Genomic DNA, 54,187 nt, shown 5'->3' on the forward strand with positions numbered 1-54,187 from the left:
CGGTCGCCGTGCCCGGCATCGAGGCCCTCGACCGGCGCGGCCTGACCCCGGCGCTGGCCACGGCCCGCGACGAGACGCTGGCCCGGATGGGGCTGGCCGGGAAGGCGATGCCGGCCCGGCCGAAATTCCTCGGCCACTTCGGCGCGATGATCCTCGACGCGCAGCTCCTGGACGTCTCCGATCCGGACATCGTCGGCAGCTCCCGGTACTCCGCTCTCGGCCTGATCAGCCAGCAGCAGCTGGAGGTGATCCTGGAGGAGCGCGCCCGGGAGCTCGGGGTGGACGTCCGCCGGGGCGTCACCGTGACCGGTCTCGACCAGGACGACGCCGGGGTCACGGTCACCACCGATCAGGGCCCGATCGCGGCCGCGTGGCTGGTCGGTTGCGACGGCGGGCGCAGCCTGGTGCGGAAACTCGCGGGCTTCGACTTCCCCGGCACACCACCGGAGATCACCGCCTACCAGGCCATCGCCGACATGACCGGCACCGAGGGCCTGCGGCCCTCCTGGAACATGACCGACACCGGGGCGTACGCGTTCGGCCCCTTCCCCGGGCGCATTCTCGTCGCCGAGTTCGAAGGGGCTCCGGCCGACCGCACCAGCCCGGTCACGCCGCAGGAGTTGCAGGGCGCGATCCGCCGCGTCACCGGGGTGGACGTGACGGTCACCGGCATCAGCACGGTCACCCGCTTCACCGACAACGCCCGCCAGGTCACCGACTATCGGCGGGGCCGGGTGCTGCTGGCCGGCGACGCCGCGCACGTGCACTCGCCGTTCGGCGGGCAGGGGATCAATCTCGGTCTCGGCGACGCGATGAACCTCGGCTGGAAGCTGGCCGCGACGATCCGCGGCCGGGCGCCCGAGGGGCTGCTCGACACGTATACGGCCGAGCGGCACCCGATCGGCGCCTGGGTGCTGGACTGGACCCGCGCGCAGATCGCGATCATGCGGCCGGACGCGCACTCCCGCGCCGTCCGCGCGGTGCTCGGCGAGCTGGCCGGCACCGTGGACGGCACGACGCTGCTGGCCAAACGGCTCTCCGGAGCCTGGCAGGGCTACGACCTGCCCGGCGATCATCCGCTGATCGGCCGCAGCGCCCCCGACCTGCTGCTCGACGACGGCACCCGGCTCGGTGACCACCTGCACGACGGTCGCGCGCTGCTGCTCGACCTGGCCGACGACGCCTCGCTGCGAGCCGCCGCGACCGGCTACACCGACCGCCTCACGATCCACACCGCGAAGACCTCAGAAACCGACACCACGGCGATTTTCGTACGGCCGGACGGCTACGTCGCCTGGGCCGGCGCCGACGGGTCGTCCGCACCGGACCTCGCGGCGTGGCTGGGTCAGCCGGCGTAACGCGGCTCCTGCAGGCTGCGGCGGAACTCGGCATGGGCGCTCTGGAACACCCCGTTCAGGCGTTCCAGCTCGGCCTCCGTCGGCTCCCGGCGCAGCCTCACGTCGATCTTGAAGTCGTCGTCCTCGATCGTCACGTCGAGCCGCTCCAGAAGGTCCTCGGGCAGCCGCGTGATCACGAAGTCGTGGAACGCGGCGGCGATCGTCTCCTGCATGTCCCCGCACCCGCACGTCCGGCCCTCCCGCACCGCGCCGAGGTGACTGCGCCCGACCAGGCCGTCCGGATGCGCCGGCCCGAGCAGCGGCAACCCCTCCTCCAGCACCTTCTCGGCCTCGGACAGCCGGCCCTCGTGCTGCAGGAACAGTCCGAGCGCCACCGAGGCCCGCCCCACCGTCTCGTGGTCGGCGCCCCGGCGCGCGTGCGCGACGGCCTCGTTCAGCCGCTGCTCGGCCGGGCCGCTCTGACCGGATTCGTTCAGCGCCAGCCCCCAGTTGCGCAGCACCTGGCTCTGCAACTCGGGCCGCCCGACCCGTCCGGCCCGCTGGTGCGCCGCGGCGTAGGTCCGCAGGGCGGCGTCCCCGTCCCCGGCCTCGCTCTGCGCCATGGCCAGCCCGAGCGACGCCATCACCGCCTCCTCGTGCCGCCCCTGCCGGTCGTAGGAGTCGAGCACCCGCTCGATCGCCTCCACCCGGCCGGACTGGTCACCCAGGTCGCTGCCCAGGTTGGCCAGCGCCGACAACGTGTTCAGCGTCGTCTGGTGATCCGGCCCGAGCCGCCCCTGCACGGCCTCGATCAGCGCGCCCAGCAGATCCTTGGACGCCGGGTCACCGTGGTCGAGCCGGGCCACGACCGAACCGGCCAGCTCCTCGACCACCGCGTCCGGCAGCTGGTCCAAGCCCACGAACAGCGGCTCGCCGGTCCCGCCGGCATGCACCACCGCGGCCCGCAACGCCAGTGCGGTCGCGACCCGGCCGTGCCCGTTACGCCAGAAGTTGGCCACCGCCTCCTCCACGACCTGCCGGGCCTGGGCCACGTCACCGCGCTCCAGCAGCAGGTCGGCGAGAGGTTCGAGGCCGAACGCGTAGCCGGCGTGCTCGCGGCCGTAGAACTCCAGCCGCTCCCCCGCGCCCTCCCGCAGTGACGCCTCGGCCTCGTCGAGACGCCCGGCCATCCGCAACGCCATACCGAGGTTCATCCGGTACGTCAGCTGATCCTTGTGCGTCTCGTAGTCCCTCGGCGTCATCGAGGCCGCGTGCCGGAAACACTCGATCGCCCGGTCCAGCTGGTCGGCATTGAGCAGGACGTTACCCAGATCGCACTGGGCCGAGGCCCACTGCGGGCTGCCCGGTCCGTGCTCGGCGGTGGCCGTCTGCAGCTCGCGGGCCATCAGGTTCTCGGCGTCGACCAGGCGACCCTCCCGCAGAAGCGCGAAAGCCACATCGACCGGCGTGGGTGGTGTCGTCACGACCGGTGAGTCTAGGAGCAGGCGTCCGGCGGCGGGCAGCCGGTTGGTTCCGGCCACACCAATTCTTCGGTACGGCGGCCGGTTGGTTCCGGTCACACCAATCCTTCGGTACCGCGGCCGAGTGACTGACGGCACATCCGGTGGCGGCCCGGGCACCCCGCGAAAATGTCGGAGGGGGCTCATAGCGTGTGGGCATGGCTCTCATCTACGCGTTCCGCGACGAGGCGGGGAACTGGCACGGTGATCCCGGCGGCCCGTTCCCTCCCGCTTCCACCTGTGTCTCAGGCCCCGTCTTCGCTGAGGCGACATTGACCTTCCCGTCCAGCCCGCCGGGGCCCTTCGCCGGCCAGGCGCTCGTGGTCCGCAGCGCCGGCATCGTCGAGGCGACCCCGGGCTCGATCAGGTATTTCCTGGACGACGGCACGTCCTGCTACGCGACCCGGGAGGTGGAGAAGCTGCTGTTCGGTCCCGGTGTCACCGCCGCGCGCCGGCACGAACGCTGGCCCCCGCCCGAGCCCGCGGCGACGCGGCCTGCGGGCCTCTCGTCGTATTGGGAGATCACCGACGGCGACCGGCACTACGACCTCACCGCCACCCCCGGCCCGGACGGGACGACCGTCGACATCCTCGGTGCCGATCGCGACGGCCAGGTCATCGCCCACCTTCAGGGAACCCTGCCCGCCGCTGACCTGCTCCTGGTCGCCCGCCTGCTCCGCGTGCCGACCGCCGAGTCCAACCCCCGAGACCGGCACCACGACGGTTCTTCCCGCAGCCGGGGCAACGACGGTTCTGCCCGGGGCCCGCGTCACGGTTCCGGCCGTGGCCGGCGACCCGGCCGGTGGACCGCGCAGCAGAAGGCGCTTGCCGTCCGCCGCCACCACGAGGGTGCGACGATCGAGGCCATCGCCGCCGAGGTGGGCCGCAGCCCGACGAGCGTCCAGTACAAGTTGCACTACCTCGGCCTGGTGCCGCTCCCCTTCCACGCCGGCCGCCGGAGGGTGGCATGACGGCCCCATTTCGCTTCGACCGCCGGAGCGCGGAACAAGGGACGTGGGATCGCTCTGCTGTCGCCCTGACCGTCGAAAGGCGCCGTGACGATCCGGTTCCCGGTCGCGGTGGCCGCCGGGCGGTAGCGTGACCGGCGTGGATCTCCCCTCGCACGTGGATGCGGTCGTGTTCGACTGTGACGGCCTTCTTGTCGACACCGAGACGAGTTGGACTCGCGCGGAGACGGCCCTGTTCGCCGAGCACGGGCACGGCTTCGGCCTGGAGCAGAAGCGTCTGCTGATCGGCCGGACCCTGGAGGCGGCCGGCGAGGCGATGGCCACCTACTTCGACCAGCCCGGCACCGGCCCGGCCCTCGCCGCCCACCTGGAGGATCTGGTCGCCCGCGAGCTGGCCGCCGGCGCCGACGCTTTGCCCGGCGCCCGGGATCTCGTGGTGGCGCTGCGCGGCCGGGTGCCGATCGCGGTGGCCAGCAACAGCCGGCGCGCGTTCGTCGACGCCGCCCTCACCACGGCCGGCCTGTCCGGCCTGTTCGATCACATCTTCTCGGCCGACGACGTCGACCACCCGAAACCCGCCCCGGACCTCTACCGGGCCGCGTGCGCCGGGCTGGGCGCGGCCCCGTCGAGAAGTGTCGCCTTCGAGGATTCCGGCACCGGGGTCGCGTCTGCCCGCGCCGCCGGCCTTTACGTCATCGGCGTCCCGTCCCTGCCCGGCACCACCTTGGACGTCCACCGGACCTTCGAGACTCTGGCCGCCGCCGACCTGCGCACCTGGAGTTCCCGGGTCAGCACCGGGGAGGTCCGGACCCAGCCCTGACCGGCCTCGGCGTCACAGATGTTGCATGCGCATTTCGGGAGGGTTACGTTGCCTGCATCGACGAACGTCGTTGCAACGTGCCGGTACTCCCGGAGGGCAGGTTCATGTCCATCAGCCGCCGCACCGTTCTCACCGCCGCCGCAGCCGCCACGGGCAGCCTGATCGTCCCCGGTGTCGCCGAAGCCGGCCCAGGCATCAACGCCGGAACAAAAACGGAGGTCGGCTTCCGGCTCGACGCGGTGACCATCGACGGCGGCGAGCAGGTCGTCTCGGTCACCCTGAACACCGCGAAGCTCGGCCCGATCGCCGCGAGCAGCCTCACCACCGGCACGTTCAGCATCCACGCGAAGGCCACCAGTCCGATCCCGATCGCCCCGGGCGACCAGATCTTCTCCGAGTACGACCTGGATCGCCCGGTAACCGCCGCCCGGCTGACCCGGAGCGGCGACATCGTCCTCGATCTGAGCTACGCCGAGGGCCAGTTGGGTGGCGGCACGCTCGGCTACATCGCGAGCCGGGGCCGCAACGTCCGGTTGAACCTCCAGTACACGATCACCCAGAACACCCCGCTGACCGGCAGGCACGGCCGCCCGGTCACGATCACCCGTTTCGTCCAGGGCCGCCTGGCCAACCCGGAGGTCGACGCGTTCGGCTACCACGTCTCCGGTGACGGCTTGAAGTACCGCCTCTACACCCCGAAGTCGCACGACCGGCGCCCGCTGATCGTCTGGTTGCACGGTGGCGGCGAGGGCGCGTCCCTGCCCGACGGCTACTACGACAACGAGACCACCCTGCGGGCCAACCGGGGTGCGCTGGGCTTCGCCACCCCGGAGGCCCAGCGGGTCTTCCGGGACGCATATGTCGTCGCCCCGCAGAGCACGTCGTACTGGATCGAGGACGGCGACCGTTTCGCCCCGATGATCCGCCGGGTGGTCGACGAGGTGTCCCGCCGCCACCGCGTCGACCGGAATCGTGTCTACGTGGCCGGTTGCAGCAACGGCGGGTACATGAGTCTCAAGATGACCACGGTCTACCCGAGGTTGTTCGCCGCCTCCGTTCCGATCTGCGGCGTCGTCGAGTCCCTGATCACCGACACCGAGCTGGCCGCGATCACCACTCCCACCTGGCTCGTCGCGTCCTTGGACGACGACACGGTCGACCCGCAGGCGAACACGATCCACGCCCACGACCTGATCCCGCGTTCACTGGCCACCCTCTACGACCACGTCGTGTGGGACGGCTACCAGTTCCCGGGTCACTGGTCGTGGATCTACGTGGCCCGCAACGCCCCGGCCGTCCACGGCACCCACATCTGGCAGTGGATGGCCCGCCAGGCTTGACCTCAGATCTCGACGTCCGGCCGGCCGGGCAGGGACAGCACCCCGGTCACCCCGTCCGGCAGCGTCGCGTCGACCTTGAGCTCCCCGTCCACGATCTCCCAGGACACCGTGATCTTCCCGTGCCGGGTGTCGAGCGACGTCCGGCACCAGGTCAGGCCACCCCCGGGGCGAGGAGCGACGAGGACCCGGGAGTACCCGGGTTCGAGCGGCGCGATCCCCCCGACCGTCCGGTGCATCCAGTCCGCCACCGCCCCCAACGCATAGTGGTTGAAGCTGGTCATCTCCCCCGGGTTGACCGATCCGTCCGGCAGCATCGAGTCCCACCGCTCCCAGATCGTCGTCGCCCCCATCGTCACGGGGTAGAGCCACGACGGGCATTCGCGTTCCATCAGCAGCCGGTACGCGTCGGCCAGGTGCCCGGTCCGGGTCAGAGCATCGGTGATGTACGGCGTCCCGGCGAACCCGGTCGACACCCGATACCCGCTGTCGGCCACGAGCGCCGCCAGCCGCTCCCCCGCCACCGTCTCCTGTTCGGACGTCAGCAGTCCGAAAACGATCGCCAGGGTGTAGACCGTCGCGCAGTCCGACCGGATGGTCCCGTCGCCGGCCACGTACTCGGCGCCGAACGCCGCCCGGGCCGCGTCCGCCGACTCCCGGAACTCGGCCGCGTCCGCCGTTTGCCCGAGCAACTCGGCGACCTCGGAAACGATCGTCAGCGACCGGTAGTAGGCGGCCGTCGCCACCACCCCCGGGTCGGCCTTGGCCTTGGCCGGCGCGTCCGGCGGCGCGTCCGGGTCGAGCCAGTCCCCGAACTGGAACGACCGATCCCACACACCGCCGGGCGACAGCAGCGTCCGCACCCGGCGCACGTGCGCGGTCATCGACGCATACTGATTCTCCAGGATCGCGAGCTCCCCGTACGACTGCCACAACGCCCAGGGCACCCACACCGCCGCGTCGGACCAGAACGCCGTACTGTCCGGGTCGGGAAATTCCGGCGGATGCGGCTGGAACTTGAGGATGTCCGGGATCACGAACGGCACGAGACCGTCGGCCGCCTTCTGCTCGGCGGCGAGGTCGGCCAGCCAGTCGGCCAGGAACGCGGAGACGTCGAACAGGTAGGCGGCCGAGGCCGCGAAGACGGCGATGTCACCGGTCCAGCCGAGCCGCTCGTTGCGCTGCGGGCAGTCGGTCGGCAGGTCCAGGAAGTTGCCCCGGGTGCTCCACACCACGTTGCTGTGCAGCTGGTTGAGCAGCTCGTCGGAGCTTTCGAAGGTGCCGGTCCGGCGGATCCCGGAGTGCACGACGACCGCCTCGAGACCACTGAGATCATCGATGGCGCAGCCGGTGATCTCGGCGTACCGGAAGCCATGGAACGTCATCGTGGGCTCGAAGAAGTCGGCGCCGCCACTGAGGATGTATCGGTCGGTGGCCTGGGCGTCGCGCAGTGGCCGCACGCCCAGCTCGCCGTCCTCGAGGACCTCGGCGTGCCGCACACGGATCTCCGTGCCGTCCGGCCCGGTCACCGTGAACCGCACCCAGCCGACGAGGTTCTGTCCGAAATCGATCAAGGACCGCCCGGCCGGCGACGTCCAGACCTTGGCCGGCGGCACACTCTCCTGCCGGGAGACGACCGGTCCGACGTACGGCGTGAGCAGTCCCGGATCGAAGTCGAGCGCCCGCACGGGCAGTGACCACTCCGGTTTGGCCCCGCGCCGCCGCGCGTCGATCGTCATCCCGTCGTACAGGTCGTCGCTGATGACCTCGGACCCGCCGGCCGTCCACGTCTCGGGGTCGGTGACCACGAGTTGCCGGCGCCCGTCGGCGTAGCGGATGTCGAGTTCGGCGATCACGCCGAGCCGGTCGCCGTAGAACGCGCGCCCGCCCATGAATCCGAGCCGTCCCCGGTACCAGCCGTTGCCGACCAGCACCGTGAGCACGTTCTCCGAGGTCAGGAGTTCGGTGACGTCGTGGCTGAGGTAGCGCAGCCGGTGCTCGTAGGCGGTCCACCCGGGGCTGAGCACGTCGTCGCCGACCGCCCGCCCGTTGATCCGCGCCTCATGGACGCCGAGGCTGCTGATCCGCAGCGTGGCACTCGCGATCGGCCCGTCGACGGCGATCCCGGTTCGGAACAGGGGCGCGCTGCCCAGCTCGACGGCCGGGCTGATCATCTGCGCAGTCCACTGGTGCATGTTGTGAAACCTTTCAGCCCTTGACGGAGCCGGCGACCATGCCGGACACGATCTGCCGCTGGAACACCGCGAACATGATCAACGGGGGAATCGTGACCAGCAGAATGTCCATGAACAGCAGGTTGTAGGAGTTGGTGTACTGCCCTTGGAAGTTGAACAGCGTCAATTGCACGGTCGCGTTCTCGTCCCCGGGCAGGAAGTAGAGCGGGCTGGCGAAGTCGTTCCAGATGAACACCGACTGCACGACCACGACGGTCACGATGATCGGCCGCAGCAGCGGGAAGACGACCCGGAAGAACAGGCTGAGCGGCCCGGCACCGTCGATCGTGGCCGCCTCGTCCAGCTCCCTCGGAATACCGGCGATAAAAGCCTGGAAAAGCAGGACACAAAAGGCCATCGCGTACGCGATCTCGACCAGGATCAGTCCGGGCATCGTCTTGAACAGCCCGGTTTTCTGCAGCACCCAGATGGTCGGCACCACGGCCGGCGGGATGACCAGGCCGGAGAGGATGACCAGGTTCAGCCCGCCGGTCCAGCGTGACTTGCGCCGCTGCAGGACGAAAGCCGCCATCGCGGCCACGACCACGACGACCGCGACGCTGACCACGGTCAGGATCGTCGAATTGATGAACGCGACGATCAGCAGGTAGTCCCGGGCCTCGACAACGGCCCGCAGGTTCTGCACGAACGCCCAGTGGGTCGGCCAGGAGAACTGCAGGAAAGCCGCGTCGGTCTGCGTCTTGGCCGCGGTGAGCAGGATGAACGCGAACGGGACCAGGAAGACGACCGCGAACAGGACGATCGAGAAGCCACTCAGCAGCCAGGACCGTTTGTGCGTCATCTACGCCTCCTTCCGGTTGAAGAACCAGAACAGCGGCAGCACGAGGACGATCACCAGCAGGAACAGCACGACGTTGCCGGCGGTCGACAGGCCGTAGAAGCCGGCCTGGTACTGCTTGTAGACCACCGACGCCATGACGTCCGAGGTGAAGCCCGGCCCGCCCTTGGTCATCGCCCAGATCAGATCGAACTTGCGCAGCCCGCCGATCAGCGACAGCAGGATCACCGAGACCGTGGCCGGCCTGGCCAGCGGCAGGGTGACGCGACGGAACCGCTGCCAGGGGCCGGCGCCGTCCATCTTGGCGGCCTCGAAGTACTCACCCGGGATGGACAGGATGCCGGCCATGTAGATCACCGTGGCCAGGCCGACGCCCTGCCAGACGTCGACCAGCGCGACCGACAGCAGCGCCCAGCTCGGGTCGACCAGCCAGGCCGGGCCGGTGATCCCGACCAGGTCGAGCGCCTGGTTGATGACGCCCTTGGTCGGGTGCATGAGCACCTGGAAGGTCAGGCCGACACCGATCGTGCTGACCAGCACCGGGAAGAACGCGACCGAGCGCATGAACCCGCGCCCGAGGATCGGGCCGGTCAGCAGCACGGCCAGGGCCATGCCGAGCACGACCTTGAGCCCGCAGGTCACCACCGCGTAGATCAGCGTGTGCCACAGCCCGGAGGCGAGCGCCGGTTCCTTGAAGAACTGCACATAGTTGTCGAGGCCGATGAACTCCTGGTCGAACAGGGTCCACCGGGTCAGGCTGAACCAGAACGCCATCACGGACGGGACCAGGAAGAAGACGGCGAAGATGACGCCGCCGGGGATCAGGAACCAGTAGGGGTACGTGCTCGTACGCCGGCCCCTCCCGGGTGACGACTCGCTCGTCGTCACCCGGGCCGGCTCGGTGATGGTGGACATCACCAGCCCTGGAGGCCGAGCTGCTGGGCCTGCTTCTTGACGTCCTCGTCGTAGAGCTTGGCGCCGGCGTCGGCGCCCCGGATGCCCGAACCCACCTCGACGGTGATCTGTTCGAGGGCCGGACCCTTGATCGGCGACAGGAACTCCAGTGCCGGGCTGGCCTGCCCCGCATCGACGTACGCGCTCAGGTCCTTGACCGCGGGAGCGACATCGTCCGGCAGTTTGCACGTCTTGACCGCGAACGGACCGCCGACCGGGGTCGCGCTCGCCTCCGCCGCGCAGCCGTCGGCCGAGGCCAGGAACGCCTGGAACTTCTTGGCCGCGCCGAGCTTGGCATCCTTGGTGGTCTTGGGGATGTAGATGCCGGACGGCTCCCAGAGCGTGACGCCGTTCTTGGCCGCGTCGGTGCCGGGCAGGGCGAAGAAGCCGACGTCGTTGACGTTGTCCGGAGCGGCCGTCGAGATCGCGGTCACACCGAAGGTGATCATCGGGTAGTGCCCGGCCTTGCCGGTGGCGACGGCGGCCAGTCCTTCGTTGTACTTGGCCGAGGCGTAGTCGGAGTTCCAGTAGCCGGCCTTCTTCAGCTCCTCCAGGTGCTGGAAGCCGGCCAGGGCGGCCGGCGTGGTGGCGAACTTGGCCTGGTTGTTCGTGTACTTGTCGGCGAAGCCGGAGTCGGCCGCCGCGACGTTGTGAAAGTCGGCCAGGACCAGAACCTGCGAGGTCCAGGTCTCGCTGTAGGTCTGCTCGACCGGCGCCACCCCGGCCGCCTTGAGCTTGGCGTTGTTGGCCATGAAGTCGGCCCAGGTCTTGGGCACCTGCAGGCCGAGCTTGGCGTAGAGCGGCTTGTTGTAGAAGATGCCGCCGCCGGTGATGTTCTGCCAGGGCGAGCCGTACACGTCGTTGCCGGCGGTGACGACCTGCTTGAACGTCGGGTCGAGGTCGCCGACCCAGGACTCGCCCGTGACCGGGGTCAGGTTGGCCTGCGGCGAGATGGCCTGGAAGAGCGAACCGGAGTTGTATTCGAAGACGTCGGCCATGTCGCCGGTGGCCAGCCTGGTCTTGACCAGGTTGTCACCCTCGCTGCCCTGCGGGCGGGTGTCGAGCTTGACGTGGACGTCGGTGTCCTTGGCCTCGAAGGCGGCGATGACCGCCTCGGCGACCTTCACGTTGGCGGGATCGTTGTTGGTCAGGAAGGTGATCTCGGTCTTGCCGTTCGCGTCGCTGCTCGAACCGAGCGAGCCGGCACTGCAACCGGACAGCGTGAGCACGCCGGCCAGAAGGACTGCGGCACTGAGCCTCATATGAACCTCCGGTTTCGCACGTGTTTGTAGATCGGTCTCCAAGGGAGATGGCCGTCACAGTAGACCGATCTACACGCCGGCCACAAGACTGATTCCGAAACGTTTCAAAACCCGGAGAGCGGTCTACACTCGCGGGCATGTCGATCACGAAAGGGCGATCCGTCACCATCAGTGACGTGGCCCAGACGGCCGGGGTGTCGCGGGCCGCGGTGTCCAAGGTCATCCGGAACGCGTACGGGGTCAGCCCGGCCATGCGCGAACGGGTCGAGGCCGCCATCGAAGAACTCGGCTACCGCCCCAGCGTCGCCGCCCGGGCCCTGCGCGGATCCAGCTACCGGCTCGGCCTGGAGATCCCGTACATGAGCGCCTTCATGACCCAGATCGTCGAAGGCGCCAAACGAGCCATCAGCGGAACCGCCTACCAGCTGGTCCTGGCCCCCACCGAAAGCCCCGAGTACGGAACGTTCGAGTCCCTGGCCGACGGCATCGTCGACGGGATAATCGCGGTCGCACCTCACGTGAACACCGACTGGCTGGAGGATCTCTCCACCCGCGTGCCGACCGTCATGCTCGGCCGCCACGACCGCCCGCGCAGCTACGACACCGTCGTCGGCGACGACCGCACGGGCGCCCGCATCGCCATGACACACCTGCTGGACCTGGGACATCGTCGCATCGCACACCTCACCGAGCCTGCCAACGTGACAGTCCCCGGCAGCGGCGTTCCGCACGCGATCCGCCTGGCGGTCTACCACGAGACCATGGCCGAAGCCGGTCTGACCGACCAGATCCAGATCGGCCGGCGCGACGCCGGCCCTGGCAGCGCCCAGCGCACCACCGCGGAACTCCTCGCCGGCCCGAACCCACCCACGGCCATCTTCGCCGGTCACGACGACATCGCCCTGGGCGTCCTGGCCGCGGTCGCCGAGTCCGGCCGACGCGTCGCCGTCATCGGCTACGACAACACCGACATCGCCGCCCACCCCCTGATCAACCTCACCTCGATCGACCAGGAAGGCGTGGAGATGGGCGCCCAGGCCGCGACGATGCTCCTGGAGCGTCTGCAGGGCCGCACCGAACCCCGCAACTACACGGCGACCCCCACCCTGAAGATCCGCGGCTCGACCCACCCGGCCTCCACCTGAGCGCCCAGGTCCGCGCGCGGCGAACCGCTCACCGGAACGCGATGATTGCGGAGATCCGGATGGCGGGATGATGTTCGCGTGACGTGGCAGGAATACGACCTGGCGATGATGGCGATCCAGCGGGACGACCCGGTCGCGGCGCGCGAGCATCTGCAGCGGGCCGGAGAGGACGGCCGGGCGCTGCTGGCGCTCGGGCAGCTCGCCGACAATGCCGGGAAGCCGGAGTTCTACGAGCGCGCGGCCGCGCTGGGCAACGGCGAGGCCGCCTACAACCTGGGCGCCTGGCATGCCCGGCACGACGACTACCCGGCCGCGCTGCGCTGGTACGAGCGGGCCGCCGAGCTCGGCGACAAGAGCGCCCGCCGCATGATCGGGATCATGTACGCGACCGGGCAGGGCGTGACCGTCGACAACGACGTGGCCGAGGCGCACTGGCGGGCCGCGGCCGCCGCCGGTGACACCCGCGCCCTCCACGACCTCGGAACGATGTTCGCCCACCACCGGGTGGACCTGGCCGAGGCCGCCCACTGGTACCTGGAGGCCGCCCGCGAAGGTTTCGAACCGGCGAACCGGGAGCTGGCGCTGCTCGCCCCGCGACTGTCCGAGGCCACGACGCGTACCCGGACGATGCGCGGCGTCATTCTGGCCTTCGTCCTCGGTGAGCCCGCCGAGGGAGCGCGGCTGCTGGCCGTGTCCGCGGCGCAGAACGATCCGATCGCCCAACGGTCGTACGCCTTCCTGCTGCACCACGGCACCGGCGTCGAGGAAGACCGCGAGCAGGCCGCCGCCCTGTGCCGCGCGGCCGCCGAGGCCGGCGACGCATGGGCCGCTCTCAACGTGGCATCGATTCTCGGCGACCACCCCGACGCCGTGCGCTGGCTTCGAGCCGCTGCCGAAGACGGCGTCCGCGCGGCCTATCCCGTGCTGGGCGACCGGCTCAGCGCACTGGATGAGGACGACGAGGCCCTGAGCTGGTACGTCCGCGCGGCCGAAGGAGGCCACCAGGGCGCGATGCGAGCCGCCGCCGACTGGTACCGCGACGGCTACGGCGGGCCGGTCGACCTTGTCCAGGCACTGCGCTGGTACCTGAAGCTGCTTGACGTGGGCAGCGGGGACGGCATCCATGCGGCCCACGCGATCGTGCCCCGGATGACGGTCGACGAGATCCACGAGGCCGGCCGCTACACCGAGGCCGACGTCTTCGCCCAGCGGAAGGCTCCGTAGCCGGGCAACTCGTTGCGACAACGCCGTTGCAATGACCAACCCCTTGCGCTGTACGCCTTCCGCTGCCCCCAGGCCGGCCTAAGCGGGACGGAACGACGTGTGGGGCGCCGGGGCGGCGTGTTTGATCATCAGGTGGCGGGTGACCGAGTACTCCTGGATGGCCTCCTGGCTCATGTCCTTGCCGAACCCGGATCCCTTGACCCCGCCGTGCGGTGCTTCCGAGGCGATCGGCAGGTGGTCGTTGATCCAGGTCACCCCGAAGTCCAGCTGATGCGACACCCGCAATGCCCGGGCCACGTCGTGCGACCAGATCGACGACGCGAGCCCGTACGGCGTGTCGTTGGCCAGCCGGATCGCCTCGTCCTCGTCGTCGAACGGCACCGCCACCAGCACCGGCCCGAACACCTCGCGCTGCACGACCTCGCTGGCCTGGTCCGCGTCCACGATCAGCGTCGGCGGGTAGTAGAACCCGGGCCCGTCCAGCGGCACGCCACCGGTCAGCACCGACGCCCCGGCGGCAACCGACCTGGTCACGAAGCCGTGGGTCCGTTCCCGCTGGGCGGCGGAGATCATCGGCCCGATGTCGGTCCCGTCGGCCGACGGGTCGCCGACCCGGATCTTGCCGAGCAGTTCCCGCAGCGCCGCCACCCCGTCGTCGAAGACGCTGCGGTGCAGGTAGACGCGGGTGGCGGCGGTGCAGTCCTGCCCGGTGTTGTAGGTCGCGCCCATCGCCACCCCGGCCGCCATCTCGCCCAGGTCGGCGTCCGCGAAGACCAGGGCCGGCGCTTTGCCACCGAGTTCCAGGTGCAGTCGTTTGAGTCCGGTCACCGCCCCGGCCATGACGCGCCGCCCGGTCTCGGACGAGCCGGTCAGGCTGACCATGTCGACGCCCGGGTCGGTGACCAGGGCCTCGCCGACGTCGCCGCCCCCGGTCACGACCGTGACCAGGCCTTCCGGTGCGCCTGCTTTCTCCACGAGCGCGGCCAGCAGCTGGGTGCTGCGCGGGGTCTGCGGCGCCGGCTTGATCACCACCGCGTTGCCGGCCGCGATCGCCGGTCCGATCTTCCAGATCGCCATGATCAGCGGGAAGTTCCACGGCGCGATCGCCCCGACCACGCCGATCGGCCGCCGGATCAGCATCGACGTGTAGCCGCTGGACAGCATTCCGGCGCCGGTCCCGTCCAGCGATCGCGCGCCGCCGGCGAAGAACCGCAGGTTGTCGACCGCGAACGGCAGCTCGCCGTCGGCGAACACCGGCACCGGCTTGCCGGTCTCGGCGACCTCCAGGGCGGTGAGCTCGGCCGTGTGCTCCTCGACCAGGTCGGCGAGTTTGAGCAGCACGCGGGCCCGCTCCCCGGGGGTGACGTCCTTCCACGTCAGGTAGGCGGCCCGGGCCCGCGCCACCGCCGCGGCGACGTCGGCCGGGTCGGTGTCCGCGACCTCGGCGGCTACGCCGCCATCGGCCGGATTGACGATCACGCGAGGTGACATGGGGGAGACCTTTCCCGATTACGTACGGAGTGAGAAATCAGCTGTCGAAGCCGACGCCGAAGCGGTCGAGCAGACGCAACCACGCGCCCCGCCGTCCACCGTTGGCGTCGGCGCGGATCATCTGGTGGCGGGTCAGGGCGACGACCGGCCACCGCACGGGTTCGGGTGGGAACGGGACGCCTCGCCGCCGTACCATCGCAAGCTCGGTCAGCTCGGAAGGCACATCCCGCAGCAGGTCGAGCGCGACCCGGGCCCCGAAGCGGGAGGACGCCACGCCGAGCCCGGTGTAGCCGACCGCGTAGGCGACGCGGCCGCCCATCGCGGTCCCGAAGATCGGCGTGAACCGGCTCGTCGAGTCGATCACCCCGCCCCACCGATGCGTGAACCGCACCCCTTCGAGCTGCGGGAACGTCTCGAAGAACTGCCGGGCCAGCAGTTCGTGCGTGGTGTCGCGCTGCTCGTAGGCGGGATCGACGCGCCCGCCGAAGTGGTAGACGGCGTCATACCCGCCCCACAGGATCCGCCCGTCCGCGGTCGGCCGGTAGTAGTGGAACTGGTTCCCGTTGTCGGTGACTCCTTGCCGGTCGGCCCACCCGATCGACGCCCACCGGCTCGCCGACAGCGGCTCGGTGACCAGCACGTGGTCGTAGACGGGCAGCACCCACGGCCGGATCCGCCGCAGCGGCGACGGGAACGCGTTGGTCGCGATCAGCACCTTCCCGGCCCGGACCGACCCCGATCGGGTGCGGAGAACGATCCCGCCCCCGTCCCGCCGGACCGCCACCACCGGCGACCGGTCGTAGCGCCGCACCCCGAGCCGGTCCGCGAGCCCGGCCAGCCCGGCCACGAGGGCCGCCGGGTCCACGATCCCACCCGACTCGTGGATCCGGAGCCCGCCGAGGTACGTCGGTGACCGCACATCGGCGCGAGCCGCCTCGGCGTCGAGCAGCGTCACCTTGTCCCCGATGCGCTCGTGCAGCGCCGCGAGCCCGGCCAGTTCCCCGAGGTGGTGCGGCGCCAGCGCGAACGTGGTCTTGCCGACCAGCCGCAGGTCGGCGTCGATCCCGTGGTCGGCGACGGTCCGGGCGATCTCGGCCAGGTTGCGCCGGCCGAGTTCGACGAGCCGGTCGAACTCCCCGGGCCAGCGCGCCATCCCGTGGCCGTGCCCGTGGGTGAGCGAGGCGCTGACGAACCCGCCGTTGCGCCCGGACGCCCCGTGACCGACGTGCCGCGCCTCCAGGAGCAGCACGTCGGCGTCCGGGTCGTCCTGCTTGGCCTGGATCGCCGCCCACAGCCCGGTGAACCCGCCGCCGACGATCACCAGGTCGGCGGCGGTCCCGTCCGGAACCGGCTCGGTCTCGGTGACCGGGAACCGGGAGGTCCAGTAGACCGACGGCTGCGCGTCCCGCAGAGACGCAGTGGTCACGGAAGCCGCTCGATGAGATCGGCCGCCTTGCGCAGCCCATCCCGCTCACGAATGCCGGCGCCGACCGCCGCGAGCCGTTCCCGCAGGCCGAGCGCGGTTTCGAGAGCCGCGTGGAGCTGCTCGTCGGTGAACTTGTACGTGTCGAGCCGCACCCCGAAGCCCAGCTCGTCCATCCGCTGCGCGTTGTCGTACTGGTCCCAGAACAGCGGCAGCAGCACCATCGGCTTCCCGAAGTGCAGCGCCTCGGTCGTGGTGTTGTTGCCGCCGTGCGTGATCACCAGGTCGACCAGGGGAAGGATCGACGTCTGGGGCAGGAACTCGGCCCCGTACATGTTCGGGGCGAGCTCGATCTCGTCGTGCAGCGGACCCTTGGACACGATGTAGCGGTGCGGCGTCTCCGCGAGGGTCCCGATCACCCGGCGCATCAGTGCGACGTCGGCCGACCCGAGCGATCCCAGGCTGAAATAGATCAGGGCCCCGGAGCCCGGCAGGTCGGGGACCGTGAACTTCTCGTCGGTCTCACGCACCGACGAGTCGAGCCGGTGCCAGGTCGGGTCGAGCGGCCGGCGGTCGGTGTAGTCGGCCTCCTGCGGATACACGTACAGGTTGAGCGCGCCTTCGTGGATGAATTCCAGGTCGGGCAGTTCGGGGGCGCCGGTGGAGACGACCCACTCGTTGAACGCCTCCCACATCGGGCGGTGCGTCCGATCGTATTCGGCCAGGAAGTCGTCCCACCCGGACGGATCGTCCTGCGGATACCCGGAGAACACCGGTGCGATCCCGGAGCCCTTCACTTCGAGGGGATTGCAGGAGACGATCCGCACGAACGGCACCCCGGCCGTGTTCAACGCGGGGAACGCCACCACGTTGTCCTCGACGATCACATCGGGTCGGACCCGCGCGATGATCTCCAGGAGCTGCGGCTGGCAGTACTTCGCGCCGGTGATCAGCTCCTCCCAGACCGGCTTGACCCAGGTCTCCAGCTGGTCGATCGTCGGCTTGCGGAACTCCGGCGCGGTGTCGCGGATGAAGTCCTTCCAGAACTGTCCCGCGTCCTGATCCCCCTCGGCCGGTGGCGCGAGGTCGACCAGGTCCTCCTCGAAGCCGAGCGCGGTCAGCTTGCCCTTCCAGGACGCCTCGGCCGCGAAGACGACACGATGCCCCCGCTGCCGCAGGATGTCCCCGATCCCGATGCAGTTGTTCGTCGGCCCGTAGGCGCTCTCGGGCATGAAGAGTATGGTCAGCGCGCGTTCGGGCATGGACCCTCCACCTGACTGGCTATTTGAACTGAGATTCAAATATGGTGGGGCTCACCCGTCAAGAGCGGAAGACAGAACGATGACGACTTCTCGCAAGCGCCGGGCCGACCGGCAGCAGGACCTGATCGAGGCGGCCCGCCGCGCGATGGTCCGGCACGGCACCGACGGCGTGCAGGTCAAGCAGGTCGCGGCCGAGGCCGGGCTGACCTCCGGCGCCGTCCTCTACCACTACGCCGACCTGCGTGACCTGCTGCTCGACGCGCATCACGCCGGCATGGAACGCTTCTACGAGCAGCGGGTACGCCGCCTGGCCGAGGTCGCCGACCCGGTCGAGAAACTGCTGGTCACGATCAAGTCCGGCCTGCCCGGCGGGCCCGATGACACCGACGTGCGGCTGCTCTGCGAACTCGGCGGCGCGGCCGGCCGCAACCGCGTCTACGCCGCGCTGCTCACCACGCTCTTCGACCGCCAGGTCTCGATGTACCAGACGATCCTGGAGTCGGGTGTGGCCCAGGGCGTCTTCACGCTCACCGACACGGCGATCACCATCGGACGCAACCTGGTGGCTCTCGAGGACGCCTACGGCTACCGGATCGTCGCCCGGCACCCCACGATCGGCGTCGCCGAGGCCGAGGAGCTGATCCTGAGCTACGCCCGCGGCGTCACCGGCAACCCCCTGCGGGGCCGATCGTGACCGCCACCACCGGGTCGGCCGGCCTGGTCCGGGTCCTCGCCTCCGGCGCGGCCGTCCCGCCGCCCGACGAGCTGCGCATCTTCCCCGGGCCGCCGCTCGCGCTGCCCGGGTCCCTGACCGAGCGCGCGATCACCGTCGACCAGACCCACCGCTCGGTCGTCGTCGGCGAGCACGTCGTGGTCAAATGGCTGTCCCCGCCGCTGCCCGCACCCCAGCGCGCCCCCGAACTCCTCGAACACCTGGCCGAGGTCGGTTTCGCCCGCACGCCTCGCCCGTACGCGGCCCTCTACCGCGGCACCGACCTGCGCGCGCTCGTCACCGGCTTCCTGCCCGGCGCGCTGGACGGCTGGGAGTGGGCCACGAACGACCTGCTGGCCGAGCTGGACGGCGGACCGCCGGCCGCCATCGGCACGCCGCTCGGAGCGCTGGCCGGCGAGTTGCACGTCGCCCTGGCCACCCCGTCGTCGGTGCTGCCCACCCCGGTCGCGACGTCCGGCACGGCCGGCTGGATGGATCAGGGCCGGCGGGCGTTCGATCAGGCGCTGGACCTGGTCGACGGTGAGGACGGCTCGTGGCTGGCCGCCCGGGCCGGCCGGATCCGGGCCGACCTGACCCTGCCGCCGGGCCCCACCGCGGTCCAACGATTGCACGGTGACCTGCACGTCGGGCAGATCCTGCGGTGGGACGACGGCTACGCGGTGATCGACTTCGACGGCAACCCGGCCGCCCCGCAGGATCTCCTCGAACCGGCCGCCCGCGACGTCGCCCAGTTGCTGACCAGCATTGAACACGTGGCGGCGATCGCCAACAAGCAGACCGGGCACGCGTACGGCGTGGCCGTGCGGGAGTGGATCACCCGGGAGCGGGCGGCGCTGCTGGCCGCGTACCGTCCGCCCGCCGGCGCGCTCCTCGACGACGCCCTGCTGCTCGGATTCGAGACCGCCCAGGAGTGTCGCGAGCTGCTGTACGCGGCCCGGTTCCTGCCGCGCTGGCGCTACGCCCCGATGGAAGTCCTGCGCCGCCGCTACCCACTCGCCGACTGAGGAGACCTCGTGGACCCGTCGCTGTTCCTGCGCGACCTGGAGCAGAAGCCGTCGGCGCTGCTCGACCTGGCCGGCTCGCTGGACGCGGCCGACCCGTTCGCCCCGCTGACGCCGTACCCAAGACGGGTTTTGATCTTGGGAATGGGCAGTTCAAGGTATGCGGCGCGGGTGGCCGCACTGCGGCTGCGGACCGTCGGCGTCGACGCCTGGGCGGAGTACGCGTCGGTCGCGGCCTCGCTGCCGCCACAACCGGACACACTGGTCGTGGCGATCTCGGCCAGTGGCGGGAGCCGCGAGACCGTCGAGGCGACCGCGCGCTACCGTGGAATCGCGCCGATCGTCGCGCTGACCAACGTCGCCGGAGTACCCCCGATAGCCGAGGATGCCCTGCTCACCGTCCCGATGCGGGCCGGCGTGGAGGAGGGCGGGGTGGCGTGCCGGAGCTTCACGCACACGCTGGCGCTGCTGCTGACACTGACCTCACGACTGACCGGCATCGACGGATCAAAAACGGTCGCCGAGCTGTGTCGCCGGGCCGCCGAGGCGACCGCTCACCTGCTCGATCATCGGGATTCCTGGCTGCCGATGGCCCACGAGATCCTGGACGGGCCGGACGGCGTCCACACGATCGCCCCGGCCGAGCGGATCTCGTCGGCCGAGCAGTCCGCGCTGATGGTCCGCGAGGGCCCACGCCGACGGGCCGACGCCACCGAGACCGGCGACTGGGCGCACGTCGACGTCTACCTGACCAAGACCCTCGATTATCGTGCGCTGCTCTTCCCCGGTTCCGGCTATGACGAGCAGGCCATGGAGTGGATCCGGCAGCGCGGCTCCCGGGTGCTGTCGGTGGGTGCTCCGATCGACGGCGCGGCCGGCGTCATCCGCTACCCGCACGACGACGACCCGGACGTCCGTCTCCTCACCGAAACCCTGATCGCCGAACTCCTCGCCGCCACCTGGTGGGCCGCGGCATAGCCCGGACACCGTGGCCGCTATCCGGGCGAACGCCGAGGGCCCGCGGCGGCGTGGCGGCGGCGATCGACGTGGTCGAGCACTGCCGCGACGCACTCGCCCAGCGGGCGGGCCGTGTCGACGAACAGGGCGTCCGGCCAGGGTGGGAACGCGGCGAGGCGGGCGCTCGCGTTCGGCCAGTCGCCGGCGTCGGCCCAGCCGGGGATGCCGCGGACCCGGGTCTCCACCCGCTCGCGGTGCAGGTCCGCGTCCACACACCGGCAGACCACCGGGACGAACGCCGCACCGGCCGCCGACGCCAGACTCGCCCAGCGCGTTCGCAAGGCCGGGTCCTCGCTGGTGGTGTCCAGGATCGCCGGGCGGCCGGCCGACAGCTCCCGGTAGGCCAGCGTGGTCAGCAGCTCACCGCCCATCTCCATCAGGTCGCCGCGGTGCCGCATCCCGAACGGGGTGAGCGCGCCGAGCAGCCAGTCGAGGGCGAAGACGGGGACGCCGAGCGCGGCCCCGACCCGCTCGGAGACGGCGCTCTTGCCGCTGCCGGGCACACCACCGAACACGATCAGCGCCGCGTCTGGGCCGGACGGGATCGGCACGCCGGTGAAGTCGGCCGGGAGGCCGGGTGTGAGGTAGTCCGGGACCCAGCTCTGCGTGTGCGTCAGGGTGATCCGGTGCGGCGCCTCGGCGGAAACCTCCACGTGCGACACGAACAGCTCGTCGTCGCGGGTGCGGAAGCGGGCGGTGGCCGACAGCCCGTCGGTGTCGACGCCGACGACGCGGATCGGGGCGAACCTGGCCGCCCGCGTGTCCGTCACGTCGCGAAAATAAGGCCAGCCGCCGACCCGAGCAGCAAACGTGGGATCAAGAAAGTCGTCGACATCCGCGGGCCACCGGCCGTCGAGGCCCGCGAGCAACCAGCGCAACCGGGTCAACGCCGGGGTCTCGGCCAACAGATCGTCCATGCGTCGATTCTCGACGGAGGCCGGCGTGACATGCACTCCCCCGGGTTACGCGGAGCGCGTATAAGCCTCCCGGGCGGCGACCAGGTCGTCCATGTGGTCCGTGCACCAGGAGCGGGCCGCGTCGACGAGCGTGAGCAGGCTGCGGCCGAGCGGGGTCAGCGAGTACTCGACGCGGGGCGGATTCTCGTCGTACGCGAATCGGTTGATCAGTCCGTCGCGTTCCATGGAACGCAGCGTCTCGGACAGGACTTTCGGGGTGACCCGGCGCAACGGGACCCGCAGCTCGGTGAAGCGGCGCGGCCCGTCTTCGAGGCAGAGGACGACCATGGCGGTCCACTTGTCGCCGATCTGGAACGGCATGACCGTGGTCGGGCAGGCGGGGTCGAACATGTCGGGCTTCAGACCGGCACTCATGCGGCGAGCCTATCGCCGAGCCGCCAGGACTGAGAAACACCAGGTCAGAGCCGGTTCCGTTGCGGTAACCGGGGGTGGGCGGCCTAGCGTCCTGGCTCATGAGCAGCATCGTCATCTTCGGCGCGGGTGGACGCGCCGGCCGGGCCATCCGGACCGAGGCCCTGAGCCGCGGGCATGAGGTCGTCGCCGTCCTTCGCGATCCACAACGGCATCCCGACATCGACAACGCCGTCCGCGGCGACATCACCGACCCCGACAGCGTGGCCGCGATCGTCGCCGGGCACGACGCCGCGGTCAACGCGGTCAGCCCGGCCTCCGGGCCGGAGGATCTCGCGAAACTGGCCCTCGACCCGGACTTCTTCGTCAAGGCGGTCGACGCCCTGGTCGCCTCGAAGGTGGACCGGATCGTGGCGATCGGCCTGGTCAGCAACCTGGACGGCGCGGACGAGCTGCCGGAGCAGTTCCGCGCGTTCGCTCAGGCGCACGCGGCCGGGGTGCAACGGCTGAAAGCCTCCGACGCCGACTGGGTGATGCTGACCCCGCCGATGCAACTGTCGGTGGAAGCGGCACGGCTGGGTCGCTACGAGACGGGCGGGGAGGCGTTCGTGGACGGGCACCTGTCGTACGCGGATCTGGCCGTCGCCGTGGTCGACGAGATCGAGAAACCGACCCTGCACGGCCGGCGCGCGACCGTCTTCAACGTGGACTGATCGTCGTCCGCCCGCCCGGTGACCCGTAGAGCCACAGGGTGCCGGGCGGCGGCGCGGCCAGGGTGCCCCGCAACAGTTCGCCCAGGGCCTGGCCGAGCTCGGCGATCGGCCCCACGTCGTACGCATGATCGCCGCGGAAGACGAGGTGCCAGTCGTCGGCCTGGCCGGGCGTGCGGGGCGGCCGGTCCCGCAGCCGGGCCGCGGTCTCCTCGAACAGCTCGGCCAGATCCTCACGGTCGTCGGGGGCGAGCCCGAGCGCCACGTCGAAGAACAGGTCGCTGAACATGGCCTGGGTGCGCAGCTCCTCGACGCGGGCATCCCACCAGCCCGGCCGATGCTCGGGCGGGATGCCCTCGACATCGCGCAGAAGCTGGCCGAGCAGAATCGACAGGGCGCCGTCGTACGCCCAGATCTCGCGGACCGGGTCCGGAAGATCCGGCGGCGGTCCCCCATAGCAGCCGATCGACCTGGTTTTGCTCACCGATCCATGGTCGCGTATTCCCGCTCAGGGCACGAGGATCAACCGGATCGGATTACCTTCCTTCTGGTCGAGCTGCCGCACCGCCTCGGCCGCCTGGGCCAGGGGCAGGATCCCGCTGACCGAGCGGGAGAACTCGATGCGGTTCAGCGCGACCAGGGACAACAGCTCCAGGACGCTCTCCGGGCCGGAGCCGTAATGCCCGCGGACCTGCTGCTCCAGGTAGCTGAACCGGGTGCCGTCGGGAATGGTGAGCGGCTGGTCGGTGAGCCCGACCAGGATCAGTTTGCCCCACCGGGCCAGACTGCGAGAAGCCTGCACACGTACGGCCGGGACGCCGGCGAAGTCGAACGCGAACGCCAGCCCGGTGCCGCCGGTGGCCTCCCCGATCAGGCTTGCGAACTCCGGGTCGGCCGGGTCGAGGGCCAGGTCGGCGCCGAACTGCAGGGCGCGCTCGCGGGCACCGGGCAGCGGGTCGACCGCGACGATCGGGGCGGCGCCGACCATCCGGAGCAGCTGCACGGCGTGCGCGCCGAGCCCGCCGACACCCCACACGCCGACGGCGCGGGCCGGTTGCACGCCGGCGGTTCCGGTGATCGCCGCCCACGGGGTGGAGACGGCGTCCGGGATGAAACAGGCCTGCTCGAACGAGAGCGTGTCGGGCAGCGGGACCACGGTGCCGGCGCTGGAGACCGCGTACTGGGCCCAGCCGCCGTCGTAGTCGACGCCGCGGGTCAGCACGGTGCCGTTGCTGATCTCGCCGGCCTGCAGCAGCACCCGCTCGCCGATGGTCAGCCCGGTGACGCCCGCGCCGACCTCGTCGATCACCCCGGCCGTCTCGTGGCCGAGCGTGACCGTGTCACCGGCCAGGTAGAGCGGCTTGAGCATGCCCTGGATCAGGTGCACGTCGGAGAGGCACACCCCGGCCGCCCGCACCGCGATCCGGACCTGGCCGGGCCCGGCGTGCGGCTCGTCCACCTCCTCGACGGCGAACTTCCCGGTGGACACGTTCAGACGGCCAGCCAGCATTTCCGATTCCTCCGACTTTCGACATTCCTTGATCAAATGCGTACCACGAATCCGGTCTGTCCGTGTCAGGGACGTGCCAGCGCGATGCCAGTCGGATCGGTCACTCTGCGGCCATGGATGCGATGAGCGGGAGCGTCACCTCCGAGGACGGAACAACAATCACCTTCATCGAGTACGGCGTGGGCCCGGGCCTGGTGATCGTCCCCGGCAACAATCGGCGGGCCCACCACTACACCCAGCTGGCCGAACTGCTCGCCGGCAGCTACCGGGTGACCGTCATCGACCGGCGCGGCCGGGGCCGCAGCGGGCCGCAGGGACCGGACTACGGCATCGACCGGGAAGCCGAGGACGTGGCCGCGGTGATGGCCGCCCGCGGCGCGACCTGGCTGTTCGGGCACAGCTACGGCGGGCTGATCGGGCTGCACGCGGCGCTGCTCCGGCCGCCGGTCGCGCTCGCCGTCTTCGACCCGGGCGTCAGCATCGACGGATCGTTCCCGGCGGCCTGGCTGCCCCGGTTCACCGAACTGCTCGACCGGGGACGCCACCACGCGGCGATGGCCACGTTCCTGCGCGACACCCGGCTGTCGCCGCTCGGGAACGCGCCCGGGCTCGCGTTCCGGCTGCTGGCGTTCCTGCTGCTGCACGGCTCGGACGGGCCGGACACCAGGGCGATGATGGCGACCACGCCCCGCGAGATCGGCGAGGTGGTGCGTCTCGACTCGGACGGGTCCCGCTACGCGGCGATCACCTGCCCCACCCTGCTGCTGGGCGGGAGTCAGACTCCGCCGTACCTCCAGATCGTTCTTCCGAGGCTCGCACAGATCATTCCGGACGCCCGGTTCGAGATCATCGACGGTCTCGACCACAACGCGCCCGACCTGAACGCGCCAGAGGCGATCGCCGGGCGGCTGGCCGGTTTCATGCGGCGCACCTCAGCCGAGTCCCCGCACTGATCACTTCCGGAAGCGGTCGTAGAGCAGGCACAGCGCGCCGCTGCGGCCGCTCACCGAGTTCGCCCGGCACGCGACCGCCGCCGACGAGGTGCTGGCCGAGATCGCCGTCCTGCGCCCGCGCCACGCGGCCGAGCGGGGTGACGGGGCGATGTGGCGGTCGTCGGCGATGAGGAGTCGGTGGCTCTTCACCTGGGGCGATTGACGGAGGCGGGGGTCACCGAGTTCGTCGGGGCACCGTTCGGAACGGTCGCCGAGCGAGATCGGACGACGGCACTTCTCCGCGAACTCGATCGGGCTTGATCCGTACCGGAGAATTGGTGTGCCGAAGGCTGTGGAAAACCGCTCGGGGGAGGTTGGCGAGAGGTGCTAGGGTTCGCGGCGGAAAGGGGGCATCGTGCCTAAGCTGAACCAGATCATCGCCGTGGAGAAAGGCGTCAAAAGCAAGGCGTTCGCTGATCTGAGCGACGCCCACCACGCCCTGCAGAAGACCGCGCCACTGGCCGGTATCTCGCGCACCTATCAGCCGAAGGACGAAGAGGGCGAGCAGCTGCCCGCCGAGTCGACCCGGGTGCAGATCAAGGCCGAGGACATTCTGCGTGACGTCGGCAGCACGCTGACGCGACTGTTCGACGTGACCGCGACGAAGGACTGGACGAACTGTGTGGCCCGCGCCGACGTGGTCGTCGACGGGCGCACGATCGCCGCTCAGGTGCCGGTGACCTACCTCCTCTTCCTGGAGAAGCAGCTCGTCGACCTGCACACGTTCGTGAAGAAGCTGCCGGTGCTGGACGCCGCCGAGTCCTGGGTGCGCGACGACTCGACCGACAGCTGGCGCACCGAGCCGGTCCGGACCAACCGGACCAAGAAGGTGCCGCGCAACCACGTCAAGGCCGAGGCCACCGAGAAGCACCCGGCCCAGGTCGAGGTGTATTACGAGGATGTGACGGTCGGTTACTGGACGACCGTGAAGTTCTCCGGGGCGCTGCCGGCCAAGCGGGTCAACGAGCTCCTCGACCGGGTGATCGCGCTGCAGACGGCGGTCAAGTTCGCGCGCGAGGAAGCCAACAACACCGAGGTCACCGACGAGCGCATCGGCGCGGCCGTCTTCGGGTTCCTGTTCGGATAGGACACACAGACTCCCCGTGGGAGCGCGGGGATGCGCCCGATGCGGCGCACAAGCTGACAACTGAAGTTGAAGCTGATCACGCCGGTGACAGTGCGGGTTCGATTCCCGCCCCCACATTTGTCGGGTGGGGGTGGCCCAAATGGCAGAGGCAGCCGGTTTAAGACTCAGATTCTCGCTCCAATGTCAGCATTCACCACTGATCACCGGATCGAACGGGTTGGGACGACGACAGCGGATGCGGGTTCAACTCCTGCCCGCCGCGCTTCGAGCGGCGGTAGTTTAAAGGCAAAACACGCTGTCCTGAGAATGAACCCGCCCTTAAACGTGCCGGTGTGTGCAATTCAGTGGTAAGCGGAGCCCCCGCGGATGGCCATTCCGCGGGGGCTCACCAATTCTTGGTCAGACCCCGAATTTGCGTTTCGCCTCGGGCGTGACCGGCGTGAACAGGTTGACCAGGTTCCCGGCCGGGTCGCGCAGCAGCATCGACCGGTTGCCCCACGGCATCGTGGTCGGCGGCATGATGGCCTCGGCCCGGATCGCGTCCACGTCGTCGACCAGGAATTCGAGGATCTTCTCGTCGGGCCGCACGAAACCCGGGATCGTCGAGGTCCCCGCGATCGCGAGGGTCGCCCGCGGCGTGTTGATCTCCGCGAACTCGGGCGTGAAACTATTGGCCGGAATGCCGGTGACCTGCTCGTAGAACGCGATCAGGCGGGCGACGTCGGCGGTGATGACTCGGGTGGATACGAAGTTCATGCCGACGACGCTAGGCCGGATACTGGACAGAATCCGCCCAGTATTGTCGGCGATGTGACCAGGCCGACCGCGCGTGTGCTGACCCTGCTGGAGCTGCTGCAGTCCGGCGGCGTGCGCACCCTGGCCGACCTGTCCGAACGGCTCGGCGTCGACGCGCGGACCGTGCGGCGCTACGTCCAGCACCTGATCGACCTGGACATTCCCGTCGAATCGGTGCGCGGGCGTTACGGCGGGTATCGGCTCGCGCGGGGGCATCGGCTGCCGCCCCTCATGCTCGGCGACGACGAGGCCCTGGCCGTGCTGCTCGGGCTGACCGGGCAGTCCAGCACGGCTGCGGAAACGGCCGCGGCCAAGCTGCGCCGGGTCCTCCCGCAGCGCCTCGACGCACTGCGGGACACGCTGACCTCGACCGCTCCGGCCGCCGCCGCGCCCGACGGGGCGATCCTCCTGCCGCTGGCGGCCGCGGTCCGGGATCATCAGCCGGTTCGCTTGGGATCAAGGACCTTCTTCCCGTACGGGATCGTCACGCACAACGGCCGCTGGTACGTGACCGGCCTCGACCCCGACCTCGACGAGCTGCGGACCTTCCGCCTGGATCGCATCGAGCAGGTGCGGGGGCTGCCCGGCTCGTTCGACCCGCCGGCCGGCTTCGACCCGGCCGAACGGATGCTCGCCGGGTTCGCCACCGCCCCCTACCGGCACGAGATCCACCTGCGCGTCCAGGCCACCGAGGCCCAGATCCGGCGCCGCCTGCCGCCCAGCCTGGCGGTGATCCACCCGGGTGACGGGCCGTGGCTGCGCGTGGAGATGCGGGTGGAGAGCCTGGAGTGGGTGCCGTCGGTGCTGGCTTCGCTCAACCGCCCGTTCGTCATCGACCGGCCGCACGAGCTGCGCGATCTGGTCGCCGCCTTCGCCACCCAGCTCGCCGAGTCGGCCGCCCGCGACGACCCGCCGGCGTGATCGGCTCACCGCCGCAGTCGTCGCACCACCTCGCGGATGCGATCCCGCACCCGATCGGTCTCCGCCAGACCAGCGGCGGGCCGGGCCGATCCGTGCCCGGCGAGCAGCAGAGCGTCCACCGTTTCCGACATCGGCCCGGGGTCCCGGTCCAGACGCCCCACGGCCGGCGCCGCCGGCGGATCACCGGACGCGGTACGCCAGAACGCCAGCGCGGCCGGGTGACCACGGGTCGCGCGGCCGGCCGGTTTCCGGGCGTGCGAGCATCGTCATCTGAGCTGCGGTAACGGGAGGGAACCATGCGTACGGTGACTCGCCGGATCACTCTGCGCCGGGCTGAGCTCGAAGGTTCGGTGTGTGCCGTCCCGGAGGAGATCGCCGAGGCGCTCGCCGGGCGGGATCCGGTGATGGTCGTGCTGGAGCACCGGATCAAGGGGGTCACGCCGTCGCGCGAGGTGTTCGAGGCGTCCCTGGAGCAGGACATCGACTGGCGGTTCACCGGGATCGCCTGGCCGACCGGGGTGCAGAGCGGCATGTTCGTCACCATCTCCTGGCAGCAGGGACGTGACGCGGTGGTGATGCGGACCAAGGTGCTGGAGGATCCGCTGCGGATCGACGGGGTCAACTACTACCACGAGTTCGATCCGAAGGTCGTCACCCGTGACTTCGATCCGCGCCCGTCGAACCGGGGGCAGGTGTTGAAGGCGATCCGCAAGCTGGGCCGGGTCTTCGACGACGGCAGCGCCGTCTTCCCGGAGGAGTCCCTCGCCAAGCAGGCCGGGCTGGGCCGCGGGCAGAAGGGCGCGTTCCTGCTGAAGAACGCGGTGGAGCAGCTGATCCGCGAGGGCTACATCACCCGGGTGGCCGGCAGCGTGGACGCGACCGGACATCCGTCGTATCCCGAGGTGGACGGGGAGGAGCCGGTGGACCTGCTGTTCTACGCGCCGCTGGTCGATCCGGCGCCGCACCCGAACGACCCGGACGACGACGAGGACGGCGAGCACGCCGATCGGCGGGAGCACTGGGTGAAGGGGTTCATCCGCAAGTTGCCGCCGGGGGCGCAACCGTCGGAGAAGCAGATGGCCGCCTACCAGCGGGCTCTGGAGAACGAGCAGATCGACGAGGATCTGGAGCCCGGGTACACGTACGTCAAGAAGCATCATCGCCACGGCTGATCGTCCGCAACGCGTCGAGCACGGTGCGGACGGCGGCCCGGTGCAGCGTTTCCGGGCGGGTGAGCACGTCGATGTAGCGGCCGGCCGGCAGGTCGGACAGGGGTCGCAGCACCAGGCGCGGGTCGGGGACCGAGGTGCGGCCGGGCAGCAGGGCCAGCCCGGCGCCGGAGGCGACCATCGACGCGACGACGGTGAACTCGTTGATCCGGTGCGCGACGTCGAGGGGGCGGCCGGCCGCGGCGGCGATCGCGGTCAGCACCCCGCCGACCGGGAAGCCCTCGTGGGTGCTGATCCACGGTTCGGCGGCCACGTCGCGGGCGGTCAGCCGTGGTTTCGCGGCGAGGGGTGAGCCGGCGGCCATGGCCACGTAGATCGGCTCGTGGATCAGCGGGACCACGGTCACCCGGTCGGCCGGCCAGGGCGGATGCTGGGCCAGCCGGTGGGCCACGACCAGGTCGTAGTCGCCGACCAGGCCCGGGAAGTCGGCCTGGGCGACGTCCTCGTCGGCGCAGCGCACCTGCCCGAGCCGCTGGACGAGGGGCGGGAACCAGGTGAGGGCGGCGCTGTGGAACGCGCAGACGGTGACCGGGGCCGACGGGTCGTCCAGGTAGTCGCCGACCGCGCGTTCGGCCCGGTCGAGGGCGGTCATCACCTCGACCGCGGCGGCGGCCAGGGCCCGGCCGGCCTCGGTCAGGACGAGCCGGCGGCCGCTGCGTTCGGTCAGCGGGACCCGGGCCGACCGTTGCAGGGTGTTCAACTGCTGGGACACCGCGGACGGCGTGATGTGCAGCGCGCGGGCGACCGCGGCGACACTCCCCCGGTCGCCGAGCTCGCGTAACAGCCGCAGGTGGTGCGGATCCATCAGGCTCCACTACATCGTCGATTCACCGGTTGGCCTCTTGTCTACCGGATCAGTGTCCCCGAGGCTCGCCCTGTGTCGACAACCCGTATCGGTGACCTGCTCCTGCTGGCCGTCGCCGTCGTCTGGGGCAGCAGCTACCTGACCGCGAAGACCCTGGCGGTCGCCGGTGGCGTGCTGGTCCTGCTGGCGATGCGCTTCCTGATCTCGGCGGCAGCGATGCTGCCGATCCTCGCCGTCCGGCGGATCACCCGGCCTGAGCTGGGCACCGGCATCCTGCTGGGCGTCACCCAGGCGTCGGTCCTGCTGATCGAGACGTACGGCGTCTCGCGCACCAGCGCCACCAACGCCGGCGTGCTGATCAGCCTGACCATCCTGATGACCCCGATCCTGGAGGGTCTCGTCTCCCGCCGCTGGCTGCCGCGCTCGTTCTTCCTGGCCGCGGCCACGGCCACGCTGGGCGTGGTGCTGCTGGTGGCCGGACCGGGTCTGCGCCCGCCGACCGTGGGGGACGCGTTGATGCTGGGCGCCGCGGTGATCCGGGCCGTGCACGTGACGCTGTCGGCGCACTTGACACGGGACCGTCCGTACAACTCGGGGGTTTTGACGTCCCTGCAGACGTTGACCGGGGCGGTTCTGTTCGCTCCGGCGCTGGTCGCCGTCCCCTGGTCCTACGGGCCGCCGCAGTGGCTGGCCGTCGTCTATCTGGCGCTGGGCTGCAGTGTGTTCGCGTTCGTGGTGCAGCTGTGGGCGATCCGGCGCACGTCGGCGTCCCGGGCGAGTCTGCTGCTGGGCACCGAGCCGGTCTGGGCGGTCCTGTTCGGCCTGCTCCTGGGTGGTGAGCACCTGACCGTGGTCGCCGTGGCCGGTATCGGGCTGGTGCTGGCCGGCACGTATTACGGCCAGCGTGTGGAGAACCGGGCCCGGGCGCTCGTGGCCACGCCGGAGGGGCGCGGCCACGAGCGGCTCGACCGGGTGGCCGAACCGGATCAGCCGACGGCGATCACGTCGAACTCGTTGCCCTCCGGGTCGGCCAGGGTCACGTAGTTCAGGCGTCCGCTGACCTCGTTCAGCTTGGTGGCGCCGAGGTCGAGCAGCCGGGTGACCTCGGCTCCCAGGTCGCCGGTGGCCAGGTCGAAGTGCATCCGGTTCTTGACCTTCTTCTCCTCCGGCACCTGGTGGAAGCCGATCCGCGAGCCGGGCACGGCCGGGTCGGGCTCGACCACGGCGAAGCCTTCACCGGCGCCGTCGGCCACGGCCCGGCCGAGGGCCGCGGCCCAGAAGGCGGCGACGGCGGCGGCGTCGCGGGCGTCGAAGGTGGTACCGAGAACTGTGCTGGACATGATCGTCACTTCCTGTTCGAGAGCGGGGACATACCGAGGCAGGCCACGGCGGCGGCCAGGTCGGCCCCGGCCATCACCCACCAGGCCTGCACGAATGAGTGGTGGGTGGCCGCGTAGGAGACGGGCGCCCCGACGATCGCGACCACGATGCTGACGCCGAGCACCAGCCCGATCTGCCGGGCCATGTTGATCACGCCGCTGCCGGTCGAGGCCCGGTGCGGGGGCAGGTCGTGGGTGGCCGAGGAGAGCAGCGTCGGCAGGGCCAGCCCGATGCCGATGCCGGACAGCAGCTGGCCGGGCAGCAGCTCGGTCGCGTAGTGCCCGCCGTCCGGTCCGACCAGCGTCAGCGTCACGACCGTCCCGGCCGCGAAGGCCAGGCAGCCCAGCCCGGCCAGCACCGCCGCCGGGGCCCGGTGCGCGACCCGCTGCACGATGACGGTCACCAGCGGGACCATGACCGGCCCGGGTGCGACCGCGAACCCGGTGGTGATCGTCGACCAGTGCCAGACGTTCTGCAGCCAGAGCACGAGCAGCAGCAGGTATCCGGAGAGTCCGAGACCGAAAAGGACCATCGCCACGTTGGCCGAGGCGAAGCTGCGCACCCGGTAGAGGGCCGGGTCGACGATCGGCACCGGGTGGTGTTCGGCCCGCTGCACGAACCAGGCCAGCAGCAGCCCGGCGACGGCGAACGACACGATCGTCGCGCGGCTCCCCCAGCCCCAGTCGCCGCCGCGCACGATGGCCAGCGCCAGCGCGCCGACCCCGGCGGTGAGCAGCCCGGCCCCGGCCAGGTCGGGGATTCTGGTGACCGCGGGGTCGCGGGAGTCCGGCACGATCCGGCGGGCCGCGATCAGCGCGACGATCCCGACCGGCAGGTTGACCAGGAACACCCAGCGCCAGCTGGCGGCGACGAGCAGGCCACCGAAGACCGGGCCGGCCGCGGCCGCGAGCCCGGCGGCGGCTGACCAGATCCGGACATAGGCCAGCCGTTTCTCGGCCGGGACGGCGGCCAGCAGCAGCCCGAGCGAGGTCGGGGTGAGCGCCGCCGCGCCGGCCGCCTGCAGCACCCGGAACGCGACCAGCCACCACAGGCCCGGCGCGACCGCGCACAGCACGCTGGCCAGGGTGAACACGGCCAGACCGGCCAGGAAAGTCGGCTTGCGCCCGGCCCGGTCGGCCAGGCGTCCGAGCGGCACGAGCAGGGCCGCGTAGACGATCGCGTAGGCGTTCAACACCCAGCTCACGTCGCCGATCGACGTCCCGCCGAAGCTCTCGCCGATCTTGTCGAAGGCGACGTTGACGATGAACAGGTCCAGGCTCGCCATGAATGCGGCAAGCGAGAGGACCGTGAGGATCGCGCGCGGCCGCACGATCCCCGGTGGCGGCGCCACCCCGAGCTGATGGGTCATGGCCGAGACCATAAACAAGTCAACTGCAAAAAAACAAGTGCGCTTTTGCGTACGAAGTTTGCTACGTTCAGTGCGTGCGAACACGCGATTTCGGGCAGTACTGCGGCCTGGCCCGCGCTCTGGAACTCGTCGGCGAGCGCTGGGCCCTGCTCGTCGTCCGCGACCTGGCGGTCCGCCCGCGGCGGTACACCGACCTGATCGAGGGCCTGCCGGGCATCCCGACGAACGTGCTCTCGACCCGGCTCAAGGAGCTGGAGCAGGCGGGCCTGGTCGAGCGGCGGATCGCGCCGGCACCGCAGCGCGGGGTCGTCTACGCGCTGACCACTACCGGTCATGAGCTGGAGCCGGCGCTGCTCGCGCTGGGGCGGTGGGGCGCCACCCAGATGGGCGACCCCCGGCCCGGGGAGATCGTCACGCCGCAGTCGCTGGCGATGACGCTGCGGGCGGTCTTCGACGCGGGGGCGGCCGCCGGCCGGACGGCGTCCTGGGAGATCCGCGCCGCCGACATCGTGCTGAACGTGCGGGTCACCGACGGGAAGCTGGCGGTCGGGGTCGGTCCGCACCCGGCCGGGGCCGATCTGGTGATCACGTTCCAGCCGGAGGACCTGCCGTCCTACCGGGCGTTGCTGCAGGCCGCCAAGTGCGGCCTGGTCGAGCTGACCGGGCAGCGGGAGCTGCTGGAGACGTTCCTCCAGCTGTTCCCGAGCCCGGTCGGTCCGGTGCCCGCCTAGGCGAAGTCGCGGTGCTTGATCTTGGCTCGGCGGCCGTCCGGGTGGTGGAAGACCAGGCCCTCGAACTGCGGGTGGGCCAGGATCCACTCGCGCAGGCCGGCCAGGTCGCGGGGGACGTCGAAGCGGTCGGCCTCCGCGTGGGCGACGAGCTCGTGACCGGCCGTACGCTCCGGATTGCCGTTGATCTTGGGTCCGATCAACTCATAGGTACCGGGCGTCCACGACCCGGAGCGGGCCACCGCCTCGAAGTGGCAGGCGGCGTAGGACGACTGGGCGATCGGCTCCCAGCCGACGGTCTTGCCGGTGTTCTCGTCGGTCATGACCGGCCGGTAGCCGGGCGGGCGGGTCCGGCCGGGACGGACCTCGCGGCGCGCCCACCACACGCCGTCGTCGTCGAGCAGCACGCAGGTTCCGTCATATTTCCTGGTCGCGACGCCCTCGCCGGCGAGCACCCACGCGCAGGAGGGTTCGGCCTCGGGCAGCACCCGCTTGCGGTCGTCCGGGTCACGCCGGAACACGGTGGGAATCTTGCGCATGTCGAAATCCTCCCAGGCCGCGTCCAGCGATTAACGTCCAGGAATGGATCTACGGATGTTCGTCGGCGGCACGTGGTGCGACGCGCGATCAGGATCGGTCAGTGCGGCGACGAGCCCGGCGACCGGTGAGGTGATCGGGTCGGTGCCCGACGGCGACCGTACGGATGCGCGCGAGGCGATCACCGCGGCGCGACGGGCCGCCGCCGGATGGGCCCGGATGTCCGTCTTCGATCGGGCCGCCCTCCTGCATCGGGTCGCCGACGTGATCGAGGGCCGGCGCGGGACGCTGGCCCGCACGCTCACGCTCGACCAGGGCAAACCGTTGGGCGAGGCGAACGACGAGGTCGACGAGCTGATCGTCTACTGGCGGATGGCGGCCGAGGACGCCAAACGGCTCGGCGGACTGCTGCCGCCGTCGTCCGGCGCGGGCACCCGGGCGCTGCTGGTCCGGCGCCCGCGCGGCGTGGTCGGGGTGATCACCCCGTGGAACTGGCCGTACACGATGCCGGCCGAGCTGATCGCGCCCGCACTGGCGTCCGGGAACACGGTGGTCTGGACGCCCGCACCGTCCACGTCGGTCTCGGCCATCGCGCTGGCCGGCTGTCTCGCCGAGGCCGACCTGCCGCCCGGCGTGCTGAACCTGGTCACCGGCCCGGGGCCGCTGGTCGGCAACGAGATCGCGGCGAATCCGGGCGTGGACGCGGTCGCGTTCATCGGCTCGACCGCCACCGGCCGTCTGGTCGCGCAGGCCGCGGCCGGCAAGGCGACCCTGCTGGAGATGGGCGGGAACGGGCCGCTCGTCGTGCTCGAGGACGCCGACCTGGACCGGGCCGTCGAGGGGGCACTGGCCGCGTGTTTCCTGTGTGCGGGGCAGAGCTGCACGGCCGGGGAGCGGCTGCTGGTGCACGAGGCGGTGCACGACGAGTTCGCGGCCCGGCTGGTAGCGGCCGTGCAGGAGCGGATCCGGCTCGGTGATCCGTTCGACGAGGCGACGACGATGGGGCCGCTGAACAATCCGGCCGTGGCGGCCAAGATGGCCGAGCACGTGGCCGACGCCGTCGACCGTGGAGCCCGGGTCCGCACCGGCGGGGCTCCGGCGAGCGGGTTCCCGACCGATCTGTACTGGCCGGCGACGGTCCTCACCGGGGTGCCGGCGAACGCACTGGCGGCGACCGAGGAGACGTTCGGGCCGATCGCGCCGGTGGTGAGCATCGGCGGCCTGGACGAGGCGATCGAGTTGACCAACGCGTCGCGGTACGGGCTGCTGGCCGCGATCTACACGGAAGATCTGCGGCGCGGGCTGGACTTCGCGGACGCGGTGCGCACCGGGTGGGTCAACATCAACGAGTCGACCAACTACTGGGAGAGCCACCTGCCGTTCGGCGGGCGGGCCGGGTCGGACAGCGGGCTCGGACGGGTCGGCGGGCCGCACCCGATGGACACGTTCACCGAGCTGCAGACCGTGATCATCGGCGGGCCGGGCCGCTGACCGACCGGCGCGGTCAGGGCGCCGGGGCCAGCACCCAGACGACCTCGCACTCGGCGCCGTCCCCGGCGTTCGACCAGGTGTGCGGCTCGCGGCCGGGGAACGTGAAGGCGTCCCCGGCATCGAGCAGCACGGATTCGCTGCCGAGGGTGATCTGCAGGCGCCCGCGCACCACGTACACGAACTCGACCTCGCAATCGAGGGTGTAGAGCTCCGCGCCCCCACCGCCGCCGGCCTCGACGGTCGAATGGATCACCTGCAGGTGGGTCTGGGTCCCGGGCGTCAGCAGCAGCTCGCTCACGTTGCTGCCGCCGAAGTTGATCGGGCGGCCCTCCCCGGCCCGGACCAGGGATGTCGGCGGCGGCTCGAACAGCTCGCCGACCCGGATCCCGAGCACCTCACAGATCGACACCAGCGACGCCACCGACGGGGAGACCTCGTCCCGTTCCAGGCGGCTGATGAAGCCCTTGTTCAGGCTGGTCGCGTCGGCCACCTGCTGCAGGGTCAGGCCGCGGGCCTGCCGTGCCGAGCGCAGGCGCCCGCCGATCGCCGCGCTGCTCGCGGGCGGCTGGGCCACCCGTCGCACCTGGCCTGCCATCTGCCCCTCCCGCCCCGCGCAAGATCCGCTGGCATTTTCCCGGACCGCCCGCTGTTAAATCCACGCAACAAAGGTTGCTTCAGAGGAAACTCGGTCCTAGTCTCCCCCCATCGGTCCGAGACGAAGGACACACCCCATGACTGACATAGAGCCCCAGCGCCCCCGCGTAACCGAGGTCGAGCAGCACGGCATCGACACCATCCCGGCGTCGGAACGGCACTCACGCCCCCTCGATCTGTTCCGCATCCAGTTCGGCGGCGCCAACACGTTCGCCACCGTGATCCTCGGCACCTTCCCCGTTCTTCTCGGCCTCTCGCTCTGGCAGTCGATCGCCGCGACCGTGGCCGGTGTCGCCGTCGGCGCCCTGTTCCTCATGCCGATGGGCCTGTTCGGCCCGCTCACCGGCACCAACAACGCGGTCGCCTCGGGCGCGCACTTCGGCGTCCGCGGCCGGATCGTCGGCTCGTTCCTGTCCCTGCTGACCGCGATCGCCTTCTACTCGATCTCGGTCTGGGTCAGTGGGGACGCGGTCGTCGGCGCCCTGATCCGGCTGGCCGGCGTGCCCGACTCCGACCTGCTGCGCGGTGTCGTCTACGCGGTGCTGGGCGCGGCCGTGATCGTCGTGGTGATCTACGGGTACGCCTTCATGCTGCTGGTCAACAAGGTCGTGGTCGTCGGCAACACGCTCCTGATCCTGCTGGGAGCCATCGCGTACAGCGGGAAATTGGATCTTGGTTATGACCCCGGACCCTCGGCCTATGCGCTCGGCTCGTTCTGGCCGACGTTCGTGCTCTCGGCACTGATCGTGATGGGTAACCCGGTGTCGTTCGGCGCGTTCCTGGGCGACTGGTCGCGCTACATCCCGGCCGGCACACCGCCGCGGCGCCTGCTCGCCGCCACCTTCGGCGCGCAGCTGGCGACCCTGGTCCCGTTCCTGTTCGGCGTGTTCACCGCGACCCTGGTGGCCGGCGAGGCCGACTACATCGTCGCGCTGATCAACGTCTCGCCGGCCTGGTACGCGCTGCTGCTGATCGTCGTCGCGTTCCTCGGCGGCCTGTCGACCGGCATCACCAGCCTCTACGGCACCGGGCTGGACTTCTCGTCGGTCTTCCCGCGTCTCAACCGGGTCCAGGCCTCGCTGGTCATCGGCTCTCTCGCGTTCGTGTTCATCCTGGTCGGGCGGCTGGCCTTCGACCTGATGGCCAGCGTGAACGCGTTCATCGGCGCGATCGTCATCTGCACCACGCCCTGGATGATCATCATGACCATCGGGTACGTCGTGAGACGCGCCCACTACCGCGAATCCGACCTGCAGGTGTTCAACAAGGGCCAGACCGGCGGCGCGTACTGGTTCCACAAGGGCGTCAACTGGCGGGGCACGGCCGCGTGGATCCCGTCGGCGATCGTCGGCCTGCTCTTCGCCAACTACCCGCCGCTGATCGAGGGCCCGTTCCGCAACGCCGCCGGTGGTGTGGACATCAGCCTGCTGGTGTCGATCGGGACCGCCGCGATCACGTACGTCCTGCTGATCGTCATCTTCCCGGAGCCCCGGTACGTCTTCGGACCGGACGGCCCGCGCGGCGTCCCCAGCTCCGACAGCCCGATGCCGGCCGTCGTGGACGACCACGGCGCCGGCGAGCACCGCGTCAAGGCACGAGCCGCAACCGAGTAAGGAACAGCATGTCCGCTCCCCGTATCGTCCGGGACGGTCGCGTCGGTCAGGTCGACGCGACCGTCGTCCCCCGCTTCGCCGGGCCCGCCACCTTCGCCCGGCTCCCCCGCATCGACGAGGTCTCCGACATCGACGTCGCCGTGCTCGGCGTGCCGTTCGACGCCGGGGTCTCCTACCGGCCCGGCGCCCGCTTCGGGCCGGCCCACGTCCGCGAGTCGTCGCGGCTGCTGCGGCCGTACAACCCGGCCGCCGACGTCGAACCGTTCGCCGCCCAGCAGGTCGCCGACGCCGGTGACCTGGCGGTCAACCCGTTCGACATCGAGTCCGCGATCGATCAGATCGAGGCCGGTGCCCGGGCCGTGCTGGAACGGGCCGGGCGCCTGGTGACGATCGGCGGTGACCACACCATCGCGCTGCCGCTGCTGCGGGCCATGGCGGCCAAGCACGGGCCGGTCGCCGTCGTCCACTTCGACGCGCACCTGGACACCTGGGACACCTACTTCGGGGCCGCGCACACCCACGGCACCCCGTTCCGGCGCGCCTCCGAGGAACGCCTGATCGACCGATCCGGATGCCTGCACGTCGGCACGCGCGGCCCGCTCTACTCCGACCGGGACCTCGCCGAGGACAGTGAGCTGGGCTTTCACGTCGTACCCAGTGTCGAGATCGACGACCTGGGCGCCCGCGGCATCGCCGAACGCATCCGCGACCGCGTCGGCGACCGCCCGGTCTACCTGTCGGTCGACATCGACGTGCTCGACCCGGCGTTCGCCCCCGGCACCGGCACACCCGAGGCCGGCGGCATGACCAGCCGCGAACTACTGGCCGTCCTGCGCACCTTCGGCCGGCTGAACCTGGTCGGCGCCGACGTCGTCGAGGTGTCCCCGGCCTACGACCACGCGGAGATCACCGGCATCGCCGCGTCCCACACGGTCTACGAGATCCTGTCCGCTCTGGCCCCCGGGAAAGAATCATGACCACCGAGGTCCTGGCCGCCGCCGGCCGACTCGTCGCCGCCTTCGGCGCCCACGACACCGCCGCCTACTTCGGCAGCTTCGCCGCCGACGCGACCTTCGTCTTCCACACCCATGCGACGCCGTTGCGGTCGCTCTCCGACTACGAGCAGATCTGGTACGGCTGGGAGCGCGAAGGCTTCCACGTCGAGTCCTGCTCCTCCTCGGACCAGCACGTCCAGCTGTTCGGCGACGTCGCCGTCTTCACCCACCGCGTCCGCACCGTCATCCGGACCGGTGAAGGGCCGGAGTCCCTGGACGAACGCGAGACCATCGTCTTCCGCCGTGAACCGGACGGCCGCTGGCTCGCCGTCCACGAACACCTCAGCCCGTCGCCGGCCTGAAATGGACCGCGGCGCATGATTCCGGCGCGAATCGGGTGGGAACCGGCAGGCGGGCGGGTACATCTAACACCCATGAATCGAAGCCTTGTGCCCGCGCTCCTACTGCCGCTGATCATCGCCGGATGCGCCGACCAGACCACCGGGTCCGCGACCGCGACCGGGGCGACGCCGCAGGTCAGCGCCGCATCCGCGGACCCGGCGGTGTTCCCGCTGGACTTCGCCCGGACCGGGGGCTTCGCCGGCTTCGACGACCGTCTGCACATCGGCGCCGACGGCACGATGACGGTCAGCCGCCGGGGTGTCAGCAGTGCGCCGGTGGCCACCGACGCGACCGTTCTGGCCGCGTTGCAGCAGGTCCTGACCGCGCCGAACCTGACCACGGCCGCGCCGGCGTCGAGCGCGCCGGTCTGCGCCGACGGTTTCCGCTACCGGCTGACCACGCCGGGGTGGACGTACACGGCCGACGACTGTTCGGGCGAGCACCCGGAACTGGAACGCGCGCTCGACCTGCTGATGCCCCTGTTGCAGGCCGGCGGTCCGAGCCCGAGCTAGCCGGGCGGCACCTGCTGGGTGATCCGGAAGCCGTGGGCGTCGAGCCGCGCGTTCTTCCGGTTCACCCAGGCGTGGTAGCGCAGGTCGGCCGGGCTCGCCGCGTTCCAGCGCCGGATCGCGGTCAGGGCCAGGTCGGCGGCCTGCCGCCCGTTCGCGGCGTCGGCGGGCAGCGTGATCCCGGGCATGCCGCCGGCCGCCGTGGTCGCGATGCCGTCCCGCTCCGACGCCGGCCACACGTGCGCCTCGGCCGGGCCGCCGGTGTCGAACAGCAGCTGCGATCGCTTCCCCGGCGGGTCGGCGGGCGGCCAGCCGAGCGCCGCCACGACCCGGTCGAGATCGGCGCGGGTCCAGTCGCCGAAGTCCTGGCCGGCCAGCGCCGCCGCTGCCTCCGCGATGTCCATGGGTGATGATCATGCCAAACGGCGATACAGACGTACGTCGGCGATGCTCCACCAGCTGTCACTGGCGCCGGTCGCGGTGATCCTCAGGTAGCGGGCCCGGGTCGGCGGCAGGGTCACCTCGGTGAGCTGCCCGGTGCCGGTCCCGCGGGCCGCGGTCGTCCAGTGCGTGCCGTCCCGGCTGACCGAGAGTTGCCACGCCCGGGCGTAGTCGCCCAGGTTGCCGCCGCTGTCGACGGCGACCCGGCGGAACTCCTGCGACCGGCCGAGGTCGACCTGCAGGTACTGCCCGGGTGCCTGGGCCGTCCCGCTGGACCAGCGGGTGGACGCGTCACCGTCGACGGCCAGGGCGGCACCCTCACCGGGCGGCGACGCGACGGCGGTCGCGCCGGTCAGCGGGATCTCGCCCGGACGCGCGTCGAGCGTGCGGGGCAGCACGAACGTGGCCAGGGCCCCGCCGGGCAGCGTGTAGTCGAAGATCTGCGAACCGAGGGCCACCGCGAACGTACGCGGATCGTCGTTCTCGTTGTGCACGACGACCACCGTGGAACCGTCCGGGTTGCGGAACGCGACATCGGTGATCTGCCCGTTCCAGCCGGTCGTGCCGAACGAGGTGCTGGCGATGCGCACGGCGCCGGGCCGGACGAACTTCGACAGGTGCCCGATCGTGAAGTACTCGGCGTCGGGCCGGACCGTGCCGTCGGGCAGCAGGGTGAGCAGCCCGGTGCAGGTGCCGCAGCCGCCGAGGTGCGGGCCGCCGGTGCTGTCCAGCGCGATGTTCCAGTTGACGACCGATTTCGCCCAGTTGCGCGGGACACCGACGGCGAGGGTTCGGGCATGCCAGGTCAGCGTCCCACGGAAGATCTGCTCGTCGGTGTCGCCGGCGCCGTGCGACCCGGAGCATTCGGTGAACCAGATCCCCTTGTCCGGGTGCGCGTCATGCAGCGCGGTCTGCGCCGCCGGATCCCCGGAATAGCAGTGGTAAGCGGTCCCGGCCAGCCATTTCGCGGCCGGGGAATCGAGCAGCTGATACGGGTAATCGGTTTCCGGGTCCTCCCCCGGCGGCGTCGATGCCACATCACCCGGATGGGTCTGCCAGTTGTGGTCGTAGCCGAGAATCCGGGTCCGCGGACTGGCCTTCTTCAGCAGCGGCCCGAGCCGCTCGATGACCGCCGCCTCCTGGCGCACCGGCATGTCGGTTCCGGGATAGCCGCCCGGTTTCCGGTTCTGCGGCTCGTTCTGCACGGTCAGGTAGTCGATCGGCACGCCCGCCTGCGCGTAGGCCTGCACGAACTTGACCAGATAGCGCGCGTACGCGTCGTACACCCGCGGGTCGTCCTTGAGCCGCCCGCCGACCAGCGAATCGGTCGTCTTCATCCAGGCGGGCGGGCTCCACGGCGTAGCCAGAACGGTCAGTTCCGGGTTGAGTTTCCGGGCCTGGCGCAGCAGCGGCAGGATCTGCGCCCGGTCGTGGTCGATACTGAAATGGCGCAGCGCGAAATCGGTCTGCCCGGCCGGCACGTCGTCATAGGTGTAATGCTCGGCGGCCGCCGTGAAATCGGACGAGCCGATCGGCTGCCGCAGGAAACTCACGCCGATCCCGTTCTTCCGATCGAACAACGAGCGTACGGCGTCGTCCCGCTTCGGCGGCGACAACCGGTAGAGCACGTCGGCCGAGGAGTCGGTGATCGCCGCCCCGAACCCGTCCATCCGCTGGTAGGTCCGCTCCGGGTTGACCACGATCGTCGGCTGCGGGCTGCTCCCGCGCCGGAACGCGACCGGCGCCCGTTCGTGGAGCAGCTCGCCCCGATCCACCGTGGTCACCCAGACCCGGGCCTGGGCCGCTCTCGACGGGGGATGGGCCACGGCCGCCGCCGCGGGCCCGGAAACGACAAGCATCAACCCGGCCAGCCCGGCCGCACCACGCTGCATCATGAAACCAGAATTGTTACGCGCCAATATCCACGTCAATACGTATCAGTTCCGGAACTGATGAAACAAAATGTAACGACGGTCAGGTCAGTCCGTACGCGGACAGGACCGCCGCCGTGACCGCCGCGACCGTCAGGCCGGGGGCGGTGTCCTCGAGGGCGCCGACCGTCAACGGGTCGAAGTCGTAACCGAGCGCCTGGTAGGCCGGCGTCAGCACCGCCCGCAGGCCGGCCGCGCCGGTCACCTGGACGACCGTGCTGAACAGCCAGCCGTGGCGGGTCACGCGCTGGGCCGAGCCGACGATCTTCGCGCCGCCGGCGTTGAGGCTGTACTCGCCCGGGCAGTACTCGTCCGGGACCGGGCCGATCCGCGCCGGGACGCCGAGCTTGGTCAGCAGCGCGACGTGCATGTCTGCGAAGTGGCGGAATCGCGGACCGGGGTCGGACAGCGAGGCCCCGGACCGGTGGACGTGATCGATGACGACGCTGCCCGGGCCGTACGCCGCCAAACTGCCGCCCTGCGGCCGGATGACCGGGACGAAACCGCCCCGCTCGACCACCGACGCGGCCTCGGCGTAGCCGGGTCGCAGCGTGTCGCGGCGGCTGAAGGCCGCCGTCGGCGCCGGCGAGTAGACGCGCAGAATCTCGGTCGCGTCGCCGAGGCCGTCCCGCAGCAGCAGCGGCCCGAGCTCCACGTCGTGGGCCGGACCGCTGCTGGGCTGACCGTAAAGGATCACAGACGGGCGATCGCCGAGGCCGGGTTCTCGATGGCGTCGGCGACGCGGCGCATGAAGCCGGCCGCGGTGCCGCCGTCGCACACGCGGTGGTCGAAGACGAAGCTCATCTGGGTGATCTTACGAACGCACAGGCCGCCGTCGACGACCCAGGGGCGGTCCAGGATCCGGCCGAAGCCGAGGATCGCCACCTGCGGGTAGTTGATGATCGCGGCGCTGCCGTCGACGCCCAGGCTGCCGTAGTTGTTGAGCGTGAACGTGCCCGCCGACAGCTCGCGGGCCGACACCCTGCCCTCGCGGGCGGCCGCGGTCAGCCGTTTGATCTCCTGGCCGAGCCGGGTCGTGTTCATGCTCTCGGCGCCGATCACGGCGGGCACGGTCAGGCCCCGATCGCCCTGCACGGCGATGCCGAGGTTGATCTGGCCGAGCTCGACGATCTCCTGCCGCTCGGCGTCGAACCGGGCGTTGAGCACCGGGAAGTCGCGCAGCGCGGCCACCGTGAACCGGGCGATGTAGGCGAGCAGGCCGGGCCCGTCCGGGACACTCTCGCGCAGCTCCCACAGCCGTGTCGCGTCCACGTCGACCCACACGGTCGCCTCGGGGATCTCCGCCCGGCTCCGGCTCAGCGCGACGGTGGCCGCTTTCCGGAAACCGTTGAGGGGTACGCGGTTCTCCCCCGAAGCCGGCGCGGTGCCGCCCGCCATCGCGCGTTCGACGTCGGCGCGCACGATCACGCCGCCGCGCCCGGTCGGTTCGACCCGGGTCAGGTCGACGCCGTTGCTGCGCGCCAGGTTGCGCACCAGCGGGGACACGACCTGCGCCGGTCGCACGTGCGTGGCCGACTGGACCGGACGGCGCGGTGTGCGGTGCCGGCCCGAGGACGCGGCGGTCGAGGTGCCGTAGCCGACGAGCACGCTGCCCGAGCCGGCCTTCTCCTCCTCGCGGTACGCCTCGGCGGCCACCGAGACCGGCTCCACCGTGATCAGCGGCTCCCCGACGGCGAGCGTGCTGCCCGCCTTCCCGTGCAACTTCACGACCTTTCCCGCGTACGGCGACGGCACCTCGACCATCGACTTGGCGGTCTCCACCTCGGCGATGCTCTGGTCCACGGCGACGACGTCGCCCTCGGCCACCAGCCACTGGACGATCTCGGCCTCGGTCAGGCCCTCGCCGAGATCGGGCAGATGAAAGATCATGACTGCTCCCACTGCAGGTCGTCGACGGCGTCGAGCACCCGGTCCACGCCGGGCAGCTGGAAGTGCTCCAGCTTGGGCGGCGGATAGGGGATGTCGAAACCGGTCACCCGGCGCACGGGAGCGGCCAGGCTGCTGAAGCAGCGCTCGGTGACCCGGGCGGCGATCTCGGCGGCGACCCCGGCGAACCCGGCCGACTCGGTGATCACCACGGCGCGGCCGGTGGCGCGGACCGCGGCGCAGACCGTCTCGTCGTCGAACGGGACGATCGAGCGCAGGTCGACGACCTGCAGGCTGCGGCCCTCCTGGGCGGCGACCTCGGCCGCTTCCAGGGCGACCGGGACGCTGGGCCCGTACGCGATGAGCGTGGCGTCCGTCCCGGGGCGGCGGATCACGGCGGTGCCGATGCCGGGCGCCCGTACCGGAAATTCGATCTCCTCCTTGCTCCAGTAGAGCTTCTTCGGTTCCAGGAAGACCACCGGGTCGGGCGACGCGATCGCGGCCCGGAGCAGCACGTACGCGTCGGTCGGGGTGGCCGGCGCGACCACCTGCAGGCCGGGCGTGTGCGCGTAGTACGCCTCGGACGAGTCGCAGTGGTGCTCGACGCCGCCGATGCCGCCCGCGTAGGGCACGCGGATCACCATCGGCAGCCGGACCCGGCCGCGGGTGCGGTTGTGCATCTTGGCGACGTGGCTGACGATCTGCTCGAACGCCGGGTACGCGAACGCGTCGAACTGCATCTCGACGACCGGCCGCATCCCGTTCATCGCCATGCCGACCGCGAGACCGACGATGCCGGACTCGGCCAGAGGGGTGTCGAAGCAGCGGTCCTCACCGAACTCGGCGGTCAGCCCGTCGGTGATCCGGAAGACGCCGCCGAGCGGGCCGACGTCCTCACCGAACATGACGACCGTCGGATCCTCGGTCATCGCGTCGCGCAGCGCCTGGTTGAGCGCCTGCGCCATGGACAGTTTCTCGTGCGCCACCGTCGTCGTCATGACTGGGCCACCTCCCGGCTCAACTCGTCGGCCACCAGCGCGGCCTGCTCACGCAGCTGCGGGGTGGGCGTTGAATAGACGTACGCGAAAAGGTCCTCGGGGTTGGGTTGAACGTCCTGGTTGAGACCGTCGCGCAGGTGGCCGGCCCGGCGCTCGGCCTCGGCCGTGAACTCGGCCTCGATCGCCTCGGTGAGCGCGCCGCGCCCGGTCAGGTAGGTGCGCAGCCGGGTGATCGGGTCCCGCTCGACCCAGGCCTGGACCTCGGCGTCGTCGCGGTAGCGGGTCGCGTCGTCGGCGTTGGTGTGCGCCTGCATGCGGTAGGTGTGCGCCTCGATCAGCTGCGGCCCCTCGCCCGCGCGGGCCCGGTCGACGGCCCCGCCGAGCACGCTGAGCAGGGCGGCCATGTCGTTGCCGTCGACCCGCTGGCCGGGGATGCCGTAACCGATGCCCTTGTGCGCGAGCGACGGCGCCTGGGTCTGGCGGGCCAGCGGGACGCTGATCGCGTACTCGTTGTTCTGCACGAAGAACACCACCGGCGCCCGGAAGACGGCGGCGAAGTTGAGCGCCTCGTGGAAGTCGCCCTCGCTGGTCCCGCCGTCACCGCACATGGCCATCACCACGGTCGGTTCGCCGCGCAGCCGGGCCGCGTGGGCGACGCCGACCGCGTGCGGCAGCTGGGTGGCCAGGGGCGTGGTGTGCGGGGCGACGCGGTGCTCGTACGGGTCGTAGCCGCAGTGCCAGTCGCCCTTGAGCAGGCTCAATGCCTCGACCGGGTCCACGCCCTTGACCGACGCGGCGATCGTGTCGCGGTAGGTCGGGAACAGCCAGTCCCCGGCGTCGAGCACCTGGGCGGCGGCGACCTGACACGCCTCCTGGCCGTGCGACGACGGATAGACGGCCAGCCGACCCTGCCTGACCAGCGCATACGCCTGATCGTTGAGCCGGCGGGCGGTGGTCAGCAGCCCGAGCGAGCGCAGCAGCGTCGCATCGTCGGGCACTTCTCCGCGCGCTTCTCCCAGGGGATCGATCATGGTCACGGGGGCATCGGACGGCAACAGCCGACGGGAGTCAGGCGTCATGCGGTAATGCTGTGCCCTGGACCACAGTTGTTCCATAATCTGAGACAGATCGAGAAAAATGCGTTTCGCGTACGGCCTTCGAGGGCCAGACGTCCAACCGAGGGAACGTCAAGGCAGGGAGTTGCAGACACGTGGTCAGTGAGCTGGACGACATCGACCGCCGCATCCTCGCCGAGCTGACCCGGGACGGGCGCATGTCGATCCGCCAGCTGTCCGAGACCCTGCACATCTCCCGGGCCAACGCGTACGCGCGGGTGCAGCGGCTGCGCGAGACCAACGTGATCCGCGGCTTCCGGGCCCAGATCGACCACGCGGCGGCCGGCCTGGGCACGTCGGCCTACGTGACGGTGAACCTGCACCAGGCCGAGTGGCGCGAGGTCGGCGCGCGGTTGCGGACCCTGCCCGGGGTGGTGCACATCGCCCTGGTCGGCGGCGAGTTCGACGTCATCATGCTGGTCCGCGCCAAGGACAACACCGACCTGCGGCGCCTGGTCCTCGACGAGATCCAGGGCATGCCGGGCGTCGTCAACACCCGCACCCTGCTGGTCTTCGACGAGTTCGACCCGGCCGCCTTCGACGCCTGATCAGTTGTCCCGGAACATGTCGGTGTCGACGTGCCGGCCGGGCTCCTCGCTCACCCGGTAGACCAGCAGGTAGTCGTCGAGACGCCAGCAGCCGTTCGGGACGTCGGACGAGTACTCCAGCGTGGCCTCGCAGGTGGAGTTCCAGGCCCAGCCGGCCGCTCGGAGCGCCTCGTCGTAGGTCTGACGGACCGCGTCGACCGGATCGGTGGTCGGCCCGTACTCGAAGGTCCAGTACCGGTAGCCGATCTCGAAACTCCAGTCCCCGCCGGTGCCGCCGGCGCCGTCGAGCCACGCCTCGGGAACCTTGATGGCGCGCAGTTCGGCGTAGCCGTCGTCCTGAGCCGAGGAGCACGACGCCAGCAGGAACGCGACACCGAGAAACGCCGTCCGGGAGAACCGGCGGCCGACTGCCCTCATCCGGCCAGCATCGCGCATTGACCGCTCGCCATACCCTCCAGCGAGGAGGTCAACCATGGCAGAAACCGCATGGCTCAACTTTCACTGCGAGACCGACGGGCTGGCCCGGGTCGCGACCTTCCGGCGCGTGCGCAAGGAATGGCGGCTGGCCGAGGTGGCGGCCGACCCGCTGCCCGAGGGCGGCACCGTTCCCGGGCGGATCGAGATGGCCGGGAAGTTCGGCACCGCCCCCGACTACGCGGGCTGCCCGGGGTGCGGGGCCAACGGCTACGTCCGGTGCGGCAACTGCGGCGAGATCGGCTGCTGGCGGACCAGCGCCACGCACCACCGGTGTCCGAACTGCGGATATCAGAGCGTCGTCTCCGGGGCCATCGAGTCGGTCGACGCCATGGAGATCGCCTGACCGCCCCCATCGACGGGATTAACCGGGGAATCGCCGCGCCGGGCCCCGGGCGCTCGGTAAGTTGGGTGCCAAAATCTCACGGCCACGGGGAAGCGGGAACCATGAGCGTTGCGGACGGGGTTGACCGGCGTGCGGTGATGCGGATCGCCGGAACGGCCGGGGTGACCGGGGCCGGGCTGCTGCTCGGGGCCTGCGGGAACTCGGACAGCGACGACACCACCAGCAGCAGTTCCGGCGGGTCGACCGGCGCCGCGACGACGACCGCCGCGACCTCGGCCGCCGGCAGCGGCGGGGAGGTCCTGGCCAAGGCGTCCGACGTGCCGGTCGGCGGCGGGGTCATCACCGACACGTACGTGGTGACGCAGCCCGAGTCGGGCACCTACAAGGCGTTCACCAACGTCTGCACGCATCAGGGCTGCAAGGTCGCCGAGGTGGTCAACAAGGTGATCAAGTGCAACTGTCACCAGAGCACGTTCGACATCTCGACCGGCGCCCCGACCGGCGGGCCGGCCACGAGCTCCCTGGCCGAGACCGCGGTCAAGGAGAGCGACGGCAACATCGTCAAAGCCTAAAGAGCCCATCCCCGTACGTGATGGATGGTTGCCGTCTTGGGGTAAGGCCCGGAGCGAGGACCGATCTCCCACAGGTCGATCAGCAGGAACTGGGGGTAGAGCGGCACCTGCCGTGATCGTTTGAGCACGACGCCCTCGCAGCCGATGATCGTGCCCTGCGGGCCCCAGATCGCGGTCCACGTGTGCCGTCCGGGCGGGACCGGCACCTCGGACATGTCGGTCTCCAGGCGGTCGTCGTGGTGGGCCTTCACACCGCAGCGGGCCACGCTCGCGCCGGCATCGATCTCGAAGATGCAGACCTCGCCGCTGTCCCGGTCACTGACGTGCTCGGTGCCGACCGTCCAGGCGGCGAGCATGCAACCGGCATCCTGACTGGCGGTGACCGTGATGTCGACGCGGGCGGCGGCCGGGGCCCAGAGCAGCCGGGTCGGCGACCCGGTGCGGACGGTCAGGCCGTCCGGGCGGTGGCGGTGGGTGCCCTGGTGGTTGCCGGTCTGGATGTTGGAGACGCGCAGCGGGGCGTCCTCGGGCCGCCAGTCCAGCTGGTCCTCGTCGATCCGCAGCCGCAGCCCGTCGCCGCCGAAGTCGTAGCGGGCGGCCGACCGGCCGGGCGTCGTCCAGTGCGGCAGGTAGTGGTCGACCCACAGGTCCTCGCGCAGGCCCGGCCCGGCGAAGTCGTCGTCGAGGTCGGGCCGCGTCGCGGGCGGTGGGGGCAGCAGTTCCGGCACGCCCCATTGATACCGCAGAAGTCAGCGGCTGAGGGAGAAGCGGCGCTGCTTCTTGGGGCGGCCGAAGCCCTGCAGGGTGTCCGCGCCCTGCCGCAGCAGCCGGCTGGCCCGGTTGTTGCCGCGGCGGGACTCGAGGACGTCGCCGAGTTTGCGGGCGCCGGCCGCGGCCAGGGGCACGGCGACCGCCATGATGACGAAGCGTCGGATCAGGTTCGGAATCATGCCGGGTGGATTACCCCGAACTCAGCTGGAATAGGCCTCCAGGGCGGAAAGCTGGACGGCCGGCCATCCGGTGTTCGCGGTGCCGGTGACCCGCAGGTGGCGGACGGACGCGGCCGGGAACGTGATCGTCGTCGTGTTGGCCGCGGCCGGGTCGAAGGTGCGGGCCGCCGACGCGGAGAGCGCTGTGAAGGCCGCACCGTCGGTGCTGCCGGTGATCGTGAGGGTCTGGTTGCGGGCACCCCACGACGGCGGCAGCTTCAGCACGACCCGCCCGACCGTGACGGCCGCGCCCAGGTCGATCTGGATCCACTGCGGGAACGCGTTGTTGGCGCTCTCCCAGTAAGTGCCGGCGTCGCCGTCGACCGCGTTGCCGGGCCCGTACACCTGCGTGTAGCCGCTGGTGGAGGCCGCCCGGCCGCGGGCCAGGTCGGAAATTACGGTTCCGGTGGTCGGCGGGGTCGGGCGTACGGCGGTCAGCCCGATCTGCCCCTTCAGCATCTTCCCGGCGTCGGTGGTGATGCGCAGGTAGTAGTCGGCCGAGCAGAACGTCCCGTCCTCGTCGAGCGCCCGGATCCCGGTCCCGGCCGGCACGGACGCGGCCGTCTCGGCGGTCTTGGCGATCTGGTTGCCCTCGTTGAACTCGTCGAACATGGACACGTACAGGCCCTGCGCCCCGAGCCGCACCATGTTGTAGACGCTGCGCCAGTAGTAGTCGCCGTGCCGCCGATGCCCGGACGACAGGTCGCCGGGCAGGACACACGGCTGGTAGTCGATGCCGCGGGCGTTGCAGTCGGCCTGGTCGGCGGTGTTGACGTTGGTGTAGAACCAGTCGAGCCCGGCCAGGTCCCCGGTCCGCCCGACCATCCACGGCGAGATCATGTCGAAGGCGTGATAGACGTCGAGGAATCCGGTGCGGCTGTCGTTCTTGCCCTCGCGCCAGTAGGTGGGGACGCCGCCGATCACGTAGCAGCCCTGCGCCTTGAACCAGGCGATCACGTCGAGGCAGGCGGCCGGGGTGAACGCGTGGTTGTCGTCGTTGAAGCCGAAACCCCAGATGCAGACGACCGGTTTGCCGTTCTGCCGGGCGTAGGCGCTCGAACCCGCGTACGCCGACATCTTGGTCGTCCAGTCGGTCTTGAGCTGGGATTGCATGCTGCTCCAGCCGCTGACGTCGTACATGATGTAGAACTTGCGGCCGGTGCGTTCGGCCGCCGCCCGGACCTTCTGGGCCATCGCGTCGCGGGTCGGGCCCTCGTCGCCGAACGGGTTGAAGCGCTGCAGCGCGGCGGTGTCGATGCCGTAGGTGCGCATCCAGTCGAAGTGCGTGTCGACGGTCTGCTGGTCGTAGGAGGAGAACAGCGCGGCCGGCTGCCCGTTGCCGAGGTTCGGGTACGCCGTCGGGTAGGTGTGTGTGAAGTCGCGCAGGTCGGGCCAGGACACGATGGTCGTGTTGCTCGGGGAGGGCGGCTGGAAGCGGTCGCGGCTCCAGTGCCACCAGCCGCCGATCGGGGCGCCGTCGCCGGGGCAGGCGAACCAGCCCTGATAGCCGACGCTGATCTTGCCGACGACGTCGCCGGGCGGGGAGGCGGCACTGGCCGGATCAGCACCGGTCAGCGCGACGGCGGCGGGCGCCAGGGCGGCGGTGGACAGCAGGGTACGCCGGGAGACGGCCATGGGGGGACTCCGTTCTCGATTGATGGCCATCGTTACAGCGTGGACACACGACCGCAATACTTGGACTGATTTTTGAAATTCCGGAACCGTCCGATGTCAGGACGAGCGCGTATAGCGGTGTTTCACGCCCGGAGGGAAGAACTCCGGGTCGCCGGCCGGGCGCAGGTCCACCACCGGCAGCTGATCCTTTTCGGGCACGTAGTGGGCGAACTCGCTGTTGAGCCGGACCAGTTCGGCCCGCACCGACGTGGCGACCTCCGACGCCAGCGACGCGTCCCCGGTCTCGCCCGGGGCCAGCTCGACGGCGAGCAGCAGGCGCCGGTCACGATCCCCGTCCTCGACGCTGCGCAGCACGAACTTGCCGGTCACGCGGGCCGCGATGTCCGGGCGTTCCAGGCCGACGGTGACGTTCTCCGGGTAGACGTTGGCCCCGAAGAACGACACCGTGAACAGCGAACGCCCGAACAGGTAGACGAACGGCAGATCCGGCCCGTCGCCCGGGTCGAAGCCGTGCTCGCGGCAGAGCCCGACCAGGTCGGCGCGGCTGAGCACGCCACCCTCGTCGGCGATGTGGTAGCGGACCATCGGCACTCCCCCGTCGGCGGTGAACGCCAGGGTCGGGCCGACCGCCTCGAAGAACCGGGTGCCCGGGTCGTACTGGACCAGGGTCGGCAGGCGCGCGTCCCCGAACAGCGACGTCGCGACGTCCGGCCGCCCGGCCAGGAACCGGCGAATCCGTACGCTCAAGGGGGTCTCGTTGCCGAGAACACCGGCGTCGGCCGTGCCGTAAAGGGCGGCGATATCGGTCACCGGGTCGGCGATCCCGGCGCGGGCCGCGACCAGGTCCCGCCACTGCTCGCTGAACACCTCACCGGCAAGAACCAGCTTGATCCGGTACGGATCCCACCCCGTCCCGGCATCGATCACGTTCTTCACGAAGGGCGGGTAGCCGAGCAGCACCACCTGGTCGAACAGCGGCCCGAGCTCACCCACCACCCGCAGGATCTCGGCGATGTCGTTCCCGGGCGTGGCCACCGTGATCGGGTGACCTTTCGCGGACAGGTGACGGCACGCGGCCATCGTGTACAGGCCACCGACCCAGTTGCCCAGCGCGAAACAGACCACGGCCAGGGTGGTCCGCTCCCCCGCCCCGAAACCGTCGACCAGCACCTGCTCGAAACGGGCGGCGACAGCCAGCTCGTCCAGGACCGAGCGCGGCCAGACGGTGGGCCGGCCCGACGAGCCGGAGGAGACCGCCACCATGTCCCGGCCGCGCAACGAGCCACCCGGGCAGCGCTGCTCCAACCCGTACGCCGAATGGTAGTTGTCCTTGGTCATCAGAGGGATCTGGCCGAGCTCGGTGACCGTGCCCGCCTCGACGCCGTGCTCCCGGAGGAAGTCCTGGTAGGCGGGCACGGTCGCGGCCATCCGCCGGAAAAGCTCCAGGGGGTCGGTCGGCGTGACCGCCCCGGTGTAGAAGTCGCGGAGCCCGGCGCTGACCCGGCCCGCCCAGTCCTTGTCCGTCATGGGGCAACCATAGGATCAACGGCATGAGCGTCCCCGCGGAAATCGCCGCCAGCAAGCAGATCAGTCTGACCACGTTCCGCAAGGACGGCACCCCGGTGCCGACCGCGGTCTGGCACGTGGCCGAGGGCGACAAGCTGACCACCGTGTCGGCCGCCGACGCCTGGAAGGTCAAGCGGATCCGCAACAACCCGCAGGTCGAGGTCACCGCCTGTGACATGCGGGGGAAGGTCGCGCCCGGCGCGCAGACCGTCCGCGGCACCGCGGTGCTGCTGCCCGAGTCGGAGACCGAGAACGCGCGCCGCCTGATCGAGAGCCGGTACGTGTCGGCCCGGATCGGCGGGTTCTTCGTGCGACTGTTCAACATCAAGCGCCCGGCCGGCATCGGCATCGTCATCACGCTCTGAGGGGGAGACATGAAAGCGTTCCGTGCGGCCGTCGAGGCCCGCGACACCGCCGCGATCGAGGCCCTGCTCGCCGAGAACGTGGTGTTCACCAGCCCGGTCGCGTTCAAGCCGTACCCGGGCAAGCCCGTCACCGCGGCGATCCTGCGCGGCGTCCTGCGGGTCTTCGAGGACTTCCGCTACGTCAGCGAACTGGCCGGCCACGACGACCGGGACCACGCGCTGGTCTTCGAGGCGAAGGTGGCCGGTAAGGCGATCACCGGCTGCGACTTCATCCACCTGGACGAGAACGGCCTGATCGACTCGTTCATGGTGATGGTCCGCCCGCTCTCGGCCGCCCAGGCCCTGGCCGAGGCCATGAACGCCGAGTTCCCGCAGATCCAGCGTGAGGCCGGGATCGGGTGACGTTCGCCAGCGACAACTACTCCGGCGCGCACCCGGAGATCCTGGCCGCCCTGGTCGCGGCCAACGTCGGGCACGAGATCAGTTACGGTCGCGACTCGTACACCGAGCGGCTGCAGGACGTCTTCCGGGCGCACTTCGGCGACGACGCCCGCACCTACCCGGTGCTCAACGGGACCGGGGCGAACGTGGTGGCGTTGCAGGCCGCCTGCGATCGCTGGGGCGCGGTGATCTGCGCCGACGGCGCGCACATCAACGTGGACGAGTGCGGTGCGCCGGAGAAGATCGCCGGGCTGAAGCTGCTGCCCGTCGGCGCTTCCCACGGCAAATTGACCATCGATGACGTACGTCGTGAAGCCTGGGGTTTCGACGACGAGCACCGGGCCCGCCCGCAGGTCGTGTCCCTGACCCAGTCCACCGAGCTCGGCACCGTCTACACGCCGGACGAGATCCGGGCGATCGCCGGCTTCGCCCACGAGCGGGGCATGCTGCTGCACCTGGACGGCGCCCGGCTGGCCAACGCGGCGGCGCATCTGGGCGAGCCGTTCCGGGCGTTCACCACCGACGCCGGGGTCGACATCCTGTCGTTCGGCGGCACCAAGAACGGCATGATCCTCGGCGAGGCCGTGGTCGTGCTCAACCCGCGGCTCAACAACGGCATGGACTACCTGCGCAAGTCGTCGATGCAGCTGGTCTCCAAGATGCGGTTCGTCTCGGCCCAGTTCCTGGCCCTGCTCGACGGCGACCTGTGGCTGCGCAGCGCCACCCACGCCAACACGATGGCCACCCGGCTGGCCGAGCAGATCCGCGACCTGCCCGGCGCCGAGATCGGCCACCCGGTCCAGGCCAACGCCGTCTTCGTCCGCCTGCCCGCGCCCGTGCTGGCCGGCCTGCACGAGCAGTTCAGCTTCTACGACTGGCCGACCGGGGAGGCCCGCTGGATGACGTCGTTCGACACCACCCCCGAGGACGTCGACGCCCTCGCCAAAGCCACGTCACAGCTGGTAGACCTGACCGGTTTGCGCACCCTCGACTGACCGGACATAGGCCTGAGCCACCCGGGCCAGATCCACCGACTCCATTCCGGGAAAGAATGTCGCGTACGTGGTGAGACTCTCGGTGAACACGGTCGGGCTCACCGCGTTGATCCGCTGCGGCGCGATCTCGATGGCCGCCGCCCGCACGAACGCCTCCACCGCCCCGTTCGCCATCGACGCCGCGCTCCCGGTCAGGATCGGCTCCCGGCCCAGCACCCCGGTGATCAACGTGAACGAGCCGCGCTCGGCCACGTACGGAATCCCCTGCCGGACCAGCTCGATCTGGCTGAGCACCTTGCCCC

General features: G+C 70.7%; 59 protein-coding genes (2 of these 59 running past the window's edge). 27 read left to right on the plus strand and 32 right to left on the minus strand.

What is annotated here, in order from left to right; translation table 11 throughout:
* Positions 1–1,358 carry the 3' portion of an FAD-dependent oxidoreductase gene (locus tag ACSHV8_RS16870; RefSeq protein ID WP_436534101.1) on the plus strand. 130 nt of this gene lie to the left of the window's left edge, so the window shows 1,358 of its 1,488 coding nt (coding positions 131–1,488); its start codon lies beyond the left edge, outside the window; its stop codon occupies positions 1,356–1,358.
* Here ACSHV8_RS16870 and ACSHV8_RS16875 read toward each other — a convergent pair.
* On the minus strand, positions 1,346–2,821 hold the full coding sequence (locus tag ACSHV8_RS16875) for a tetratricopeptide repeat protein (RefSeq protein WP_436534103.1): 1,476 nt from the start codon (positions 2,819–2,821) through the stop codon (positions 1,346–1,348). The genes ACSHV8_RS16870 and ACSHV8_RS16875 overlap by 13 nt on opposite strands.
* A gap of 194 nt (positions 2,822–3,015) precedes the next feature.
* Here ACSHV8_RS16875 and ACSHV8_RS16880 point away from each other — a divergent pair, with 194 nt between their 5' ends.
* The 3 genes from ACSHV8_RS16880 (at position 3,016) to ACSHV8_RS16890 (ending at position 5,985) form a co-directional block, all read left to right on the plus strand.
* Positions 3,016–3,828 (plus strand): helix-turn-helix domain-containing protein, encoded by an 813-nt coding sequence (locus ACSHV8_RS16880; protein ID WP_436534105.1) that lies wholly within the window; start codon positions 3,016–3,018, stop codon positions 3,826–3,828.
* A 136-nt stretch (positions 3,829–3,964) separates the two neighbouring features.
* Positions 3,965–4,645 carry an HAD family hydrolase gene (locus ACSHV8_RS16885; RefSeq protein ID WP_436534107.1) on the plus strand — a complete coding sequence of 227 codons (681 nt, stop codon included), beginning with the start codon at positions 3,965–3,967 and terminating at the stop codon, positions 4,643–4,645.
* Between the two features lie 104 nt (positions 4,646–4,749).
* Positions 4,750–5,985 carry a prolyl oligopeptidase family serine peptidase gene (locus ACSHV8_RS16890; RefSeq protein WP_436534109.1) on the plus strand — a complete coding sequence of 412 codons (1,236 nt, stop codon included), beginning with the start codon at positions 4,750–4,752 and terminating at the stop codon, positions 5,983–5,985.
* A 2-nt stretch (positions 5,986–5,987) separates the two neighbouring features.
* Here ACSHV8_RS16890 and ACSHV8_RS16895 read toward each other — a convergent pair whose 3' ends face one another.
* Genes ACSHV8_RS16895 through ACSHV8_RS16910 form a run of 4 tightly spaced genes read right to left on the minus strand, consistent with a single transcriptional unit; the run spans position 5,988 to position 11,231 of the window.
* Entirely contained in the window at positions 5,988–8,177 is a 2,190-nt protein-coding gene (locus tag ACSHV8_RS16895) for a family 78 glycoside hydrolase catalytic domain (RefSeq protein WP_436534111.1), read from the minus strand.
* Between the two features lie 13 nt (positions 8,178–8,190).
* Entirely contained in the window at positions 8,191–9,018 is an 828-nt protein-coding gene (locus tag ACSHV8_RS16900) for a carbohydrate ABC transporter permease (protein WP_436534113.1), read from the minus strand.
* Positions 9,019–9,930 (minus strand): carbohydrate ABC transporter permease, encoded by a 912-nt coding sequence (locus ACSHV8_RS16905; RefSeq protein WP_436534115.1) that lies wholly within the window; start codon positions 9,928–9,930, stop codon positions 9,019–9,021. It abuts the gene before it with no gap.
* Positions 9,930–11,231 carry an ABC transporter substrate-binding protein gene (locus ACSHV8_RS16910; protein WP_436534116.1) on the minus strand — a complete coding sequence of 434 codons (1,302 nt, stop codon included), beginning with the start codon at positions 11,229–11,231 and terminating at the stop codon, positions 9,930–9,932. Before ACSHV8_RS16910 ends, ACSHV8_RS16905 begins: the two co-directional genes overlap by 1 nt.
* Positions 11,232–11,368: 137 nt before the next feature.
* On the opposite strand from ACSHV8_RS16910, the gene ACSHV8_RS16915 reads away from it, so the two are divergent.
* Positions 11,369–12,376, plus strand: coding sequence for a LacI family DNA-binding transcriptional regulator (locus ACSHV8_RS16915; RefSeq protein WP_436534118.1), 1,008 nt, complete (start codon positions 11,369–11,371; stop codon positions 12,374–12,376).
* A 78-nt stretch (positions 12,377–12,454) separates the two neighbouring features.
* A complete protein-coding gene (locus ACSHV8_RS16920; protein ID WP_436534120.1) occupies positions 12,455–13,600 on the plus strand; it encodes a tetratricopeptide repeat protein in 1,146 nt (381 codons plus the stop codon).
* A gap of 78 nt (positions 13,601–13,678) precedes the next feature.
* Here the strand turns inward: ACSHV8_RS16920 and ACSHV8_RS16925 are convergent, their stop codons facing one another.
* Genes ACSHV8_RS16925 through ACSHV8_RS16935 form a run of 3 tightly spaced genes read right to left on the minus strand, consistent with a single transcriptional unit; the run spans position 13,679 to position 17,776 of the window.
* Complete coding sequence (locus ACSHV8_RS16925) at positions 13,679–15,091, minus strand: aldehyde dehydrogenase family protein (protein WP_436534121.1); 1,413 nt, start codon at positions 15,089–15,091, stop codon at positions 13,679–13,681.
* Between the two features lie 37 nt (positions 15,092–15,128).
* Positions 15,129–16,517: an NAD(P)/FAD-dependent oxidoreductase gene (locus ACSHV8_RS16930; RefSeq protein WP_436534123.1), complete on the minus strand. Its 1,389-nt coding sequence runs from the start codon at positions 16,515–16,517 to the stop codon at positions 15,129–15,131.
* Complete coding sequence (locus tag ACSHV8_RS16935; protein ID WP_436534125.1) at positions 16,514–17,776, minus strand: glycosyltransferase; 1,263 nt, start codon at positions 17,774–17,776, stop codon at positions 16,514–16,516. Before ACSHV8_RS16935 ends, ACSHV8_RS16930 begins: the two co-directional genes overlap by 4 nt.
* Positions 17,777–17,855: 79 nt before the next feature.
* Here ACSHV8_RS16935 and ACSHV8_RS16940 point away from each other — a divergent pair, with 79 nt between their 5' ends.
* Genes ACSHV8_RS16940 through ACSHV8_RS16950 form a run of 3 tightly spaced genes read left to right on the plus strand, consistent with a single transcriptional unit; the run spans position 17,856 to position 20,488 of the window.
* Positions 17,856–18,470, plus strand: coding sequence for a TetR/AcrR family transcriptional regulator (locus ACSHV8_RS16940; RefSeq protein WP_436534127.1), 615 nt, complete (start codon positions 17,856–17,858; stop codon positions 18,468–18,470).
* The gene (locus ACSHV8_RS16945) at positions 18,467–19,513 is read left to right on the plus strand and encodes a hypothetical protein (RefSeq protein WP_436534129.1); all 1,047 of its coding nucleotides are present in this window, start codon (positions 18,467–18,469) and stop codon (positions 19,511–19,513) included. Before ACSHV8_RS16940 ends, ACSHV8_RS16945 begins: the two co-directional genes overlap by 4 nt.
* 9 nt (positions 19,514–19,522) lie before the next feature.
* Entirely contained in the window at positions 19,523–20,488 is a 966-nt protein-coding gene (locus tag ACSHV8_RS16950) for an SIS domain-containing protein (protein ID WP_436534130.1), read from the plus strand.
* 17 nt (positions 20,489–20,505) lie between these two features.
* Here the strand turns inward: ACSHV8_RS16950 and ACSHV8_RS16955 are convergent, their stop codons facing one another.
* Together ACSHV8_RS16955 and ACSHV8_RS16960 are read right to left on the minus strand one after the other, a co-directional pair.
* Complete coding sequence (locus tag ACSHV8_RS16955; RefSeq protein ID WP_436534132.1) at positions 20,506–21,444, minus strand: AAA family ATPase; 939 nt, start codon at positions 21,442–21,444, stop codon at positions 20,506–20,508.
* 45 nt (positions 21,445–21,489) lie between these two features.
* Positions 21,490–21,858 (minus strand): winged helix-turn-helix transcriptional regulator, encoded by a 369-nt coding sequence (locus ACSHV8_RS16960; protein WP_436534134.1) that lies wholly within the window; start codon positions 21,856–21,858, stop codon positions 21,490–21,492.
* Between the two features lie 98 nt (positions 21,859–21,956).
* Between ACSHV8_RS16960 and ACSHV8_RS16965 the strand changes: the two genes are divergently transcribed.
* Complete coding sequence (locus ACSHV8_RS16965) at positions 21,957–22,568, plus strand: NAD(P)-dependent oxidoreductase (protein WP_436534136.1); 612 nt, start codon at positions 21,957–21,959, stop codon at positions 22,566–22,568.
* Here the strand turns inward: ACSHV8_RS16965 and ACSHV8_RS16970 are convergent.
* Positions 22,555–23,049 carry a hypothetical protein gene (locus ACSHV8_RS16970; RefSeq protein ID WP_436534138.1) on the minus strand — a complete coding sequence of 165 codons (495 nt, stop codon included), beginning with the start codon at positions 23,047–23,049 and terminating at the stop codon, positions 22,555–22,557. The two genes, ACSHV8_RS16965 and ACSHV8_RS16970, sit on opposite strands and share 14 nt — an antisense overlap.
* A gap of 24 nt (positions 23,050–23,073) precedes the next feature.
* Entirely contained in the window at positions 23,074–24,075 is a 1,002-nt protein-coding gene (locus tag ACSHV8_RS16975) for an alcohol dehydrogenase catalytic domain-containing protein (RefSeq protein ID WP_436534140.1), read from the minus strand.
* 113 nt (positions 24,076–24,188) lie between these two features.
* Between ACSHV8_RS16975 and ACSHV8_RS16980 the strand changes: the two genes are divergently transcribed.
* Complete coding sequence (locus ACSHV8_RS16980; protein ID WP_436534142.1) at positions 24,189–25,028, plus strand: alpha/beta fold hydrolase; 840 nt, start codon at positions 24,189–24,191, stop codon at positions 25,026–25,028.
* Here the strand turns inward: ACSHV8_RS16980 and ACSHV8_RS16985 are convergent, their stop codons facing one another.
* Complete coding sequence (locus ACSHV8_RS16985) at positions 25,029–25,217, minus strand: hypothetical protein (RefSeq protein WP_436534144.1); 189 nt, start codon at positions 25,215–25,217, stop codon at positions 25,029–25,031. It abuts the gene before it with no gap.
* A 205-nt stretch (positions 25,218–25,422) separates the two neighbouring features.
* Between ACSHV8_RS16985 and ACSHV8_RS16990 the strand changes: the two genes are divergently transcribed.
* Positions 25,423–26,154 (plus strand): DUF7873 family protein, encoded by a 732-nt coding sequence (locus ACSHV8_RS16990; protein WP_436534146.1) that lies wholly within the window; start codon positions 25,423–25,425, stop codon positions 26,152–26,154.
* A 399-nt stretch (positions 26,155–26,553) separates the two neighbouring features.
* Here ACSHV8_RS16990 and ACSHV8_RS16995 read toward each other — a convergent pair whose 3' ends face one another.
* Positions 26,554–26,910, minus strand: a complete 357-nt coding sequence (locus ACSHV8_RS16995) for a VOC family protein (protein ID WP_436534148.1) — start codon at positions 26,908–26,910, stop codon at positions 26,554–26,556.
* 54 nt (positions 26,911–26,964) lie between these two features.
* On the opposite strand from ACSHV8_RS16995, the gene ACSHV8_RS17000 reads away from it, so the two are divergent.
* Positions 26,965–27,870, plus strand: coding sequence for a helix-turn-helix transcriptional regulator (locus ACSHV8_RS17000; RefSeq protein WP_436534150.1), 906 nt, complete (start codon positions 26,965–26,967; stop codon positions 27,868–27,870).
* Between the two features lie 5 nt (positions 27,871–27,875).
* Here the strand turns inward: ACSHV8_RS17000 and ACSHV8_RS17005 are convergent, their stop codons facing one another.
* Positions 27,876–28,001, minus strand: coding sequence for a hypothetical protein (locus ACSHV8_RS17005; protein WP_436534152.1), 126 nt, complete (start codon positions 27,999–28,001; stop codon positions 27,876–27,878).
* 165 nt (positions 28,002–28,166) lie between these two features.
* Between ACSHV8_RS17005 and ACSHV8_RS17010 the strand changes: the two genes are divergently transcribed.
* Positions 28,167–29,042 (plus strand): hypothetical protein, encoded by an 876-nt coding sequence (locus tag ACSHV8_RS17010; protein WP_436534154.1) that lies wholly within the window; start codon positions 28,167–28,169, stop codon positions 29,040–29,042.
* Here the strand turns inward: ACSHV8_RS17010 and ACSHV8_RS17015 are convergent.
* Positions 29,017–29,904, minus strand: a complete 888-nt coding sequence (locus ACSHV8_RS17015; RefSeq protein ID WP_436534156.1) for a LysR family transcriptional regulator — start codon at positions 29,902–29,904, stop codon at positions 29,017–29,019. The two genes, ACSHV8_RS17010 and ACSHV8_RS17015, sit on opposite strands and share 26 nt — an antisense overlap.
* Before the next feature lie 72 nt (positions 29,905–29,976).
* Between ACSHV8_RS17015 and ACSHV8_RS17020 the strand changes: the two genes are divergently transcribed.
* Complete coding sequence (locus ACSHV8_RS17020) at positions 29,977–30,948, plus strand: DMT family transporter (RefSeq protein ID WP_436534158.1); 972 nt, start codon at positions 29,977–29,979, stop codon at positions 30,946–30,948.
* Here the strand turns inward: ACSHV8_RS17020 and ACSHV8_RS17025 are convergent.
* Together ACSHV8_RS17025 and ACSHV8_RS17030 are read right to left on the minus strand one after the other, a co-directional pair.
* Positions 30,891–31,244, minus strand: a complete 354-nt coding sequence (locus ACSHV8_RS17025) for a VOC family protein (protein WP_436534160.1) — start codon at positions 31,242–31,244, stop codon at positions 30,891–30,893. The two genes, ACSHV8_RS17020 and ACSHV8_RS17025, sit on opposite strands and share 58 nt — an antisense overlap.
* Before the next feature lie 5 nt (positions 31,245–31,249).
* Positions 31,250–32,653, minus strand: a complete 1,404-nt coding sequence (locus ACSHV8_RS17030; RefSeq protein WP_436534162.1) for a DHA2 family efflux MFS transporter permease subunit — start codon at positions 32,651–32,653, stop codon at positions 31,250–31,252.
* Positions 32,654–32,727: 74 nt separating this feature from the next.
* On the opposite strand from ACSHV8_RS17030, the gene ACSHV8_RS17035 reads away from it, so the two are divergent.
* Positions 32,728–33,384: a winged helix-turn-helix transcriptional regulator gene (locus ACSHV8_RS17035; protein ID WP_436534164.1), complete on the plus strand. Its 657-nt coding sequence runs from the start codon at positions 32,728–32,730 to the stop codon at positions 33,382–33,384.
* On the opposite strand, the gene ACSHV8_RS17040 is transcribed toward ACSHV8_RS17035, so the two are convergent.
* Positions 33,381–33,920, minus strand: coding sequence for a hypothetical protein (locus ACSHV8_RS17040; protein WP_436534165.1), 540 nt, complete (start codon positions 33,918–33,920; stop codon positions 33,381–33,383). The two genes, ACSHV8_RS17035 and ACSHV8_RS17040, sit on opposite strands and share 4 nt — an antisense overlap.
* Before the next feature lie 43 nt (positions 33,921–33,963).
* On the opposite strand from ACSHV8_RS17040, the gene ACSHV8_RS17045 reads away from it, so the two are divergent.
* The gene (locus ACSHV8_RS17045; RefSeq protein ID WP_436534166.1) at positions 33,964–35,409 is read left to right on the plus strand and encodes an aldehyde dehydrogenase family protein; all 1,446 of its coding nucleotides are present in this window, start codon (positions 33,964–33,966) and stop codon (positions 35,407–35,409) included.
* Between the two features lie 13 nt (positions 35,410–35,422).
* Here the strand turns inward: ACSHV8_RS17045 and ACSHV8_RS17050 are convergent, their stop codons facing one another.
* On the minus strand, positions 35,423–36,004 hold the full coding sequence (locus tag ACSHV8_RS17050) for a cupin domain-containing protein (protein WP_436534167.1): 582 nt from the start codon (positions 36,002–36,004) through the stop codon (positions 35,423–35,425).
* 136 nt (positions 36,005–36,140) lie between these two features.
* Between ACSHV8_RS17050 and ACSHV8_RS17055 the strand changes: the two genes are divergently transcribed.
* The 4 genes from ACSHV8_RS17055 (at position 36,141) to ACSHV8_RS17070 (ending at position 39,585) form a co-directional block, all read left to right on the plus strand.
* Positions 36,141–37,676: a purine-cytosine permease family protein gene (locus ACSHV8_RS17055; protein ID WP_436534169.1), complete on the plus strand. Its 1,536-nt coding sequence runs from the start codon at positions 36,141–36,143 to the stop codon at positions 37,674–37,676.
* Positions 37,677–37,684: 8 nt separating this feature from the next.
* Positions 37,685–38,653 (plus strand): agmatinase, encoded by a 969-nt coding sequence (speB, locus tag ACSHV8_RS17060; RefSeq protein WP_436534170.1) that lies wholly within the window; start codon positions 37,685–37,687, stop codon positions 38,651–38,653.
* Entirely contained in the window at positions 38,650–39,033 is a 384-nt protein-coding gene (locus ACSHV8_RS17065) for a YybH family protein (protein WP_436534172.1), read from the plus strand. The genes speB and ACSHV8_RS17065 overlap by 4 nt, the downstream gene beginning before the upstream one ends.
* A gap of 72 nt (positions 39,034–39,105) precedes the next feature.
* Positions 39,106–39,585, plus strand: a complete 480-nt coding sequence (locus ACSHV8_RS17070) for a hypothetical protein (RefSeq protein ID WP_436534174.1) — start codon at positions 39,106–39,108, stop codon at positions 39,583–39,585.
* On the opposite strand, the gene ACSHV8_RS17075 is transcribed toward ACSHV8_RS17070, so the two are convergent.
* The 6 genes from ACSHV8_RS17075 to ACSHV8_RS17100 form a co-directional block, all read right to left on the minus strand.
* Positions 39,582–39,986: a hypothetical protein gene (locus ACSHV8_RS17075; protein WP_436534176.1), complete on the minus strand. Its 405-nt coding sequence runs from the start codon at positions 39,984–39,986 to the stop codon at positions 39,582–39,584. The genes ACSHV8_RS17070 and ACSHV8_RS17075 overlap by 4 nt on opposite strands.
* A gap of 9 nt (positions 39,987–39,995) precedes the next feature.
* On the minus strand, positions 39,996–41,918 hold the full coding sequence (locus ACSHV8_RS17080) for a discoidin domain-containing protein (RefSeq protein ID WP_436534178.1): 1,923 nt from the start codon (positions 41,916–41,918) through the stop codon (positions 39,996–39,998).
* A gap of 79 nt (positions 41,919–41,997) precedes the next feature.
* Positions 41,998–42,651, minus strand: coding sequence for a lipoyl protein ligase domain-containing protein (locus tag ACSHV8_RS17085; RefSeq protein ID WP_436534180.1), 654 nt, complete (start codon positions 42,649–42,651; stop codon positions 41,998–42,000).
* Positions 42,648–43,844, minus strand: a complete 1,197-nt coding sequence (locus ACSHV8_RS17090; protein ID WP_436534182.1) for a dihydrolipoamide acetyltransferase family protein — start codon at positions 43,842–43,844, stop codon at positions 42,648–42,650. Before ACSHV8_RS17090 ends, ACSHV8_RS17085 begins: the two co-directional genes overlap by 4 nt.
* Positions 43,841–44,839, minus strand: a complete 999-nt coding sequence (locus ACSHV8_RS17095; protein WP_436534184.1) for an alpha-ketoacid dehydrogenase subunit beta — start codon at positions 44,837–44,839, stop codon at positions 43,841–43,843. Before ACSHV8_RS17095 ends, ACSHV8_RS17090 begins: the two co-directional genes overlap by 4 nt.
* The gene (locus ACSHV8_RS17100) at positions 44,836–45,870 is read right to left on the minus strand and encodes a thiamine pyrophosphate-dependent dehydrogenase E1 component subunit alpha (protein WP_436536796.1); all 1,035 of its coding nucleotides are present in this window, start codon (positions 45,868–45,870) and stop codon (positions 44,836–44,838) included. Before ACSHV8_RS17100 ends, ACSHV8_RS17095 begins: the two co-directional genes overlap by 4 nt.
* A 179-nt stretch (positions 45,871–46,049) precedes the next feature.
* Between ACSHV8_RS17100 and ACSHV8_RS17105 the strand changes: the two genes are divergently transcribed.
* Complete coding sequence (locus ACSHV8_RS17105) at positions 46,050–46,502, plus strand: Lrp/AsnC family transcriptional regulator (RefSeq protein ID WP_436534185.1); 453 nt, start codon at positions 46,050–46,052, stop codon at positions 46,500–46,502.
* Here ACSHV8_RS17105 and ACSHV8_RS17110 read toward each other — a convergent pair whose 3' ends face one another.
* On the minus strand, positions 46,503–46,919 hold the full coding sequence (locus tag ACSHV8_RS17110) for a hypothetical protein (RefSeq protein ID WP_436534187.1): 417 nt from the start codon (positions 46,917–46,919) through the stop codon (positions 46,503–46,505).
* 55 nt (positions 46,920–46,974) lie between these two features.
* Here ACSHV8_RS17110 and ACSHV8_RS17115 point away from each other — a divergent pair, with 55 nt between their 5' ends.
* Positions 46,975–47,322 carry a hypothetical protein gene (locus tag ACSHV8_RS17115; RefSeq protein ID WP_436534189.1) on the plus strand — a complete coding sequence of 116 codons (348 nt, stop codon included), beginning with the start codon at positions 46,975–46,977 and terminating at the stop codon, positions 47,320–47,322.
* 101 nt (positions 47,323–47,423) lie between these two features.
* On the plus strand, positions 47,424–47,894 hold the full coding sequence (locus ACSHV8_RS17120) for a Rieske (2Fe-2S) protein (protein WP_436534191.1): 471 nt from the start codon (positions 47,424–47,426) through the stop codon (positions 47,892–47,894).
* On the opposite strand, the gene ACSHV8_RS17125 is transcribed toward ACSHV8_RS17120, so the two are convergent.
* From ACSHV8_RS17125 to ACSHV8_RS17140, 4 genes are all read right to left on the minus strand, one after another.
* Positions 47,891–48,622 carry a hypothetical protein gene (locus tag ACSHV8_RS17125; protein ID WP_436534193.1) on the minus strand — a complete coding sequence of 244 codons (732 nt, stop codon included), beginning with the start codon at positions 48,620–48,622 and terminating at the stop codon, positions 47,891–47,893. The genes ACSHV8_RS17120 and ACSHV8_RS17125 overlap by 4 nt on opposite strands.
* Before the next feature lie 21 nt (positions 48,623–48,643).
* Positions 48,644–48,844: a hypothetical protein gene (locus ACSHV8_RS17130; RefSeq protein WP_436534195.1), complete on the minus strand. Its 201-nt coding sequence runs from the start codon at positions 48,842–48,844 to the stop codon at positions 48,644–48,646.
* Positions 48,845–48,865: 21 nt separating this feature from the next.
* On the minus strand, positions 48,866–50,518 hold the full coding sequence (locus tag ACSHV8_RS17135) for a galactose-binding domain-containing protein (RefSeq protein ID WP_436534197.1): 1,653 nt from the start codon (positions 50,516–50,518) through the stop codon (positions 48,866–48,868).
* A gap of 96 nt (positions 50,519–50,614) precedes the next feature.
* Positions 50,615–52,045: a phenylacetate--CoA ligase family protein gene (locus ACSHV8_RS17140; protein WP_436534199.1), complete on the minus strand. Its 1,431-nt coding sequence runs from the start codon at positions 52,043–52,045 to the stop codon at positions 50,615–50,617.
* Between the two features lie 23 nt (positions 52,046–52,068).
* On the opposite strand from ACSHV8_RS17140, the gene ACSHV8_RS17145 reads away from it, so the two are divergent.
* The 3 genes from ACSHV8_RS17145 to ACSHV8_RS17155 are packed head-to-tail and all read left to right on the plus strand — an operon-like array spanning position 52,069 to position 53,885.
* Positions 52,069–52,449, plus strand: coding sequence for a PPOX class F420-dependent oxidoreductase (locus ACSHV8_RS17145; RefSeq protein WP_436534201.1), 381 nt, complete (start codon positions 52,069–52,071; stop codon positions 52,447–52,449).
* 9 nt (positions 52,450–52,458) lie between these two features.
* Positions 52,459–52,851 carry a nuclear transport factor 2 family protein gene (locus ACSHV8_RS17150; RefSeq protein WP_436534203.1) on the plus strand — a complete coding sequence of 131 codons (393 nt, stop codon included), beginning with the start codon at positions 52,459–52,461 and terminating at the stop codon, positions 52,849–52,851.
* On the plus strand, positions 52,848–53,885 hold the full coding sequence (locus ACSHV8_RS17155) for a threonine aldolase family protein (protein WP_436534205.1): 1,038 nt from the start codon (positions 52,848–52,850) through the stop codon (positions 53,883–53,885). The genes ACSHV8_RS17150 and ACSHV8_RS17155 overlap by 4 nt, the downstream gene beginning before the upstream one ends.
* Here ACSHV8_RS17155 and ACSHV8_RS17160 read toward each other — a convergent pair.
* Positions 53,844–54,187: the 3' portion of a short chain dehydrogenase gene (locus tag ACSHV8_RS17160; RefSeq protein WP_436534207.1), read on the minus strand. It continues 253 nt past the right edge of the window; the window shows 344 of its 597 coding nt (coding positions 254–597); its start codon lies beyond the right edge, outside the window; its stop codon occupies positions 53,844–53,846. The genes ACSHV8_RS17155 and ACSHV8_RS17160 overlap by 42 nt on opposite strands.

This window comes from Actinoplanes sp. HUAS TT8 (assembly GCF_051380535.1).
GTDB lineage: Bacteria > Actinomycetota > Actinomycetes > Mycobacteriales > Micromonosporaceae > Actinoplanes.

Bases quoted from the DNA above. Each gene is read 5' to 3' on its own strand.
- ACSHV8_RS16880 (WP_436534105.1), top strand. From the start codon at position 3,016: ATGGCTCTCATCTACGCGTTCCGCGACGAGGCGGGGAACTGGCACGGT.
- ACSHV8_RS16890 (WP_436534109.1), top strand. From the start codon at position 4,750: ATGTCCATCAGCCGCCGCACCGTTCTCACCGCCGCCGCAGCCGCCACG.
- ACSHV8_RS16895 (WP_436534111.1), bottom strand. From the start codon at position 8,177: ATGCACCAGTGGACTGCGCAGATGATCAGCCCGGCCGTCGAGCTGGGC.
- ACSHV8_RS16900 (WP_436534113.1), bottom strand. From the start codon at position 9,018: ATGACGCACAAACGGTCCTGGCTGCTGAGTGGCTTCTCGATCGTCCTG.
- ACSHV8_RS16905 (WP_436534115.1), bottom strand. From the start codon at position 9,930: ATGTCCACCATCACCGAGCCGGCCCGGGTGACGACGAGCGAGTCGTCA.
- ACSHV8_RS16910 (WP_436534116.1), bottom strand. From the start codon at position 11,231: ATGAGGCTCAGTGCCGCAGTCCTTCTGGCCGGCGTGCTCACGCTGTCC.
- ACSHV8_RS16915 (WP_436534118.1), top strand. From the start codon at position 11,369: ATGTCGATCACGAAAGGGCGATCCGTCACCATCAGTGACGTGGCCCAG.
- ACSHV8_RS16925 (WP_436534121.1), bottom strand. From the start codon at position 15,091: ATGTCACCTCGCGTGATCGTCAATCCGGCCGATGGCGGCGTAGCCGCC.
- ACSHV8_RS16935 (WP_436534125.1), bottom strand. From the start codon at position 17,776: ATGCCCGAACGCGCGCTGACCATACTCTTCATGCCCGAGAGCGCCTAC.
- ACSHV8_RS16940 (WP_436534127.1), top strand. From the start codon at position 17,856: ATGACGACTTCTCGCAAGCGCCGGGCCGACCGGCAGCAGGACCTGATC.
- ACSHV8_RS16955 (WP_436534132.1), bottom strand. From the start codon at position 21,444: ATGGACGATCTGTTGGCCGAGACCCCGGCGTTGACCCGGTTGCGCTGG.
- ACSHV8_RS16960 (WP_436534134.1), bottom strand. From the start codon at position 21,858: ATGAGTGCCGGTCTGAAGCCCGACATGTTCGACCCCGCCTGCCCGACC.
- ACSHV8_RS16965 (WP_436534136.1), top strand. From the start codon at position 21,957: ATGAGCAGCATCGTCATCTTCGGCGCGGGTGGACGCGCCGGCCGGGCC.
- ACSHV8_RS16975 (WP_436534140.1), bottom strand. From the start codon at position 24,075: ATGCTGGCTGGCCGTCTGAACGTGTCCACCGGGAAGTTCGCCGTCGAG.
- ACSHV8_RS16980 (WP_436534142.1), top strand. From the start codon at position 24,189: ATGGATGCGATGAGCGGGAGCGTCACCTCCGAGGACGGAACAACAATC.
- ACSHV8_RS16995 (WP_436534148.1), bottom strand. From the start codon at position 26,910: ATGAACTTCGTATCCACCCGAGTCATCACCGCCGACGTCGCCCGCCTG.
- ACSHV8_RS17005 (WP_436534152.1), bottom strand. From the start codon at position 28,001: ATGTCGGAAACGGTGGACGCTCTGCTGCTCGCCGGGCACGGATCGGCC.
- ACSHV8_RS17010 (WP_436534154.1), top strand. From the start codon at position 28,167: ATGCGTACGGTGACTCGCCGGATCACTCTGCGCCGGGCTGAGCTCGAA.
- ACSHV8_RS17015 (WP_436534156.1), bottom strand. From the start codon at position 29,904: ATGGATCCGCACCACCTGCGGCTGTTACGCGAGCTCGGCGACCGGGGG.
- ACSHV8_RS17025 (WP_436534160.1), bottom strand. From the start codon at position 31,244: ATGTCCAGCACAGTTCTCGGTACCACCTTCGACGCCCGCGACGCCGCC.
- ACSHV8_RS17030 (WP_436534162.1), bottom strand. From the start codon at position 32,653: ATGACCCATCAGCTCGGGGTGGCGCCGCCACCGGGGATCGTGCGGCCG.
- ACSHV8_RS17040 (WP_436534165.1), bottom strand. From the start codon at position 33,920: ATGCGCAAGATTCCCACCGTGTTCCGGCGTGACCCGGACGACCGCAAG.
- ACSHV8_RS17045 (WP_436534166.1), top strand. From the start codon at position 33,964: ATGGATCTACGGATGTTCGTCGGCGGCACGTGGTGCGACGCGCGATCA.
- ACSHV8_RS17050 (WP_436534167.1), bottom strand. From the start codon at position 36,004: ATGGCAGGCCAGGTGCGACGGGTGGCCCAGCCGCCCGCGAGCAGCGCG.
- ACSHV8_RS17055 (WP_436534169.1), top strand. From the start codon at position 36,141: ATGACTGACATAGAGCCCCAGCGCCCCCGCGTAACCGAGGTCGAGCAG.
- speB (WP_436534170.1), top strand. From the start codon at position 37,685: ATGTCCGCTCCCCGTATCGTCCGGGACGGTCGCGTCGGTCAGGTCGAC.
- ACSHV8_RS17065 (WP_436534172.1), top strand. From the start codon at position 38,650: ATGACCACCGAGGTCCTGGCCGCCGCCGGCCGACTCGTCGCCGCCTTC.
- ACSHV8_RS17070 (WP_436534174.1), top strand. From the start codon at position 39,106: ATGAATCGAAGCCTTGTGCCCGCGCTCCTACTGCCGCTGATCATCGCC.
- ACSHV8_RS17075 (WP_436534176.1), bottom strand. From the start codon at position 39,986: ATGGACATCGCGGAGGCAGCGGCGGCGCTGGCCGGCCAGGACTTCGGC.
- ACSHV8_RS17080 (WP_436534178.1), bottom strand. From the start codon at position 41,918: ATGATGCAGCGTGGTGCGGCCGGGCTGGCCGGGTTGATGCTTGTCGTT.
- ACSHV8_RS17090 (WP_436534182.1), bottom strand. From the start codon at position 43,844: ATGATCTTTCATCTGCCCGATCTCGGCGAGGGCCTGACCGAGGCCGAG.
- ACSHV8_RS17095 (WP_436534184.1), bottom strand. From the start codon at position 44,839: ATGACGACGACGGTGGCGCACGAGAAACTGTCCATGGCGCAGGCGCTC.
- ACSHV8_RS17100 (WP_436536796.1), bottom strand. From the start codon at position 45,870: ATGATCGATCCCCTGGGAGAAGCGCGCGGAGAAGTGCCCGACGATGCG.
- ACSHV8_RS17110 (WP_436534187.1), bottom strand. From the start codon at position 46,919: ATGAGGGCAGTCGGCCGCCGGTTCTCCCGGACGGCGTTTCTCGGTGTC.
- ACSHV8_RS17115 (WP_436534189.1), top strand. From the start codon at position 46,975: ATGGCAGAAACCGCATGGCTCAACTTTCACTGCGAGACCGACGGGCTG.
- ACSHV8_RS17120 (WP_436534191.1), top strand. From the start codon at position 47,424: ATGAGCGTTGCGGACGGGGTTGACCGGCGTGCGGTGATGCGGATCGCC.
- ACSHV8_RS17130 (WP_436534195.1), bottom strand. From the start codon at position 48,844: ATGATTCCGAACCTGATCCGACGCTTCGTCATCATGGCGGTCGCCGTG.
- ACSHV8_RS17135 (WP_436534197.1), bottom strand. From the start codon at position 50,518: ATGGCCGTCTCCCGGCGTACCCTGCTGTCCACCGCCGCCCTGGCGCCC.
- ACSHV8_RS17140 (WP_436534199.1), bottom strand. From the start codon at position 52,045: ATGACGGACAAGGACTGGGCGGGCCGGGTCAGCGCCGGGCTCCGCGAC.
- ACSHV8_RS17145 (WP_436534201.1), top strand. From the start codon at position 52,069: ATGAGCGTCCCCGCGGAAATCGCCGCCAGCAAGCAGATCAGTCTGACC.
- ACSHV8_RS17150 (WP_436534203.1), top strand. From the start codon at position 52,459: ATGAAAGCGTTCCGTGCGGCCGTCGAGGCCCGCGACACCGCCGCGATC.